This is a genomic window from Streptomyces celluloflavus (assembly GCA_000720995.1).
GTDB lineage: Bacteria > Actinomycetota > Actinomycetes > Streptomycetales > Streptomycetaceae > Streptomyces > Streptomyces celluloflavus.
Genome location: JOEL01000012.1, coordinates 57,672 through 115,342, shown reverse-complemented (window position 1 = coordinate 115,342; position 57,671 = coordinate 57,672). Strand labels below are relative to the sequence as shown.

Annotated in this window: 51 protein-coding genes and 2 riboswitches (1 of these 53 only partly in view); of the genes, 34 read left to right on the top strand and 17 right to left on the bottom strand. The window is 72.3% G+C overall.

Features of this window, described 5'->3' with window-relative positions; translation table 11 throughout:
• Positions 1-47: 47 nt before the first annotated feature.
• Entirely contained in the window at positions 48-2,384 is a 2,337-nt protein-coding gene (gene glgX / locus IH09_RS13100) for a glycogen debranching protein GlgX (RefSeq protein WP_052856371.1), read from the bottom strand.
• 209 nt (positions 2,385-2,593) lie between these two features.
• Here glgX and IH09_RS13095 point away from each other — a divergent pair, with 209 nt between their 5' ends.
• The 7 genes from IH09_RS13095 to IH09_RS13065 all read left to right on the top strand — a co-directional run bounded on the left by IH09_RS13095 (position 2,594) and on the right by IH09_RS13065 (position 9,419).
• Positions 2,594-3,913, top strand: coding sequence for a L,D-transpeptidase (locus IH09_RS13095; RefSeq protein ID WP_094791804.1), 1,320 nt, complete (start codon positions 2,594-2,596; stop codon positions 3,911-3,913).
• 242 nt (positions 3,914-4,155) lie between these two features.
• A complete protein-coding gene (locus IH09_RS13090; RefSeq protein ID WP_110952260.1) occupies positions 4,156-5,247 on the top strand; it encodes an Ig-like domain-containing protein in 1,092 nt (363 codons plus the stop codon).
• A 10-nt stretch (positions 5,248-5,257) separates the two neighbouring features.
• Positions 5,258-6,025: an enoyl-CoA hydratase/isomerase family protein gene (locus IH09_RS13085; RefSeq protein WP_052856370.1), complete on the top strand. Its 768-nt coding sequence runs from the start codon at positions 5,258-5,260 to the stop codon at positions 6,023-6,025.
• A gap of 276 nt (positions 6,026-6,301) precedes the next feature.
• Positions 6,302-6,829: an ATP-binding protein gene (locus IH09_RS13080; RefSeq protein WP_381534784.1), complete on the top strand. Its 528-nt coding sequence runs from the start codon at positions 6,302-6,304 to the stop codon at positions 6,827-6,829.
• A 484-nt stretch (positions 6,830-7,313) separates the two neighbouring features.
• A complete protein-coding gene (locus IH09_RS13075; protein WP_052856368.1) occupies positions 7,314-7,748 on the top strand; it encodes a hypothetical protein in 435 nt (144 codons plus the stop codon).
• A 58-nt stretch (positions 7,749-7,806) separates the two neighbouring features.
• A complete protein-coding gene (locus IH09_RS13070; RefSeq protein ID WP_052856367.1) occupies positions 7,807-8,592 on the top strand; it encodes a DsbA family protein in 786 nt (261 codons plus the stop codon).
• Positions 8,589-9,419: a cytochrome c biogenesis CcdA family protein gene (locus IH09_RS13065; protein WP_052856366.1), complete on the top strand. Its 831-nt coding sequence runs from the start codon at positions 8,589-8,591 to the stop codon at positions 9,417-9,419. Before IH09_RS13070 ends, IH09_RS13065 begins: the two co-directional genes overlap by 4 nt.
• A gap of 109 nt (positions 9,420-9,528) precedes the next feature.
• On the opposite strand, the gene IH09_RS13060 is transcribed toward IH09_RS13065, so the two are convergent.
• The 5 genes from IH09_RS13060 to IH09_RS13040 all read right to left on the bottom strand — a co-directional run bounded on the left by IH09_RS13060 (position 9,529) and on the right by IH09_RS13040 (position 15,134).
• Positions 9,529-9,876, bottom strand: a complete 348-nt coding sequence (locus tag IH09_RS13060; RefSeq protein ID WP_052856365.1) for a hypothetical protein — start codon at positions 9,874-9,876, stop codon at positions 9,529-9,531.
• A gap of 232 nt (positions 9,877-10,108) precedes the next feature.
• Positions 10,109-10,939 (bottom strand): ammonia-dependent NAD(+) synthetase, encoded by an 831-nt coding sequence (gene nadE, locus IH09_RS13055; protein WP_052856364.1) that lies wholly within the window; start codon positions 10,937-10,939, stop codon positions 10,109-10,111.
• Between the two features lie 112 nt (positions 10,940-11,051).
• The gene (locus tag IH09_RS13050; RefSeq protein ID WP_052856363.1) at positions 11,052-11,606 is read right to left on the bottom strand and encodes a GH25 family lysozyme; all 555 of its coding nucleotides are present in this window, start codon (positions 11,604-11,606) and stop codon (positions 11,052-11,054) included.
• A gap of 161 nt (positions 11,607-11,767) precedes the next feature.
• Entirely contained in the window at positions 11,768-13,549 is a 1,782-nt protein-coding gene (locus tag IH09_RS13045) for a hypothetical protein (protein WP_190233278.1), read from the bottom strand.
• Between the two features lie 166 nt (positions 13,550-13,715).
• Entirely contained in the window at positions 13,716-15,134 is a 1,419-nt protein-coding gene (locus IH09_RS13040; protein ID WP_110952259.1) for a glycosyltransferase family 4 protein, read from the bottom strand.
• 207 nt (positions 15,135-15,341) lie between these two features.
• Between IH09_RS13040 and IH09_RS13035 the strand changes: the two genes are divergently transcribed.
• Both IH09_RS13035 and IH09_RS13030 read left to right on the top strand, forming a co-directional pair.
• Positions 15,342-16,151 (top strand): response regulator, encoded by an 810-nt coding sequence (locus IH09_RS13035; protein ID WP_052856362.1) that lies wholly within the window; start codon positions 15,342-15,344, stop codon positions 16,149-16,151.
• Between the two features lie 148 nt (positions 16,152-16,299).
• On the top strand, positions 16,300-17,706 hold the full coding sequence (locus IH09_RS13030; RefSeq protein ID WP_110952277.1) for a sensor histidine kinase: 1,407 nt from the start codon (positions 16,300-16,302) through the stop codon (positions 17,704-17,706).
• Positions 17,707-17,734: 28 nt separating this feature from the next.
• On the opposite strand, the gene IH09_RS13025 is transcribed toward IH09_RS13030, so the two are convergent.
• Together IH09_RS13025 and IH09_RS13020 are read right to left on the bottom strand one after the other, a co-directional pair.
• Positions 17,735-18,694, bottom strand: a complete 960-nt coding sequence (locus tag IH09_RS13025) for a M56 family metallopeptidase (protein ID WP_094791811.1) — start codon at positions 18,692-18,694, stop codon at positions 17,735-17,737.
• Complete coding sequence (locus IH09_RS13020; RefSeq protein WP_052856361.1) at positions 18,691-19,119, bottom strand: BlaI/MecI/CopY family transcriptional regulator; 429 nt, start codon at positions 19,117-19,119, stop codon at positions 18,691-18,693. The genes IH09_RS13025 and IH09_RS13020 overlap by 4 nt, the downstream gene beginning before the upstream one ends.
• A gap of 114 nt (positions 19,120-19,233) precedes the next feature.
• Between IH09_RS13020 and IH09_RS13015 the strand changes: the two genes are divergently transcribed.
• The 6 genes from IH09_RS13015 to IH09_RS12990 all read left to right on the top strand — a co-directional run bounded on the left by IH09_RS13015 (position 19,234) and on the right by IH09_RS12990 (position 24,024).
• Positions 19,234-19,929 (top strand): DedA family protein, encoded by a 696-nt coding sequence (locus IH09_RS13015; RefSeq protein ID WP_052856360.1) that lies wholly within the window; start codon positions 19,234-19,236, stop codon positions 19,927-19,929.
• Between the two features lie 108 nt (positions 19,930-20,037).
• Complete coding sequence (locus IH09_RS13010) at positions 20,038-20,643, top strand: phosphatase PAP2 family protein (protein WP_052856359.1); 606 nt, start codon at positions 20,038-20,040, stop codon at positions 20,641-20,643.
• Positions 20,640-21,350: a phosphatase PAP2 family protein gene (locus IH09_RS13005; protein ID WP_052856358.1), complete on the top strand. Its 711-nt coding sequence runs from the start codon at positions 20,640-20,642 to the stop codon at positions 21,348-21,350. Before IH09_RS13010 ends, IH09_RS13005 begins: the two co-directional genes overlap by 4 nt.
• Before the next feature lie 671 nt (positions 21,351-22,021).
• Complete coding sequence (locus tag IH09_RS13000) at positions 22,022-22,189, top strand: hypothetical protein (RefSeq protein ID WP_240150746.1); 168 nt, start codon at positions 22,022-22,024, stop codon at positions 22,187-22,189.
• Positions 22,190-22,267: 78 nt separating this feature from the next.
• A complete protein-coding gene (locus IH09_RS12995; protein ID WP_110952258.1) occupies positions 22,268-22,984 on the top strand; it encodes a class I SAM-dependent methyltransferase in 717 nt (238 codons plus the stop codon).
• Complete coding sequence (locus tag IH09_RS12990; RefSeq protein ID WP_052856357.1) at positions 22,981-24,024, top strand: HNH endonuclease; 1,044 nt, start codon at positions 22,981-22,983, stop codon at positions 24,022-24,024. The genes IH09_RS12995 and IH09_RS12990 overlap by 4 nt, the downstream gene beginning before the upstream one ends.
• A 285-nt stretch (positions 24,025-24,309) precedes the next feature.
• On the opposite strand, the gene IH09_RS12985 is transcribed toward IH09_RS12990, so the two are convergent.
• From IH09_RS12985 to gcvT, 5 genes are all read right to left on the bottom strand, one after another.
• Positions 24,310-25,692 carry an L-serine ammonia-lyase gene (locus IH09_RS12985; protein ID WP_052856356.1) on the bottom strand — a complete coding sequence of 461 codons (1,383 nt, stop codon included), beginning with the start codon at positions 25,690-25,692 and terminating at the stop codon, positions 24,310-24,312.
• Positions 25,693-25,796: 104 nt separating this feature from the next.
• Complete coding sequence (locus IH09_RS12980) at positions 25,797-27,509, bottom strand: APC family permease (RefSeq protein WP_052856538.1); 1,713 nt, start codon at positions 27,507-27,509, stop codon at positions 25,797-25,799.
• A 197-nt stretch (positions 27,510-27,706) separates the two neighbouring features.
• The gene (gene glyA, locus IH09_RS12975; protein WP_052856355.1) at positions 27,707-28,966 is read right to left on the bottom strand and encodes a serine hydroxymethyltransferase; all 1,260 of its coding nucleotides are present in this window, start codon (positions 28,964-28,966) and stop codon (positions 27,707-27,709) included.
• 73 nt (positions 28,967-29,039) lie between these two features.
• The gene (gene gcvH, locus IH09_RS12970) at positions 29,040-29,417 is read right to left on the bottom strand and encodes a glycine cleavage system protein GcvH (protein WP_052856354.1); all 378 of its coding nucleotides are present in this window, start codon (positions 29,415-29,417) and stop codon (positions 29,040-29,042) included.
• Positions 29,418-29,526: 109 nt separating this feature from the next.
• Positions 29,527-30,654 carry a glycine cleavage system aminomethyltransferase GcvT gene (gene gcvT / locus IH09_RS12965; protein WP_052856353.1) on the bottom strand — a complete coding sequence of 376 codons (1,128 nt, stop codon included), beginning with the start codon at positions 30,652-30,654 and terminating at the stop codon, positions 29,527-29,529.
• A gap of 33 nt (positions 30,655-30,687) precedes the next feature.
• Positions 30,688-30,797, bottom strand: a riboswitch (glycine riboswitch).
• A riboswitch (glycine riboswitch) is annotated at positions 30,798-30,893 on the bottom strand.
• Between the two features lie 219 nt (positions 30,894-31,112).
• Here gcvT and IH09_RS12960 point away from each other — a divergent pair.
• The 9 genes from IH09_RS12960 (at position 31,113) to IH09_RS12920 (ending at position 41,814) form a co-directional block, all read left to right on the top strand.
• On the top strand, positions 31,113-31,811 hold the full coding sequence (locus IH09_RS12960) for an AAA family ATPase (RefSeq protein ID WP_052856352.1): 699 nt from the start codon (positions 31,113-31,115) through the stop codon (positions 31,809-31,811).
• A gap of 137 nt (positions 31,812-31,948) precedes the next feature.
• Positions 31,949-32,746: an enhanced serine sensitivity protein SseB gene (locus IH09_RS12955; RefSeq protein WP_094793168.1), complete on the top strand. Its 798-nt coding sequence runs from the start codon at positions 31,949-31,951 to the stop codon at positions 32,744-32,746.
• Positions 32,747-32,805: 59 nt separating this feature from the next.
• Positions 32,806-33,603, top strand: coding sequence for an enhanced serine sensitivity protein SseB C-terminal domain-containing protein (locus IH09_RS12950; protein ID WP_052856350.1), 798 nt, complete (start codon positions 32,806-32,808; stop codon positions 33,601-33,603).
• Positions 33,604-33,987: 384 nt separating this feature from the next.
• Entirely contained in the window at positions 33,988-34,986 is a 999-nt protein-coding gene (locus tag IH09_RS12945) for an ABC transporter permease (protein ID WP_052856349.1), read from the top strand.
• A gap of 113 nt (positions 34,987-35,099) precedes the next feature.
• On the top strand, positions 35,100-36,854 hold the full coding sequence (locus tag IH09_RS12940) for an ABC transporter substrate-binding protein (RefSeq protein WP_052856348.1): 1,755 nt from the start codon (positions 35,100-35,102) through the stop codon (positions 36,852-36,854).
• 72 nt (positions 36,855-36,926) lie between these two features.
• Positions 36,927-37,937 (top strand): ABC transporter permease, encoded by a 1,011-nt coding sequence (locus tag IH09_RS12935; RefSeq protein ID WP_052856537.1) that lies wholly within the window; start codon positions 36,927-36,929, stop codon positions 37,935-37,937.
• A gap of 182 nt (positions 37,938-38,119) precedes the next feature.
• Complete coding sequence (locus IH09_RS12930) at positions 38,120-39,139, top strand: ABC transporter ATP-binding protein (RefSeq protein ID WP_242640885.1); 1,020 nt, start codon at positions 38,120-38,122, stop codon at positions 39,137-39,139.
• A complete protein-coding gene (locus IH09_RS12925; RefSeq protein WP_052856346.1) occupies positions 39,136-40,299 on the top strand; it encodes an ABC transporter ATP-binding protein in 1,164 nt (387 codons plus the stop codon). The genes IH09_RS12930 and IH09_RS12925 overlap by 4 nt, the downstream gene beginning before the upstream one ends.
• Positions 40,300-40,395: 96 nt before the next feature.
• Complete coding sequence (locus IH09_RS12920; protein ID WP_052856345.1) at positions 40,396-41,814, top strand: M1 family metallopeptidase; 1,419 nt, start codon at positions 40,396-40,398, stop codon at positions 41,812-41,814.
• 42 nt (positions 41,815-41,856) lie between these two features.
• Here IH09_RS12920 and IH09_RS12915 read toward each other — a convergent pair whose 3' ends face one another.
• Positions 41,857-42,492 (bottom strand): trimeric intracellular cation channel family protein, encoded by a 636-nt coding sequence (locus IH09_RS12915; RefSeq protein ID WP_052856344.1) that lies wholly within the window; start codon positions 42,490-42,492, stop codon positions 41,857-41,859.
• A 138-nt stretch (positions 42,493-42,630) separates the two neighbouring features.
• Between IH09_RS12915 and IH09_RS12910 the strand changes: the two genes are divergently transcribed.
• A complete protein-coding gene (locus IH09_RS12910) occupies positions 42,631-43,479 on the top strand; it encodes a thioesterase family protein (protein WP_052856536.1) in 849 nt (282 codons plus the stop codon).
• 27 nt (positions 43,480-43,506) lie between these two features.
• On the opposite strand, the gene IH09_RS12905 is transcribed toward IH09_RS12910, so the two are convergent.
• Positions 43,507-44,337, bottom strand: coding sequence for an alpha/beta fold hydrolase (locus IH09_RS12905; RefSeq protein ID WP_052856343.1), 831 nt, complete (start codon positions 44,335-44,337; stop codon positions 43,507-43,509).
• A 200-nt stretch (positions 44,338-44,537) separates the two neighbouring features.
• Here IH09_RS12905 and IH09_RS12900 point away from each other — a divergent pair, with 200 nt between their 5' ends.
• Positions 44,538-45,707: a cysteine desulfurase family protein gene (locus IH09_RS12900; protein ID WP_052856342.1), complete on the top strand. Its 1,170-nt coding sequence runs from the start codon at positions 44,538-44,540 to the stop codon at positions 45,705-45,707.
• Here IH09_RS12900 and IH09_RS12895 read toward each other — a convergent pair.
• Entirely contained in the window at positions 45,700-46,386 is a 687-nt protein-coding gene (locus tag IH09_RS12895) for an N-acetylmuramoyl-L-alanine amidase (RefSeq protein ID WP_052856341.1), read from the bottom strand. The genes IH09_RS12900 and IH09_RS12895 overlap by 8 nt on opposite strands.
• Positions 46,387-46,440: 54 nt before the next feature.
• Between IH09_RS12895 and mnmA the strand changes: the two genes are divergently transcribed.
• On the top strand, positions 46,441-47,568 hold the full coding sequence (mnmA, locus tag IH09_RS12890) for a tRNA 2-thiouridine(34) synthase MnmA (protein WP_052856340.1): 1,128 nt from the start codon (positions 46,441-46,443) through the stop codon (positions 47,566-47,568).
• A gap of 127 nt (positions 47,569-47,695) precedes the next feature.
• Here the strand turns inward: mnmA and IH09_RS12885 are convergent, their stop codons facing one another.
• Positions 47,696-48,265, bottom strand: coding sequence for a hypothetical protein (locus IH09_RS12885; RefSeq protein WP_052856339.1), 570 nt, complete (start codon positions 48,263-48,265; stop codon positions 47,696-47,698).
• 279 nt (positions 48,266-48,544) lie between these two features.
• On the opposite strand from IH09_RS12885, the gene IH09_RS12880 reads away from it, so the two are divergent.
• From IH09_RS12880 to IH09_RS12850, 7 genes are all read left to right on the top strand, one after another.
• Positions 48,545-49,381, top strand: a complete 837-nt coding sequence (locus IH09_RS12880; protein ID WP_318279445.1) for a VC0807 family protein — start codon at positions 48,545-48,547, stop codon at positions 49,379-49,381.
• Between the two features lie 449 nt (positions 49,382-49,830).
• Positions 49,831-51,207 carry an NADP-specific glutamate dehydrogenase gene (gene gdhA, locus IH09_RS12875; RefSeq protein WP_190233277.1) on the top strand — a complete coding sequence of 459 codons (1,377 nt, stop codon included), beginning with the start codon at positions 49,831-49,833 and terminating at the stop codon, positions 51,205-51,207.
• A 141-nt stretch (positions 51,208-51,348) separates the two neighbouring features.
• Positions 51,349-51,891, top strand: coding sequence for an LOG family protein (locus IH09_RS12870; protein WP_052856336.1), 543 nt, complete (start codon positions 51,349-51,351; stop codon positions 51,889-51,891).
• Positions 51,892-51,976: 85 nt separating this feature from the next.
• Positions 51,977-52,666, top strand: coding sequence for an SDR family oxidoreductase (locus IH09_RS12865; RefSeq protein WP_052856335.1), 690 nt, complete (start codon positions 51,977-51,979; stop codon positions 52,664-52,666).
• Between the two features lie 322 nt (positions 52,667-52,988).
• Complete coding sequence (locus IH09_RS12860; RefSeq protein ID WP_094791926.1) at positions 52,989-54,002, top strand: methionine synthase; 1,014 nt, start codon at positions 52,989-52,991, stop codon at positions 54,000-54,002.
• A gap of 31 nt (positions 54,003-54,033) precedes the next feature.
• Positions 54,034-56,250, top strand: a complete 2,217-nt coding sequence (ligA, locus tag IH09_RS12855) for an NAD-dependent DNA ligase LigA (RefSeq protein ID WP_052856333.1) — start codon at positions 54,034-54,036, stop codon at positions 56,248-56,250.
• Between the two features lie 154 nt (positions 56,251-56,404).
• Positions 56,405-57,671 carry the 5' portion of a putative bifunctional diguanylate cyclase/phosphodiesterase gene (locus IH09_RS12850; RefSeq protein WP_052856332.1) on the top strand. It continues 842 nt past the right edge of the window, so the window shows 1,267 of its 2,109 coding nt (coding positions 1-1,267); its start codon is at positions 56,405-56,407; its stop codon lies beyond the right edge, outside the window.

Below are 57,671 nucleotides of genomic sequence, written 5' to 3'. Positions count from 1 at the left end.
GGGTACCGTAACCCCTGCCGCCCGCCCCGGCGTTGGCGCGATCCGGGTCAGCCGGGCACGGCCCGGAACAGCTGCACCGACCGCCCCGCGACGGTGATCGCACCCCCCGCCGGAGACCTCGGACCCACCGGTCCCGGCTGCTCCTCCCGCGCGGTGTCCACGACGAGTTCGTACTCCCGGGCCCAGGGCGGAGCGGGCAGGGTGACGCTACGGGGCAGGGCACCGGCATGCAGGACGGCCAGGAAGCTGTCGTCGACGATGCGGGCGCCCCGGGCGTCGCGCTGGGGGATGTCGTTGCCGGAGAGGTACATGCCCAGCGTGGCCCCGGGGGCGTACCAGTCCTGCTCGGTCATCTCCGTGCCGGCGGCGGTGAACCACGCCAGGTCGCGCAGCCCGCCCTGCCCCTGCGGGCGGCCGGAGAAGAAGGCGCGGCGGCGGAGCACGGGGTGGGCGCGGCGCAGCGCGATCAGGCGGGCGGTGAGGCCGGCCAGCGGCCGCCACCGCGGATCGTCGAGGAGCGACCAGTCGAGCCAACTGGTGGCGTTGTCCTGGCAGTAGGCGTTGTTGTTGCCGTGCTGGGTGCGGCCCATCTCGTCGCCGGCGACCAGCATCGGGACGCCGGTGGACAGCAGGAGGGTGGTGAGGAGGTTGCGCAACTGGCGGCGGCGCAGGGCGGTGACGGCCGGATCGTCGGTCTCGCCCTCGGCGCCGCAGTTCCAGGCCCGGTTGTCGTCGGTGCCGTCCCGGTTGCCCTCACCGTTGTCCGCGTTCCGTTTGTGCTCGTAGGAGACCAGGTCGCGGAGGGTGAAGCCGTCGTGGGCGGTGATGAAGTTGACCGACGCGTACGGGCGGCGGCCGCCCCACGCGTACAGATCGCTCGATCCCGAGAGGCGGTAGCCCAGGTCGCGTACGTCGCGCTGGGCGCCGCGCCAGAAGTCGCGGACCGTGTCGCGGTAGCGGTCGTTCCACTCCGTCCACAGGGGCGGGAAGGCGCCGACCTGGTAGCCGCCGGCGCCGACGTCCCAGGGTTCGGCGATCAGTTTGACGCGGCGCAGCACCGGGTCCTGGGCGATGACGGCGAGGAACGGGGAGAGCATGTCGACGTCGTGCAGGGACCGGGCCAGCGCCGCCGCGAGGTCGAAGCGGAAGCCGTCCACGCCCATGTCGGTCACCCAGTAGCGCAGCGAATCGGTGATCAGGCGGAGGACGTTGGGCTGTACGACGTGCAGGGTGTTGCCGCAGCCGGTGTAGTCGGCGTAGCGCCGGGGGTCCTCCTGGAGGCGGTAGTGGCCGCGGTTGTCGATGCCCCGTAAGGAGAGCGTCGGGCCCCGTTCGCCGGCCTCCGCGGTGTGGTTGTAGACCACGTCCAGGATGACCTCGATACCGGCGTCGTGCAGGGCCCGCACCATCCGCTTGAACTCGCCGACCTGCTGACCGCGGGTGCCGGTGGCGGCGTATCCGGCGTGTGGCGCGAAGTAGCCGATGGAGTTGTAGCCCCAGTAGTTGCGCAGCCCCCGGCGCACCAGGTGGTCCTCGTGCGCGAACTGGTGGATCGGCAGCAGCTCGACGGCGGTGATGCCGAGCCGGGTGAGATGCTCCAGCGCGGCGGGGTGGGCGAGCCCCGCGTAGGTGCCGCGCAGCCGCTCCGGGATGCCGGGGTGGCGCATCGTGAAGCCGCGCACATGGAGTTCGTAGAGGACGGAATCCGGCCAGGGGGTCTTGGGCCGGCGGTCGTCCCGCCACTCGTCGTCGGCTCCGTCCGCATCGGGGGCGTCGCCGACCACGACGCCCTTGGGGACGTATGGCGCCGAGTCGCGGTCGTCGCGCACCGTGTCGGCGATCTGCTGCTGCGGCCAGTCGCGGACGTGCCCGTACAGCTCTGCCGGGAGCGCGGGCCGGCCGCCCGTCTGCTCCGGGCGCGCGCCGAAGTCGCCGTCCACGGCCCGTGCGTACGGGTCCAGGAGCAGCTTCGCCGGATTCCAGCGGGCGCCGGTCCACGGGTCCCAGCGGCCGTGCACCCGGTAGCCGTAGCGCTGCCCGGGGCGCACACCGGGCAGGAAGCCGTGCCAGATCTCGTGCGTCAGCTCGGTCAGCCGATGGCGCGTCTCGTGCGCCGCGTCGTCGAAGAGACAGAGCTCCACGGCCTCGGCGCCGCCCGCCCACAGGGCGAAGTTGGTGCCCGCGACACCGTCCGGGCCGATGCGGAAACGGGCTCCGAGGGGCGTCGGACTACCGGGGCGGACGGTGGCGGGCGGCCTGGCCGAAGGGGCCGGCGGGCCGCTGTGCCCCGGTCCGCCGCGCCGCCGGTGGCCGTCCGGTCCGCGCCGCCCGTCCCGCCGGTCCGGTCCGTCCTGTACTGCCTCCTGCTCGGGTGCGCTCGACACGTGCCAGCCTCCCGCGGCTCATGGCTCGGTCGGGCGGCGGCCGGTGCCCGGCGTCCCGGCCCGGCGCGCGCCGCCGCCCTCCCCGTTGTTCTGCCCGCAACCGGCCGTCGCCGCACGCTCCACCGGGGCGGGGCGTCCACTGCTCCATCCGGGACCCGTTAAAACGTGACATACCATCAAATGAACGGGTCATCCTCCACAATTCGGTCATGACCGGCCAAGAGCAGGACCGACCGCAGGACCACCCCGGCGACCGCCCCCGGGGCCATCCCCGCGCGGGCCTCAACGGCGGCCCGGACGACCGCCCCGGCCCCCGGCCGGCGGCCCGGCCGCCGCACACGGCGCCGCGCCGCGCCCGTACGGCCGTCGTGCTCGTCATCGCGCTCGTGGGGATGGTGGCGGGCGGCTGCGGGATCGCGGAGGTGGTCGCCGGGGTCCTGGGCTCCCAGGAGAAGATCATCGTCGCCCCGGACGACGGCGCGCAGGGCGTGCGGCGCAGGGAGCGGTTCGAGGTCCGGGTGGCGGACGGGCGGCTGGAGCGGGTCGAGGCCAAGCGGACCGGGGGCGACGGCCAGGAACCCGTCGCGGGCCGGATCTCGCCGGACGGGCGGAGCTGGCGGCCGGCACCCGGCCCGCTCGACATCGGCACGAGGTACACCGTCGACGCGGTGGCGGTGGACGGCGAGGGCCGCCGCGTGGCCCGGCACACCACCTTCACCACCACCATGCCCCCGCACCGCTTCATCGGCTTCTTCAAGCCGGAGAACAACGCCACGGTCGGCACCGGCATGATCGTCTCGCTGGAGTTCAACCGGCGCATCGCCGACCGCGCGGCCGTGGAGCGGGCCATCACGGTCACCGCGAACCCCCGCGTCGAGATCGCCGCCCACTGGTTCGGCGCCCGGCGGCTGGACTTCCGGCCGCGCGAGCCCTGGCGGCCGGGCACCGAGGTCACGGTGGACCTGCGGCTGCGGAACCTCAAGGCCGGGCCGGGCGCCTACGGGACGCAGCGCAAGACGGTCCACTTCCGGATCGGCCGGGACCAGAGCAGCGTCGTCGATGTCGCGGCGCACACCCTGACGGTACGGCGCGCCGGCCGGGTGACGGAGCGGCTGCCGGTCACCGCGGGGGACACCGACAACCCCACCTACAGCGGGAAGATGGTGATCCTGGAGCGCCACAAGGTGACGCGGATGGACGGGAAGACCGTGGGCTTCGTCGGTGAGTACAACATCCCGGACGTACCGCACGCGATGCGCCTCACCCGGTCCGGCACCTTCCTGCACGGCAACTACTGGACGGAGCCGGACGTCTTCGGAGACGACAACACCAGCCATGGCTGTATCGGCCTGCCCGACACCAAGGGCGGCGGCCGGGACACCCCGGCCGGCCGGGTCTTCGGCCAGTCGCTGATCGGCGACATCGTGGAGGTGCGCAACTCCGGGGAACGCACGGTCGCGCCGGACAACGGCCTCGGCGGCTGGAACATGCCGTGGCAGCAGTGGCGGGCCGGCACCGCCCTGGGCTGATCCCGGCGCGCCGGGCCCGATGCGCCGGACCGGACGCGGGAACCGGTCGGTTCCGGTCGGCCCGCGGGCGATTCCGGCTGCCGACCGCACGCGCGGCTGTCACTTCACGCGCCGGGGACTGAACGCCCGCCCCGGCGGGGAGTTGAGTGTCAGTGCGGTGTGGTTATCTAACGGCAAGCGCGCGGCCGCAGGTGTCCGCGCGCGGGGGAGTGCGGGCCGTGCGAGGGGAAAAGGGGCCAGGAGTGAACGTGCAGCCGATATCGGGGGAGCCGGCTCGCCGGCGGCGCAGACCGTGGCGGGGCGGGGGTCCGTTGGCGTTGGCGCTCGGCTCCGTGCTGCTGCTGGTGAGCGCGTGCGGCGGCGGTGACGGCGCCGCCGGGAAGCAGCCGGCCGGCAAGGCGGGCGACCGCGCCGCCTCGCAGGCCGCCGTGGTGATAGAGCCCAAGAACGGCGCGGACGGCGTCGCCACCAGCGGTGCGCTCAAGGTCACCGCCCGGCAGGGCCGGCTCAAGTCCGTCAAGGTCAAGGACGCCAAGGGCACCGAGATCGAGGGGAAGACGGCCGGCGGCGGCACCCTGTGGCAGCCGAACGGCCACCTCAGCGCCTCGACCACGTACACCGTCGACGCCATAGCGGTGGACGGCCAGGGCCGGGAGGCCGCCGAGCACACCAGCTTCACCACCCTCGTCCCCAAGAACACCTTCATCGGCCAGTACACCCCGGAGAACGGCGAGCGGGTCGGCGTCGGGATGCCGGTCTCGATCCGCTTCACCCGCGGCATCACGGATCCCAAGGCGGTCGAGGGCGCCATCAAGGTCACGGCCGAGCCGTCGGTGCCGGTCGAGGGCCACTGGTTCGGCAACGACCGGCTGGACTTCCGCCCCGAGAAGTACTGGGCCGCCGGCACCAAGGTCACGCTCAAGCTCGACCTCAACGGCGTCGAGGGCCGCCCCGGTGTCTACGGCACCCAGACCAAGGAGGTCTCGTTCACCGTCGGCCGCAGCCAGGTGAGCACCGTGGACGCCGCGTCGAAGATGATGACCGTGGTCCGCGACGGCAGGACGGTCAAGACCATCCCGATCAGCGCGGGCGCACCGGGCACCGAGACCTACAACGGCCAGATGGTGATCAGCGAGAAGCACGCGGTGACGCGGATGAACGGCGAGACCGTCGGCTTCGGCGGCGAGTACGACATCAAGGACGTACCGCACGCGATGCGGCTCAGCTCGTCCGGCACCTTCATCCACGGCAACTACTGGTCGGGCAAGCAGACGTTCGGGAGCGGCGCACTCCGGCCGGAGTGCGCCGCTCCCCGCCGCGTTAACGGGTACTAACCTTCCCGGCATGACTGTGAACCTTGAGGTTGCCGAGGGCGTCGGCACCATTCGCCTGGACCGCCCGCCGATGAACGCACTGGACACCGCCACCCAGGACCGGCTGCGCGAGCTGGCCGCGGAGGCCACCCGCCGCGACGATGTGCGCGCCGTCGTGATCTGGGGCGGCGAGAAGGTGTTCGCGGCCGGCGCGGACATCAAGGAGATGCAGGCCATGGACCATCCGGCCATGGTCCTGCGCTCCTCGGCGCTGCAGGAGTCCTTCACCGCCGTCGCCCGGATCCCCAAGCCGGTGGTCGCCGCGATCAACGGCTACGCCCTGGGCGGCGGCTGCGAGTTGGCGCTCTGCGCCGACTTCCGGATCGCCGCCGACACCGCCAAAATTGGCCAACCTGAGATCCTGCTCGGTCTGATCCCGGGCGCCGGCGGCACCCAGCGGCTGGCCCGGCTGGTGGGTCCCGCCAAGGCCAAGGACCTGATCTTCACCGGCCGTCAGGTGAAGGCCGAGGAGGCGCTCGCCCTCGGTCTGGTCGACCGGGTGGTGCCGGCCGCCGAGGTCTACCCGCAGGCGCACGCCTGGGCGGCGCGGCTGGCGGCCGGTCCGGCGCTGGCGCTGCGGGCCGCCAAGGAGTGCGTCGACGCGGGCCTGGAGACGGACCTCGACACCGGTCTGACCATCGAACGCACCTGGTTCGCGGGGCTGTTCGCGACCGAGGACCGGGAGACGGGCATGCGCAGCTTCGTCGAGGAAGGACCCGGCAAGGCCAAGTTCCGCTGAGAAAACCGGGGTTGACGGCGCGGTCGCGGTTTTGGCCGGGATGCGATGCCTCGTGTGGGGGAATTGCGGAAAGCTTATTGGGGCCTTAAGGGAACCTTGTCCGCCCTTCCTGACGATCATTCGAACACGCGAGGTTTTCGCAGGTCAGCGGTGTGCACCGGAAACCTGAAACGCCGCTGGCATATGTCCCGCGCGGGTGCGGGAACCCCCGCTCCGGGGCCGGGCATTCCGTCGGTTCCGCTCCCGTGGGGGCAGGTAGCAGCCATGATGGGGGGCATGGCGGGCCTCGAAGGAATGGAGCGGCCGCGGCCGCGGTGCGGCACGGCCGCTGCACACCGGGAACTCCCCGGAGCGGACAGGGATACGACGCCGACTCGGGGCGGCCCGGTGTCCGCGGCGCTCGATCTGGTCGGCGATCCGACTCTCGACGAGGTCCGGCTGCCCTCACGTCCGGAGTCGGCCGGTACCGCCCGCCGGCTGACCGCCTCCGTCCTCCTGGAACAGTGGTCCCTCTCGCCCCAGCTGACCGAGCACGCCGTGCTGCTGGTCTCGGAGCTGGTGGGCAACGCCGTGCGGCACACCGGCGCCCGCACCTTCGGGCTGCGGATGCTCCGCCGCCGTGGCTGGATCCGTATCGAGGTGCGCGATCCCTCCCGCGGGCTGCCGTGCCTGATGCCGGTCCATGAGATGGACACGAGCGGGCGCGGCCTCTTCCTCGTCGACAAGCTCTCCGACCGCTGGGGCGTGGATCTGCTGCCGCGCGGCAAGACGACCTGGTTCGAGATGCGGGTCACGGACCGGTAGCGCCCCTCGCCCGTCCGGCGCGGCCTGGGAAACGGGGCCGGGGCCCTCCCGCGGGGTGGCGCGGACGGGGCCCCGGTGCCGACCTCCGGCGGGCGGAAGGGGTGTGCCCGCGAGGTCGTGTACGACTGGCCCGGGTCAAGGGGGTCGCTCCGACCGACTATCGCAGGTCGGACGCGACCTGGCCAAAGGTGCGATTACGGACACAATGGGCGGTAATGCCGATAATGGGTGTGCGATCCAAGGTGAGCTACGCCACCAGCCTTTCAAATGCCGGTTAGGTAATCGATTCCTTTGATGGTTATGCGGAGGAAGCGCGGTAGGGCGGACCGGTGGGCGGCCGGTGCGCGGCATGCGCGATGAGTGCGGTGACGGTGCCCCTCGCGCGGCGCGTGGTGAATGGCCGGTCCGTGCTCCGGCCGTGCGGCGGCGGTCCGTAGGATGGGCTGTTCATGCTCGCGCGCCGCTTCGGGAGGGAGGAGGGCAGATGCGCCCGGTGTGCCGGTCGGCCGTGCTGACCCCGCTGCTCCTCCTCGCCGTCACCTTCGCACCGCTGCTCTGCCGGATCGGCGGTGACCAGATGTGGTCGGCGGCGGACCGGTCGGCCACGGCCGCGGCCGCGTGGACGCAGCCCCCGGCGGCCGGCGCCCCCTCCGGTACGGAGGCCGGCGGGCCGCACCGCGTGGCCGCACCCGTCGCCGTCGCCGAGGCGCCGAAGAAGTGCTCCGGGCGGCACGCGCCGGGGCCCGATGAATCCGTTCCGCTGCCCGCGCAGCACCGCGCCGAACCGCTCGCCCCCGCCGCCGTCGGCGCGGTGCCGCTCGCCGCGGACGTACCCGCGCAGTTCGCGCTCGCCCGGCCGCCCACGGACGGCGCGCCCGCCACCGACCACCTCGCGCTCCTCCCCGTACTGCGGATATAGGCCGTCGCCCCGACGCACCCGGTTCTGTTTCCCCCTTCCGTACGTCTGGAGCTTCCGCATGTCCGCTTCCGCCTCTCCCACCCGCAAAATCGCCGCCATCGGCGCGGTGCTCGCGCTCATCGTGGCGGTGATCGCCATCGGTGTCGCCGTCGGCAAGGCCGTCGAGGGAAAACGCGACGACGCCGCGCCGACCGCCACCGGTTCGCCCGAGGCCGCCGCCTCCGCACAGCCCGAGGAGGACGCCGGTCAGCAGCGGATGTACGAGGAGTACGCCAAGCTGACCAGCCGCCGGGTGGCCGGTGATCCGCTGGCGATCGGCAAGAAGGACGCCCCGGTGGTCCTGGTCGAATACGCCGACTACCAGTGCTCGTTCTGCGGACGCTTCACCCGTGAGACCCAGCCGGAGCTGGTCAAGAAGTTCGTCGACGCGGGCACGCTGCGCATCGAGTTCCGCAACTTCACCATCTACGGCGCCGACTCCGAGCGGGCCGCCCGCGCCTCCTGGGCCGCCGGGCAGCAGGGCAGGTTCTGGCAGCTGCACGACGAGCTGTACGCCAAGACCCGCAAGGGCGACGCACTGGCCGAGGAGAAGCTCGTCGAGATGGCCCGCACGAGCGGCGTCCCGGACCTCGACAAGTTCCGCACCGACCTCAAGAGCGCGGACGCCGAAAAGGCCCTGAAGAAGGACCAGGACGAGGGCTACCAGCTCGGCGTCCAGTCCACGCCGTCCTTCCTGGTCAACGGCCGGCCGATCGCCGGCGCCCAGCCCACCGGCATCTTCGAGCAGGTCGTCAAGGAGGCCGCGGCGACCGCGGCGAAGAAGACCGAGGGGGCCGCGAAGTGACCGATATCGGCTACCTCGCCGCCTTTCTCGGCGGCACCCTCGCGCTGCTCAGCCCGTGCAGCGCGCTGCTGCTGCCGGCGTTCTTCGCGTACTCCCTCTCGCACCCGGGCAAACTGCTCGCCCGCACCGGTGTGTTCTATCTGGGGCTGGCCACCACGCTGGTCCCGCTCGGCGCGGCCAGCACGGCAGCCAGCCGGCTGTTCAACGGCCACCGCGATCTGCTGATCGCCGTCGGTGGCTGGGTCGTCATCGCGATGGGCGTCGCCCAGATCCTGGGCCTGGGGTTCGCCTCCCGGCGCGCCCAGGCGGCCGCCGCCAAGATCACCCCGAGGTCGGCCGTCTCCACCTTCCTTCTCGGCTGCGTCTACGGCCTCGCGGGTTTCTGCGCGGGCCCGATCCTCGGCGCGGTGCTGACCGTGACGGCGGTCAGCGGCTCGCCGGTCTACGGCGCCTCGATGCTCGCCGTCTACGCGTTCGGCATGGCGCTGCCGCTGTTCGTGCTCGCGCTGCTGTGGGACCGCTTCAAGCTCGGCACCCGCGGCTGGCTGCGCGGCCGGGAGATCACCCTCGGAAAGCTGCGGCTGCACACCACGTCCACCCTGTCCGGCGTCTTCTTCATCGGTATCGGCGTGCTGTTCCTGCTCTTCAACGGGACCAGCGCACTGCCCGGGATCCTGGACGCGGACGCCGAAGTCGGTGTCGAGGAGTGGGTACGGGACTTCGGCAACGGCGTACCGGACTTCGTGCTGATCGCGGTGGTCGCGCTCATCGTCGCCGCGGTGCTCGGCCGTATCGCGCTGCGGCCGCAGAAGAAGCCGCGGGACTGACCGGCCGCGGACGGGGCGCCGTGGGCAGCCGGGCGCGCCGCCGGGCGGGCGCGCAGCCGGACCGGGACGGGGCCGGGGACGGGACCCCGCCCCGGCGCCCGTGCCCCCGCTACGCGCTCTGCCGCCAGTGGCGCCGGAAGCGCGGATGGGGCTGCGGGCGCGGGCGGTGGGCGTCGGCCCGGCGGCGACGGTCGTTGCACAGCAGGCATTTGCCGTAGCCCGGCGGGAGGGGATCCTCCGGGTCGCCGTACAAGGGGTCGACCGCGCCGTGCGGATGCACGGCGCAGCCCGTCGGGCCGGTCTCGGCGCCCAGTGAACTGGCGGCGGTCAGCGCTCGCCGGAGGACGTCGACGAGCTGGTCGGCGTCGCGCCGGGTGGGCGCGGATTGCAGGGCCGAGGCGATATCGGAGGCGGTGGTCAGCGCGGTCTGGAGTTCGCGCAGGTGTGCGTAACCCATGCCTCGGAGCGTAGGCGGCCCCACTGACAGTTGATCTTCCGATCGCACTTCGCGGCTTCCCATGGCCTCATGCATGCCCGTTCACGCCCACGGTTTAGCACCGAAACGGTGACCGCCCCCTTACCGGCACATGACATGTGGGTGAGGGGGCGGGCAGGGAGGGGGGAGAGGGCGCGCCGTCCGGCGCGGGGCCGCGGCCCCGGGGAGTGGGCGGCGCCCGGTCCCGGTGCGGTCAGGGCGCGACCGGGAGCGCGCGCTTGTGGTCGGTGAGGCGGTAGCGGCGGACGATCGTGCGGAAGGCGGTGTCGGTGACCGGCCCGCCCTCCAGGAAGTCGTCGATCTCGTCATAGCTCACGCCGAGCGCGTCCTCGTCGGGCTTGCCCGGGTCGAGCGTCTCCAGGTCGGCCGTCGGGACCTTCGTGACCAGCTCGGCCGGGGCACCGAGGGCCGCCGCCACGGCCCGTACCCGGCGCTTGGTCAGCCCGCTCAGCGGCACCACGTCGGCCGCGCCGTCGCCGAACTTCGTGAAGAAGCCGGAGACCGCCTCGGCTGCGTGGTCGGTGCCCACGACCAGCCCTTCGTGGGCGCCCGCGACCGCGTACTGCGCGATCATGCGCTGGCGGGCCTTGATGTTCCCCTGGACGAAGTCCTGGTGACGGGCGTCGCGGAACGCGATACCGCCGGCCACCGCCGCGTCCAGCGCCGCGTCGCTCGCCGGGCGGATGTCCACGGTCAGCACCCGGTCGGCGCGGATGAAGTCGAGCGCCAGCTGGGCGTCCTTCTCGTCGGCCTGGACGCCGTACGGCAGCCGCATCGCGAAGAACGTGGCCGCGTGCCCGGCGGCGCGGGCCCGCTCCACCGCGAGCTGGCAGAGCCGGCCCGCGGTCGTGGAGTCGACGCCGCCGCTGATGCCCAGGACCAGGGAGCGCAGGCCCGTGGAGGTCAGCCGGTCCGTGAGGAAGGCCACCCGGCGCTCGATCTCCCGCTCGGCGTCGAAGGACGCGCTCACCTGGAGATCCCGGGCGATCTCCTGCTGCAGGGCCTTGGACGCCGGGTCGGTCACGGCCGCTCCTTCTGGTTCTCGGTCCGCGTGCCGGCGGGCCGGATGGTGCCGGTGGTTCCGGCGGCGCCGGTGGTTCTGGCGACGCCGGGGGTTCCGGTGGTTCCGTAAAACCTTATGCCGGGTGTGCCCAGGACTTGAGGGCGGCCTTGCTCGTGAAGTCCGCCACATCCTTGTCCAGCGGCTCGTCGGTGTACTGGTGGATGCGCCAGTTCGCCTTGATCCGCGGCTGCCCGGCGGTGACGTAGTCGGCGATCCACAGGCCGTCGGCGGCGTAGGAGGTGCTGTCGCGGTTGAGCCAGAAGTCGCGGTTGCAGTAGAGCAGTGCGCGGTGCGTGGGCCGCAGCCGCTTGACCTCCTTGAGGAACTGGTCCTTCTCCGCATTGCTCGCCGCCGTCCCCGAACCGGTGGTCTCCCAGTCGGCGGCCAGGAGGTCGCCCTGGACGGAGGCGCACTTCTCGACGAAGTACGCGGCCTGCGCCGCGATGTTCCCGGGCCACAGGAAATGGTAGAAACCGACCACGCACCCCGCGCTACGGGCCTTCGCGGCCTGTGCGGACTGGTTCGGATTGACATAGGAACGGCCTTCGGTGGCCTTGATGAACACGAAGTCCAACCCCTCGGCGGAATACGAGGTGTTGTACGAGCTGACATCGACACCATGCAGCATGAGCGGTCTCCTGCCGATCGGACCTGCGATTTCGAAGCGTCATCTGCGTCGCAGCAGTTCAGCATGTTCAGGACCGGAGACGCCGGAAGGTGCCGCGGAAGTTCCTTGTATCTGCGGCGGGTTGGGGAATGTGGAACGGCTTCCGGGGCTGCCCGTGAGCCTCATGGGGCAGCTGGGGCCACAGGGGCTGATGGAGGCTGTGGCCGCGGTGGGGCAGGTGCCATGCGGGGTTCCCGGTGCGGTGTGGTGGCCGCCGGTGCGGGAGCGAGGTAGGCGAGCCAGCCGCCCGTACGGGGGAGGGGGTGCGCGGTCCAGTTACGGGCGTAAGCGGGCGGCGCGGGCCCGGTGCCGGGGCCCGCGCCCGCGGTGAGGACGGCCGTCGGTTCGTGCGCGGCCCGGCGCAGCAGCGCCCGCGGGGTGACCGACCGGTTGTTGCCCTCGGTGTCGGCGGAGGCGCAGCCCGCCTGGTAGCCGACCGGCTGCGCGTGCGGGCCCACGACCAGGCAGGGCGGGTGCAGCCCGAGCCTGCGGAGGGTGCGGGCGGCCTGCCGGTAGCGGTCGGCGACCACCGCGGCCTGCGCCGAGGTACCGCTCAACACCGCTGCCTGGCTGACCAGATGGAGCGCGAGGACGGCCCCGATCACGAGGCCGGCAGGGGTGAGCGCGCCGATCCGTACCGCCGCGGTGGCGCACCGGTTCCCCGTACGGCGGCGACCGCGCGCGGCGGGCGCGGGATGCGGGGTGGCGGCGGACCGGCGGGCGCGGGAGGTACGGACCGCGCCCGCCGCCAGCGCCGCGACCGGCGGCGCGAGCAGCGCGTACGCGGGGAGCAGGAAACGCGGCGCCGAGTAGTCGAGGAGCAGCAGATACGGGACCGCGACGGAGACCGCGCAGACCAGCGGCACGGCCGTGACCGCGAGCGGCCGGCCTCGGCGCACCGCGGCCGGCAGCGCGGCCGCGGCGAGCGGCGGCAGCGCCAGCCACCACAGGGCCAGCGCGGGCTGGTGCAGCGTGTAGTGGTCACAAGGGCGGCAGAGCAGCGGCCCGTTGAGGCTGCGCAGCGCCGCACCGGCACCCGCGCCGAAACCGTGGTGCAGCCCCATACCGCCCTCGGTGGCACTGGAGACGCGCAGCCGCCCGGCGATCCCGCCGAACCGGGCGTACGCCTCCGCCACCCACTGCGCCGCGCCGAGCGCCGGACCGCCGAGCAGCGCGGGCAGCGCCGGGCGCAGGCGCCGTACGCACACCGCCGTCACCAGCAGCGGCAGGGTGACCCAGCCGCAGTCGGGGGTACGCAGCAGGGCGCAGCAGGCGAGCGTGCCGGCCAGCCACCACCGGGCGCGCGGTTCGTCCGGCACCCGCAGGAACCAGCCGGCCGCCGCCACCGCGCCCAGCGCCACCCACAGATTGGGCATCACCTGGGAGCCGCTCAGCTCGGTGATCCACAGCCCGGCGAAGAGCAATGCGGCGAGCGCGGCGGTACGGCGGCCGAGCAGCGGGACCCAGCCGCGGAACGCGCCGTACAGCGCGGCGGCGGAGGCGACCGCGAGCGCACCGCGCAGCAACGGCACGGAGGGGGAGACGGCGGTGACCGGGGCCACCAGATAGCTGATGCCGCGCGAACGGGGCGCGCTGAAGAACGCGGCCGGAGTGCGCGGGTCGCTCTGCGACACGTACACCGACTCGTCCCAGCCGAGCGCGAGATGCGTGTGCGGGAGGACCACGAGGAACTGGACGAGGGCGTAGCCGAGCGCGATGAGCGCGAGCCAGGGGACGGCGGCCGGCCGGGCGGGGCGTGGTGCGCGGACGGCGCGCAGGGCGTGCGGGGTGCGCAGCGTACGCAGCGCGTGCCAGGCGTGGACGACCGGTGAGGCGGAAGTGGCGGACCGGGCGGAAACGGCGGCGGAGGCGGAGGCGGCGGGTGGGATCCGTGCTGAGGTCACTGTGGTCCCTCTGGAGTTCCTGGATTCCGGTGATTCCGGGAACGTCCGTTGTCCCAGGCATCGGCCGCCGCGTCACGTACCGCCTCGCGCCCGCCACGGGCGCGTACCGACGGCGGGCCCGGTCCGGTCCTCCCGGCCGGAACGGGCCCGTGCGGCGCGGGGCCGCTCAGCGTGGCGTCGAGGCGGCCCCGGAGTCGTACCGGGGCACCGCGAGGTGACGCTGTTTCCACCGCCGCAGCAGAGTGCGGACGCGGGCGCGGGTCTGCCCGAGCGCGCGCTGCCCGGCCCGGCGGTGGCGCGTCGTACGCAGCTCCCGGAACAGGAGCCGGTAGCGCTCGGCGATCGGTTCCGGGTCGTAGCGACCGGACCCCTCCAGCGCGGCTCGGGCCATCCGGCGTCGGCGTACGGGGTCCTCGATCAGGTCGATCAGGCCGCCGGCCAGCGCCCGCCCGTCGCCGCGCGGCACCAGCAGCCCGTCCGTACCGTGCCGGATGATCTCGGCCGGGCCGAGCGGGCAGTCGGTGCTGACGACGGGCACACCGCAGCGCATCGCCTCGACGATCGTCATGCCGAACGATTCGGCGTCCGAGGCCGATACGACGAGGGACGCCTTGGCGAACTCCGCCTCGATCGGCGACCGCGGGCCGGTCAGCTCCGCCCGGCCGGCGAGCCCGAGTCCGTCGATCAGCCCCTGGAGCCGGGTGCGTTCGGCACCGCCGCCGTGGATGCGCAGCCGCCAGTCCGGGTGTTTGACGGTGACCGCGGAGAACGCCTCGATGAGCAGATCGAAGCGTTTGCCGCGGGCCAGCCGGCCGGCCGCGGCGATCACCTTCGCGGTGCCGTCGGACGGCGGTCCGGCCGGCGCCGGTACGACGTTGGGCACGGCCAGTACGCGGACACCGGGCAGCGGCATCCGCGCCCGGTAGACGGCGGCGTCGGCCTCTGTGGTGGTGACGACGGCGTCCAGCGTCCGGTAATGGCGGGCGAGTTCGGCCCGCAGCTGCTCGCTGTGCGCGTCGTGCCGCAGGTGTTCCTGGGCGATCCGCAGCGCCCGGCGCGGCCCGAAGCTGGCGAGGTAGACATTGATGCCCGGCCGGGTGCCGATCAGGACGTCCGCGTCACTGGCCCGCAGATACCGCGCGGCCCGGACGTCGACCAGCCGGCTGTACTGGTGGTGCCGTTTCTCGGCCGCCGGGAAGTCCAGCGCGGGCTCGCTGAAGAGCGGATCCGCCATATCGTCGCTGCCGACCCGGATGTCCACCAGCGGCACCAGCCGCACCCGGGGATCCACGGCGAACCGCGGTACCTCGCGATGCCGCAGCATCGAGACGATCTCGACATCGTGCCGTCCGGCGAGGGCGGCGGCGAGGTTGAGCGTGGTGCGGATGGTGCCGCCGATGGCATAGGCGTTGTGCAGCAGGAGGGCGATCTTGAGGCGGGGGGCGGTGGCGGGGGCGGCCGCCGTCGCGGGTGCGGGGACCGCCGTAGGGTCCGCGTCCGGTGAGTGCGTCGTGTGCGGTGTGCCGGGCGTACCGGGGGTGCCGGGCGTGTGCGGTGGGTGCTGCGTGTGGTCCGTGCTCTTCATGCGGTGTCTTCCCGAGGCGCGCCGAGTCGTTCCGGCCGACCGGTGCCCACGTCGCGGCAGGCCGCCGCGACCGGCCCGTCCGGCACGGGCCAACCGTGACGTCACGGGGTAAGCCCACGGCGTGGCCCGGGTGAGAGCCCGGTAAGAAAGCCACGGCGGTACCGGCCGCCCGGCGCCGCCCGGTCCGGGCCTTGGCAGACTTGCCGGGTGACCTATGCCGTACTGCTCGCCGAGGACGACCGCCCCATCCGCACCGCGCTGGAGCGTGCCCTGACCCTGGAGGGGTACCGGGTCACCGCCGTCGCGGACGGGATCCAGGCGCTCGCCACCGCGCACCGCGAGCGCCCCGATGTGATCCTGCTGGACGTGATGATGCCCGGTATCGACGGGCTCCAGGTGTGCCAGGTGCTCCGGGCGGAACAGGACCGCACCCCGATCCTCATGCTGACCGCCCGCGTCGACACGGCGGACCGGATCGCCGGGCTGGACGCCGGCGCCGACGACTACGTCGTCAAACCCTTCGAGGTGGAGGAGGTGTTCGCCCGGCTGCGGGCGCTGCTGCGGCGGACGGCACCCGCGGGACGGGCGGGCGCCGAGGGGCCGGCCGGCGCGGACGGCACGGCGGACGCCGGTGCGGGCGACGGGTCCGGCGTTGGTGCCGGTGCCGGTGGGAAGGGCGGGAACGGTGAGGCGTACGACACCAGAGCGGTGGACAGCGGTGTCGTCGAGGCGGCCGATCTGCGGATCGACGGTCTGTCCCGGCGGGCCTGGCGCGGACCGCGCGAACTGGAGCTGACCAGGACCGAGTTCGAGCTGCTCGAACTGCTGGCGCGCAACGCCGGGATCGTCCTGGACCACTCGACGATCTACGACCGGATCTGGGGATACGACTTCGGCCCCGGCTCGAAGAACCTCGCGGTGTACGTCGGCTATCTGCGGCGCAAGGTCGATGTGCCGGGCAGCCGGCCGCTGATCCACACGGTGCGCGGCGTCGGCTACGTCCTGCGGGAGGACTGACGTGCCGGGGACCGGCGGACGGTTCGCGCACTTCGCCCGCCTGCGGCGCAGCCGGCGGCGGGCCGGACCGCGCGGCGGACTGGGCCCCTGGCTGCGGACCCGTAAACCCGCCAGCCTGCGGACCGCGTTCGCGGTGGCCTTCGCCGCGATGGCCGCCGCGGTGACCGTACTCGTCGGCTTCCTCAGCTACGACGCGGCGGCCCGGCTGGTGCGGGTGGACGAGCGGTCGGTGTTCTCCGAGGTCGTCGCGGAGCTGCGGACCCAGGTGCGGGAGCAGCCGCGCCGGCCGGTGGACTACGTACGCTCCGACCCCGACCACGTCGGGCCGCGCGATGTCCTCGCCCGGCCGCACCGCACCGACGTCCAGGTCCTGGGCCCCGACGGGCGGACCGTGGACCGCGGGCGCCCGGCCCTCCCGGTAGGCGACGAGGAGCGCGCGGTCGCCGCGGCCGCGGCGGCGGGCCACTATCTGGAGCGGGAGGCGGACATCGGCGACGAGAGGTACCACGTCGCGACCGTCGCGCTCGGCGGTGGCCGCGGGGCGGTGCAGGTCGCCCAGAAGTTCAGCGAGACCGAGGCCATGCTCTCCGACCTCCAGTGGCGCACCGCCCTGTGGGCGGCGGCCGTCACCGTGCTGGCCGGGACCGCCGGCTGGTGGCTGGCGCGCCGGATCACCCGTCGGCTGGTCCGGCTCACCGCGGTCGCCGAGAACGTGGCGGAGCACGGCCGGCTGGACGTACCGGTCCCGGTCGCGGGCCGGGACGAGGTCGCCCGGCTCGGGCGGGCCTTCGACGACATGCTCGGCCGGCTGGCGAGTTCGGTCCAGGACCAGCAGCGGCTCGTCCAGGACGCGGGGCACGAACTGCGCACCCCGCTGACCTCGCTGCGGACGAACATCTCGCTGCTGAAGCGGTTCGACGAACTGCCCCCGGACGCGCGCGCGGAACTCCTCGCCGACCTGACGGGCGAATCCCGCGCACTGACCGACCTGGTCAACGAACTGGTGGAGCTGGCGGCCGGACAGCGGGACGGTGACCCGCTGATCGAGGTGCGCCTGGCCGATGTGGCGCAGGGCGCGGCGGCACCGGCCCGCCGGCGCACCGGCCGCGAGATCACCGTGCGGACCGAGCGCCCGGCGGTGGTCGGCGGCTGGCCCGTCGCGCTGCACCGGGCGCTCGCCAACCTGCTGGAGAACGCCGCCAAGTTCGACCCGGGCGGGACGGAACCGATCGAGGTGGTGGTCACCGGCGCCCGGATCGAGGTCCTCGACCGGGGACCGGGCATCGCGGAGTCCGACCGCACCCGCGTCTTCGACCGCTTCTACCGCGCCCCGGCCGCCCGTGGCCTGCCCGGCTCCGGCCTCGGCCTGGCCATCGTCCGCGATATCGCCACCGCCCACGGCGGCCACGCCTTCGCCGCCCACCGGCCGGGCGGCGGCGCCACCTTCGGCTTCACGGTGGGGACGGAGGCAGTGGCGAGGACCGAACCGGGGTGGGACACGGGACGGGGGAGCGGAACCGGGACGGGGCGGGACCTGGCAGCGGGACCGAGGTAGTGCGCCGCCCCGTCTCCCGTCCTTTCTCCTACCTCCCGGTGTCCCCCTGGGCCGTCTCCACCGAGCTGTGCAGGTCGGCCGCGGCGTCCAGGGCGGCGGCCGTGGAGCAGGCGACGCAGGCGAGCACGGCCGCGGCGACCAGGCGCAGGCCGCGGGAGCGGAGGCGTATCGGCGGGTGGCCGGGGGCCGCGGCGGGGGCCAGGAGGGCGGCGACCCGGCGGGGGACCGGACCGGCCGTCGCGGCGAGGGCCATGCCGGGCCGGTGCCGCGCCGTCTCGTGCGGGCGGGCGGCCAGCGCGGCGCGGCCGATGGCGCGGGCGGTGAGCCGCCGGTCGCCGACCCGGGCGGCGGCCGATTCGTCGGCCCAGCGCTCCAGCGCGTACGCCAGCGGCGCACGCAGCCCGCGGAGCAGCGGATGGCAGGCCGAGGCCAGGGCGACGGTGAGCAGGAAGAGGTGGTGGCGGCCCGCGAGATGGGCGCGCTCATGGGCGAAGAGCGCCTCCCGTTCGGCCGGCGGCAGGGCCCGCAGCATCCCGGCGGTGACCACCACCCGGTCCGGGCGGCCCGGCAGGGCGTAGGCGTCGGGGGCGCTGTCCGGGAGGACGCACAGATCGCCCGCGGCGGTGTGCGCGTCGGCGGCGCGGCGGGCGGCCCGCAGTTCGGCGCGGTGACGGAGGGCGCGGCGGCCGACGGCGGCGGCGCAGCCGGCCAGCGCGGCACCGGCGGCGCAGGCCACGGGGACGGTCACGGCCGGCTCGCCGCCGAGCAGCGGCAGCGAGAGATGGCCGAGCGCGGCGACCGGGGGCAGCCGCAGCGCACCGGCGGCCAGCAGCAGGCCGAGCGCCGCGGCCGTGCACGCGGCCAGCGCGGCGGCGCAGCCCGTCAGCAGCCAGGCGGCGGCACGCGGCGGCAGCGACTCCGCCAGCCGGCGGGCGGCCGGCACGGCGAGCAGCGGCATCAGCAGCGGAATCCAGACGGCGAAGATCACGGGGCGGCGCCGGGGCCGGGCAGGGGAGCGGCGGGCGGTCCGTCCGGCGCGGCGCCGTCCGGTTCGTCCAGGAGGGAGCGGAGCAACCGCTCGTCCTCCGTGGTCAGTTGCGAGACGAAGCGGGCGAGGGCGGTGCCGCGGTCGTCCTGTTTGTCGAGTTCGCTGCGCATCCGGCGGGCGGTGAGCCCGGCGGAGTCGTGTATCGGCGAGTAGACATAGCCGCGGCCGGCCCGGGAGCGGGACACCGCGCCCTTGCCGTGCAGCCGGGTGAGGATCGTGGTGACGGTCGTACGGGCGAGCGGGGTGCCCAGTGCGCTCTGCACCCCGGCCGGGCTCAGCGGCCCCTCGGCCGACCAGAGCGCCGCGAGCACGCTCGCCTCCAGCTCGCCGGCGGGGCGCCGCTGCGCGGGTGGTGTCTCCGACACGGAACGCCCGCCACCTTTCTTTCGTCTACAGTTCCGTAGACCGTCTACGCGACTGTAGTCGGCCGGGCCGGCCGTTCGGCAGGCCCGGAACCCATTATGGGAGGGCCCACTGACATGCCCGCAGCCGCAGCGGACCTGCCGGTGACAGTTGTCACCCAGGCCGTCAACGTCCTGGACGCCGGCTCGTTGCTCGCGGCGTTCGGCGCGCTCGGCGTCGCCGTCGTCCTGTTCGCCGAGACCGGCCTGCTGGTCGGCTTCTTCCTGCCGGGCGACTCCCTGCTGTTCACCGCGGGACTGCTCTGCGCCCCGGGCGCGGGCGGCGCCGTGCACCTCTCGCTGCCGCAGGTCCTGGCGGCCGCCGCCGTCGGCACGCTCGCCGGATCCCAGACCGGCTACTGGATCGGCAGGCGCGGTGGCCGCGCCCTGCTGGCCCGCAGCCGCGCCCACCGGCTGCGGGCGGGACTGGCCCGCGCCGAGGAGTATCTGGCGCGCTACGGACATGCCAAGGCCATCGTGCTCGCCCGCTTCGTCCCCGTCGTGCGGACCGTGCTGAACCCGCTGGCGGGCGCCCTCGGTGTGCCCGGCCGCACCTTCGCCCTCTGGCAGACCGCCGGCGGCCTGATCTGGACCCTCGGCCTGACCCTCGCCGGGTACGCACTGGGTGCGTCCATCCCCGAGGTGGACCGCTATCTGCTGCCGCTGGTCGCCCTCGTGGTGATCGCGTCGCTGACCCCGCTCGCCGTCGAAGTGCTGCGGTCCCGACGGCGGCCGGCGGCGCAGCCGGACCCGTCGGCCCCGCCGCCCTCCTGAACCACCGATCCGCCGCATCCGAAGTTCCCGGAACATCCGTAACACTGGTACCGGCATCAGTACCGACCCGGCACCGGCATCCCCACCGATCCGCCAAGGAGACCCCCAGTGACCACCCTCGCCCTCGGCGGAGCCTCGATCGACGGCGGCCTGTACACCTGGATCACCGATCTCGCACAGCGCGCCCCGCACGTCCTGAACACCCTCGTCTCCTACTGGACCGACTACGGACTGGGGCTCTTCGCGGTCCTGATGCTGATCGGCTGGTGGCGGGCCCGGCACGCCGGCGCCACCGCCATGGCGATGGCGCTGGCCGCCCCCGTCGCCGTCGTCGCCGCCTATGTCGCCAACGACGTGATCAAGAGCTTCTTCAACGAACAGCGGCCCTGCCAGACGCTCCACACGGTCACCGTCGAAGCGTGTCCGGCGCTCGGTGACTGGTCGTTCCCCAGCAACCACTCGGCCATCGCGGCCGCCGCCGCGGTCGCCATAGTCCTGTGCGGCCGCCGGCTCGGTTGGATCGCCGTCCCGGCCGCGCTCCTGATGGGGGCCTCGCGGATCTGGGTCGGCGCGCACTACCCGCACGACGTCGTCGTGGGTCTGCTCATCGGTGCCCTCGTCGCATGGCCGCTCACCCTGCTCGCCCGCCGCGCGGCGCCCGCCGTCGACCGCCTCTCGGCCACCCGGCTGCGTCCCCTGGTGGCGGCGCGGTGACACCGAAGGGGCGGGCACCGGGGGCGGCGGGCGGCCGGGCGCACCGTACCGGCCCGCTCGTGGCCCTCGCGGTGGTCTGCGCGGCGCTGTTCGCCGCCGTGTCCGTCGTCGTCGCCGTACGTGGCGGAGCCCCGTTGCCCGCCGAACAGGCCGCCCACGACTGGTCCACGGCGCACCGGGGGCAGCCGTGGCGCTCCGTGGCCCGGGTGCTCACGGCGACCGGCACCGGCCCGGTGCCGTACCTGATGGCGGTGCTCGCCGGACTGCTGGCCGGCCGGGGCGCGCTCGGCCGGTTCCACGCGGTGATCTGCGCCGTCGGCGCGCTGGCCGTCGGCCAGGCGATCCGCTACGGCTTGATGGAACTGATCGCCCGCCCGCGCCCGCCGGCCGCCGACTGGGCCGGGCCCGCCTCCGGCTACTCGTTCCCCTCCGGCCACTCCACCACCGCGGTACTGGCGGCCGGAATCCTGGTCTGGGGCGTCCGGCGGTACGCCCGCCGCGGCACCGCCCGCCTCTGGTGCGCGCTGCTCGCCCTCTGGGCCGTCGCCATCGGCGCCACCCGTGTCTATCTGGGCGTCCACTGGCCGGGCGACGTCCTGGCCGGCTGGCTGCTCGCCACCACTGTCCTGGCCCTCGCCCTCCTCGCGGAACCCTTCGTGTACTCCCGCCGCGCCACCGCCCGGCACCCGGGCACCCCTTCCCCGTGAACCGGGCGGGTTCCCGGTAAGGCGAGGGTGTGGCGGCCCGCACCGCTCCCGCAATTCGAACGCTGATAACACTTATGGCCATGAATCGATGAGGATCGGTCCAGGTCTTTCCCAATGCGGCATGGCAGCGGCCCCTGCCGAGCAGCACTGTCCTGTGTTCCGGCGGCTTGCGGCAACGGCCGCCGGCACCCGCACCGACAGCGAGCACGTGAGGCAGCGCCATCTGGGGGGCAGCAACGATGGACCATCAGCTCCACGGCCCGGTGGACGGGCCCCGCGACGAGCCGGAGTGTCGTGACGCGGATCGTCGCGATCTGGACCGCCGCGACGCGGATCGTCGCGATGCGGCCGTCTCAACCGACGCGGCCGACTCAACTGACCCGGCCGTCTCAAGTGGCCCTGCCGGGCCGCGGGTTCCGGCTGACCCGGCCGCAACATTCGCCACGCCCGCAACGTCCGCGGCGTCCGACCGACCGGCAGCGTCCGACCAATCCGCCACGTCCGACCGGCCGGCGCCACTCGCCGCGTCCCCGCCACTCGCCGCGTCCTCGCCACGCGCCCCGTCCGCGCCACCGTCTCCGTCCGCACCATCGGCCCCGGAAGGCCGCTGTGCCGCCGCCGCGGCCAAGGATCCGACCCCGTGCGACGGCCCGCCCGACGCCGCCACCATCGTGAACCGGCACGGCCAGGAGGCGGCCGGCTGCGTCCACCACTGCGCCCGCCTCCTGGCCGGCCTCGACGGCGCCCGCGTCCACCCGTTCGTCGCGGCGGCCCGCGCCCTGGACATCTACTCCCGGGCCCGCGAACTCCCGCCGTTCGCCTGGGAGATCGGCCGGTAACCGGCCGCGCGGATCCGTCCGCCCCGGTCCGCCGCCGCTCCGCGCCGGACTGTCAGTGGGGTCATCTAGCCTTTCGGCATGACGAGATCCAGCAACGGCCGGAGCGGCGACGGGGACGGCGACCGGAACGGCGATCGGGACGACGGACCGGGAGGTGTCCGGGCCGGTGATCCGTATGCGCCGGATCCGCGGGACGGCGCCGCCTCCGGGGTCCAGCCGTACTACGCCCGCTCCGCGGCGGTGCTGGCCGAGCGGTACGAGAGCGTGAGCTTCGAGACGGTCCATCGCGACGTCCTGCATCTGCTGCCCGGCGCACCGGCCAGGGCCGCGGACATCGGGGCCGGCACGGGGCGCGACGCCGCGGCGCTGGCCCGGCGCGGCTATGACGTGGTGGCCGTCGAGCCCGTCCGGGAGCTGCGCCGGGTGGCCCGGAAGCTGCACGACGACGTGCCCGTCACATGGCTGCCCGGAGCCCTCCCGGCGCTGACGCCGCTGACCGGGCCGTTCGACCTGATCCTCCTCTCCGCGGTGTGGATGCACCTGGACGAGGGCGAGCGCGAGCCGGCCATGCGCCGGCTGCACGACCTGCTGGCCCCCGCAGGGCGGCTGTTCGTCTCGCTGCGGCACGGACCGCTGCCCGAGGAGCGGCGGATGTTCCACGTGTCCGCCGAGGAAACCGTTGCGACGGCCGGGCGCTGCGGCCTGCGGGTGATCCACACCGGCGCGAACGGCGACGAGCTCGGCCGGGACGAGGTGCGCTGGAGCCGGCTGGTCCTGGAGAAGGGGGGAATATGACGGGAAGCGAGTTCTACCGGGTGGAGCCGTCCGCCCGCTCGTCGTGGCGGCTGGCGGTGCTGATGGGCGCCAACTCCCGTACGTACAAGTTCGCGCTGGGTCGCGCCCTCCTGGACCTCGCCCGGCAGGGGCACGCCGAGGTGCCGTTGCGCGATCTCGCGGTCCCTTATGCCATGAGCCTGGTCGAGCACGCGGCGCAGGCCCCGCAGGCGTCCGAGAGGACACCGGTCGGCACGGCGGATTTCCTGGCCGTCGTCGCCGCCGAGAGCGCGGAGTCACGGCGGCTCGGCACCCCCACCGACCGACTGCTGGACGCGGCGGTGCGTTCCCTGCCCGCGATGGTGCTGCGGAAGTTCCACAACCTGCGGGGCATCCCCGAACTCCCGCACCGTTTCTACGAAGTGACGGGCAGCGGGGGGAGTGCGGGCGGCTCCGGCGGTCCGGGGCGCCGGATCGTGCGGCTCACCGACGACCTGCACCGGGTGGCGCGGTCGGAGCAGGCCGTGGGGCTCCGGGCGGAGCTGGGTGCGCGGTGGAGCATCGTCGAGAACTCCTTCGCCACGGGCATCGGCCGCAGCCTCATCGCCGACGGGTTCACCGTCGACCGGGCGACGTCGGCACTCACCGACACCCAGCGGCGCCGGTCCGTGGCAGGGGTGACCGAAGCCGTCATCGGCTTCCAGCACGGCCGCTGCCTGACCTGCGGCGATGACATCGCGCCGGAGTGCAGGACCGTCGTCGACCACGTTTTTCCGTACGCCCTCATGAAGCGCTACGGCAGCGTCTCGGGCTGGCCCGGCCCCGATCTGGACCAACTGTGGAACCTCGCCCCCGCCCACGAGACGTGCAACAGCGCCAAGAGCGACCGGCTGCCCACCGACGACGAACTCCGACGACTCGCCCGCCGCAATACGGCGATCATGGAGTCCCCGGTTCCGCTCAAACGGACGCTCCAGCTCACCCTGGAACCCCCGGGCAACGGCCGCCGCCCCGGCGGCTGGCCGCAGTTCCTGCGCGAGGTGAGCGGACTGGTCTCCTGACAGCGGGGGCACACACCGCACACACCTCTTACGAGGCACCGGGCCGCGTCACTCACCCGGCGCGGAGCCGCCGCCTTCACCTGCGACGGCGGCGGCTCCGGCAACCTGGCCTGCGACGGCGGCCTCGGGCCTGACCCGGGTCAAGGTCACCGCGCCGGGGAGACAGCGGTGATCAAGACGGGCCTACGCGGCGCCGCGGACCGGATCCCCCCGTTGCGGAGAGCGGCCCGGCCACGCTAAAACACCCGAACGCACTGGTCAGGCCCCCGCCCCCGTACCCCCCCCTCAGCACTCAATAATGTTCACCGCGAGCCCGCCCCGGGCCGTCTCCTTGTACTTGACGCTCATGTCGGCGCCGGTCTCCTTCATGGTCTTGATGACCTTGTCGAGGGAGACGTGGTGGCGGCCGTCGCCGCGCAGGGCCATGCGGGCGGCGGTGATGGCCTTGACGGCGGCCATGCCGTTGCGTTCGATGCACGGGATCTGGACGAGGCCGCCGACCGGGTCGCAGGTCAGGCCCAGGTTGTGTTCCATGCCGATCTCGGCGGCGTTCTCGACCTGCTCGGGGGAGCCGCCGAGCACCTCGGCCAGGCCGCCGGCGGCCATCGAGCAGGCGGAGCCGACCTCGCCCTGGCAGCCGACCTCGGCGCCGGAGATGGAGGCGTTCTCCTTGAAGAGCATGCCGATCGCGCCCGCGGCGAGCAGGAAGCGGACGACACCGTCCTCGTCCGCGCCGGGCACGAAGTTGATGTAGTAGTGCAGGACGGCCGGGATGATGCCGGCCGCGCCGTTGGTGGGCGCGGTGACGACCCGGCCGCCGGCCGCGTTCTCCTCGTTGACGGCCATGGCGTAGAGGGTGACCCACTCCATCGCGTGCGCCAGCGGGTCGCCCTCGGAGCGCAGCTGGCGGGCGGAGTGCGCGGCCCGTCGGCGGACCTTCAGACCGCCCGGCAGGATGCCCTCCTGGGACATGCCGCGGGCGACGCAGGACTGCATGACCTGCCAGATCTCCAGCAGCCCCGTGCGGATCTCCGCCTCGGTGCGCCACGCCTTCTCGTTCTCCAGCATCAGCGCGGCGATGGACAGACCGGATTCCCGGGAGAGCCGCAGCAGCTCGTCGCCGGTGCGGAAGGGGTGCGCCAGGACGGTGTCGTCGAGCTTGATGCGGTCCTCGCCGACCGCGTCCTCGTCGACGACGAAGCCGCCGCCCACCGAGTAGTACGTCTTCTCCAGCAGCGGGGCGCCGGTGGCGTCGTACGCGTAGAGCGTCATGCCGTTGGCGTGGTACGGCAGGGAGCGGCGGCGGTGCAGGATCAGCTCGGTCGACTCGTCGAAGTCGATCTCGTGGTCGGTGCCTATCTCCGCGCCCAGCAGCCGCAGCCGCTTGGTCGTGCGGATCCGCTCGACCTCCGCGTCCGCGCGCGTCACGTCGACGGTGCGCGGGGAGTGGCCCTCCAGGCCGAGGAGGACCGCCTTGGGGGTGCCGTGGCCGTGGCCGGTGGCGCCGAGCGAACCGAACAGCTCGGCGCGCACCGAGGCCGTCTGGGCGAGCAGACCGTCCTTCTTGAGGCGTCCGACGAACATCCGGGCGGCGCGCATCGGGCCGACGGTGTGCGAGCTGGACGGCCCGATGCCGATGGAGAAGAGGTCGAACACGGAGATGGCCACGGTGGCGGACTCCCTTGTCTGCTCGTGGTGGACGGTGGAGCAATGGGGCAGGTTGTGCGTTTCTGCGCCGACTGTCGAGCGTAACCCGGCGACGGCACAGGCCGTCAGACGGAGGTCTTCGGGCGGCCGTCGCCGGGGGAAACGGAGGGTGCCGGCGCGGTCCCGACGGTCCCGGCCGGAGCGATGGCCTCGTGGTCCGCGGCCGGTGCGGTGTCCGCGCCGTCGATGACCGGGTCCGGGCCCGGCAGCCCCGCCTGATGGGCCTTGACCCCGGCGCGGACCGCCCAGAAGTAGAAGGCCACGGCGGAGAGGGCGACGAGGGCGATGTCCAGGCCGCCGGGGATGGTGCCCCGGCCGCCGAAATCGGTGCTGCCGAGCGCCGAGAGCAGCGCCATCCACAGCAGGAAGGCGACCATCCACCAGGCGGGTGCGAACTGCCGGCGCAGGTTCCGCTCACCCTTGCGGCGCAGGACGATCGCGGCGATCGGCACGGAGACCAGCGTGAGCAGCGCGACCTTGCCGGTGTCGGGCCACTTGGACCAGTACAGGGCGCAGGCGGCGAAGGCGAAGGTGATGGGACAGAGGATCTTGGCGGCGGGCAGCCGGAAGGGGCGCGGGAGCTCCGGCTTGGTCTGCCGGAAGACGCCGACCGCGATCGGGCCGATGAGGTACGAGATGACCATGGCGGCCGAGATCACGCTGGCCAGCGCCTGCCAGCTGTGGCCGACGGTGAGCAGCAGGAGGAAGGAGAAGCCGAGGTTGAGCCACATCGCGGGGCGCGCGGTGCCGTACTTGGGGTGCACCGCGGCCAGCTTCTTGGGGAAGAAGCCGGTCTCGGAGAGGTTCTTGACCATGTACGCGGCGGACGCGACGTTGGCGATGTTGGAGCCGGCCGGCGAGATGAACGCGCCGAACTGGAGCATCGTGACGACCCAGTGCAGCATCAGCAGCTTGGCGAGGTCGGCGAAGGGCGAGCTGAAGTTCACGCCCTGCCAGCCGCCGGCCTGGGCGAGCTGCTCGGGCGGCACGGCGCCGAGGAAGGCGGTCTGCAGCGCCAGGTAGATCACCAGGCCCAGCGAGAGCGCGCCGACCAGGGCGATCGGGATGGCCCGGCCGGGGTTCTTGGCGGCGCCGCCGAGATTGACCACGGCCTGGAAGCCGTTGAAGGCGAAGACGACACCGGAGGTGGTGACGGCGGTGAGCACCGCGGGCCAGCCGTACGGGGCGAAGCCGCCCTGCGAGGTGAAGTTGGAGGTGTGGAAACCGGATGCGATCAGGGCGATCACGGCGAGTACCGGGATCGCGAACTTGATCAGCGTGAGGAAGGTGTTGGCGCGGGCCAGCAGCTGTACCGACCAGTAGCAGGTCAGCCAGAGCGCGACGGTCAGCAGCATCGCGACGCCCATACCGGCCGTCGTGAGCTGGTTGCTGCCCGGGTCGACCAGGCCCTGGGCCCAGCCGAAGTTCCAGGACGCCATGTACTGGGTGGCGGCGATCGACTCGATCGGGATCAGTGAGGCGACCGCGATCCACACCGCCCAGCCGGTGATGAAGCCGAGCACCGGGCCGTGCGAGATGTGGCCGTAGCGGGCCATACCGCCGGGTATCGGATAGGCGGAGCCGACCTCCGCGTAGGACATGGCGATCATGCCGATGAAGACCGCGCCGATCACCCAGGCGACCAGTGCCGCCGGGCCCGCGACCTGGGCCGCGGCGCCGGCGCCGAAGAGCCAGCCGGAGCCGAAGATCGAGCCGATGCCGATCATGATCAAGGCGAAGAGGCTGAGCCCCTTCCGGTTGCCCGCGCTCATGTCCATGGAGTGCGTGTCCGTCCTGATGTCGTGGAAAAAGCCGCTCGTCATTGAGTGGCTACTGACACCTTATTTGCTGAAAAATCGCAAAAAGCCAGGTAGACAGACCACGAGCCCGGGACCAACGGCCCCGGGCTCGCGGCCCGTTCGTCCCGCACCCGCCGTCTTTCCGGCGGGCTCCCGCGGTCACCTCGTGAAACGTGTCACAGGGTCGGGTACAGCGGGTGCTTGTCGGCGAGGGCGGTGACCCGGGCCTTGAGCGACTCGGCGTCGTACGCCGGCTTCAGCGCCTCGGCGATGATGTCCGCCACCTCGCGGAAGTCCGCGTCCTGGAAGCCGCGAGTGGCCAGCGCCGGGGTGCCGATCCGCAGACCCGAGGTGACCATCGGCGGCCGCGGGTCGTTCGGGATGGCGTTGCGGTTGACGGTGATGCCGACCTCGTGGAGCCGGTCCTCCGCCTGCTGGCCGTCGAGCTCGCTGTTGCGCAGGTCGACCAGGACGAGGTGGACGTCCGTACCGCCGGACAGGACGGAGACACCGGCCTCCGTCACATCGGACCGCATCAGCCGCTCGGCGAGGATGCGGGCGCCGTCCAGGGTGCGCTGCTGGCGCTCCTTGAACTCCTCGGACGCCGCGACCTTGAAGGACACCGCCTTCGCCGCGATCACATGCTCCAGCGGACCGCCCTGCTGGCCCGGGAAGACCGCCGAGTTGATCTTCTTGGCGAGCTCCTGGGTGGAGAGGATCACGCCACCGCGCGGACCGCCGAGGGTCTTGTGCGTGGTGGTCGTGACGACATGCGCGTGCGGTACGGGGGAGGGGTGCAGCCCCGCCGCGACCAGACCGGCGAAGTGCGCCATGTCGACCATCAGGTACGCGCCGACCTCGTCCGCGATCCGGCGGAAGGCGGCGAAGTCCAGCTGGCGCGGGTACGCGGACCAGCCGGCCACGATCAGCTTCGGGCGGTGCTCCTTGGCGAGCCGCTCGACCTCGTCCATGTCGACCAGGTTCGACTTCTCGTCGACGTGGTAGGGCACCACGTTGTAGAGCTTGCCGGAGAAGTTGATCTTCATACCGTGGGTGAGGTGCCCGCCGTGCGCGAGGTTCAGGCCCAGGATGGTGTCACCCGGCTTGATCAGCGCGAACATCGCGGCCGCGTTGGCCTGCGCGCCCGAGTGCGGCTGGACGTTGGCGGCCTCGGCGCCGAACAGCGCCTTGATCCGGTCGATGGCGATCTGCTCGACGACGTCGACGTGCTCGCAGCCGCCGTAGTAGCGGCGGCCCGGGTAGCCCTCGGCGTACTTGTTGGTGAGGACGGAGCCCTGGGCCTCCATGACGGCGACCGGAGCGAAGTTCTCCGACGCGATCATTTCGAGGGTGGACTGCTGACGGTGGAGCTCGGCGTCGACGGCGGCGGCGACGTCGGGGTCGAGCTCATGGAGGGAGCTGTTGAGAAGCGACATGAGTCTTTCCTGGAGGGTCAGGGGGCGCGAAGCGCTTCCACGTGGGCGGTGGCGGGTGGCCTGCGGAGCGGTCTCAGCCGGCGGTGAAGGCGGTGTACTCGTCGGCCGTGAGCAGATCGTCCGGCTCGCCGGTGAGCTTCACCTTGAACAGCCAACCGCCCTCGAACGGGGCGGAGTTCACCAGCGAGGGGTCGCCGACGACCTCCTCGTTGACCTCGGTGACCTCGCCGTCGACGGGCGAGTAGAGATCGCTGACCGACTTGGTCGACTCCAGCTCACCGCAGGTCTCGCCCGCCGTGACCGTCGTGCCGACCTCGGGAAGGTCCACGTAGACGACGTCGCCGAGCGCGTTGGAGGCGTGCTCGGTGATGCCGACCGTCGAGACGCCCTCCGCGGCGTCCGACAGCCACTCGTGCTCCTTGCTGTAGCGCAGCTGCTGGGGGTTGCTCATGTCTTGATTCTCCTGTACGCGGTGGTGTGATCGTGAAAGGGGTCTTGCCCAGTGAGACGCGTCGGGCGCGCCGGCGCCGCCGCGCACGCGCGCGGGCCGGCGCCGGGCGCTACTTCTGCCGCTTGTAGAAGGGCAGCGCGACGACGTCGTACGCCTCATGGCTGCCGCGGATGTCCACGGCGACGCCCTCGGTGCCCGGTTCGGCGTACGCCGCGTCGACATACGCGATGGCGATCGGCTTCCCGAGGGTGGGGGAGGGGGCCCCGGAGGTGACCTCGCCGATGACGGTGCCGTCGGCCGCGACGACCTGGTAACCGGCGCGCGGCACCCGGCGGCCCTTGGCGGCCAGGCCGACGAGCTTGCGCGGCGGGCTGGCCTCGGCGCGCGCGGCGGCCGCCGCCAGCGCGTCCCGGCCCACGAAGGCGCCGCCGTTGGTGGTCTTCTCGAATTTCACGACCCGGCCGAGGCCCGCGTCGAACGGTGTGGTCGCGGTGGTCAGCTCGTGCCCGTACAGCGGCATGCCCGCCTCCAGGCGCAGCGTGTCCCGGCAGGACAGGCCGCACGGGACGAGACCGGCGTCCTTGCCCGCCTCGGTCAGCGCCGCCCACAGCGCGGCCGCGTCGGCGGGCCGTACGAACAGCTCGAAGCCGTCCTCGCCGGTGTATCCGGTACGGGCGATCAGCGCGTCCACCCCGGCGACCGTGCCGGGCAGGCCCGCGTAGTACTTGAGGCCGTCCAGATCGGCGTCCGTCAGCGACTTGAGGATGCCGGGGGACTCGGGGCCCTGCACCGCGAGCAGCGCGTACGCGTCCCGGTCGTCGCGGATCGCCGCGTCGAAGCCGCCGGCCCGCGCGGTCAGCGCGTCCAGCACCACCTGGGCGTTCGAGGCGTTGGCGACGACCATGTACTCCAGGTCGGCGAGGCGGTAGACGATCAGGTCGTCGAGGATGCCGCCCGCCGCGTCGCAGATCATCGTGTAGCGGGCGCGGCCGGGCTTGACGCCGCCGATGTTGCCCACCAGCGCGTAGTCGAGCAGGTCGGCTGCTTGCGGGCCGGTGACGGTGATCTCGCCCATGTGGGAGAGGTCGAAGAGGCCGGCGCGGGTGCGGACGGCGACATGCTCGTCGCGCTCACTGGCGTAGCGCAGCGGCATGTCCCAGCCGGCGAAGTCGGTCATGGTCGCGCCGAGCGCGCGGTGCGTGGCGTCCAGCGCGGTACGGCGGGGGGCATCAGTCATGGTTCCGGGCTCCCAGGCAAGGGTGACAAGACGTTCTCCCCATCTGTCATCGGAACCTGAGAGGTTCGCCGGGAGTCCGTGAGCGGAACCCGGTTTGCACCTTGGGTGGAGCCACATCACCGCGGCTCGCTTTTCAGATCTGCCTCGCCCGCGCGGTATAGGGGCCTGAGAGATTCAAGGGAGGACTTGCTCCTTCGGCGCCCCGCCGTGGCGGCCGGGGACTCTCCCGCGCGGATTCAAGCGGCCGGTATGCAGTTGGACGTGCACGGATGGGCACTCGTGTGCACGTGGCGCCGACATCATTGCACGGGATCGCCGGATGCAGGAGACCTGGCCGCCACCCCGCTCGGGACGGCGGCGGATCGGTGAATCGCCGGACCGCACATTGCCTTTTCTTTACACTCTGCGGCAGGGGACGGACCCGCTCCGGACCCCACCGGACGGGGAGGGCGAACACGGTGCACCAGGAAGCCGCCTGCGCGATTACGACGGGAGCCGCGCCGCCGCCCCCGGCCCGGCGCGCCCCCGCACCCCCGGCCGCCGGCGGACCCGCGGACGGTGCCGGGGTCCTGGACCTGAGGGGGTTGCGCGCGGCCCGGCGCGCGGCCGGACTGCGCTTCCCGGCGGGCGCCCTCGTGGTGATATCCGGTCTGCCCGGCAGCGGCAAGAGCACCCTGATGCGCCGCGCCGTGGCGCCCCTGGACCGGCGCGGCGGGGCGGTGCACCGCATCGATTCGCAGGACGTCCGCGCCCGCTGGGCGCGCGGCCGGCTGCGCCCGCTGCCGTACGTCCTCTACCGGCCGCTGGTCCGGGCCGCCCACTACCTCGCGCTGCGCCGCGCGCTGCGTTCCGGCGGCAGCGTGGTGGTGCACGACTGCGGGACGCTGGTGTGGGTGCGGCGCTGGATCGCGCGGGTGGCCGGCCGCGGCGGCCGCGGGCTGCATCTGGTGCTGCTCGATGTGCCGCCGGAGGCGGCGCGGTCCGGCCAGCGGGCCCGGGGGCGCGGCGTCTCCCGGTACGCCTTCGCCCGGCACCGCAGGGCGGTGGACCGGCTGATCGGCGCGGCGGAGGCGGCCCGGCTGCCGGCCGGCTTCGCCTCGGCGGTGCTGCTCGACCGGCGGGCGGCCCGCGCGCTGGAGACGGTCACCTTCGAATAGCGGCGGCCGCGCCCAGCTCCGGACAGCGGCGGCCGCGCACCGGCGCGGCCGCCCGCGCCCGTCCGTCGTCCGCGCACCCCGCCACCAGCCGCTAGGGTCGTTGGCCAGACAGCGCGGCCGGGAACGGGTGGATGAACATGAACTTTCAGGAGCAGGGGATACCGCAACTGGCGTGGCCCGCGAACGAGCTCGAAGAGGTGCTCTCGGCATCGCTCGGGCACCCGGGCGCGGGCGGCCGGATCGTCGAGGCGCTGGGCCGCAGCCAGGTGTGGGTGCCGCTGCCCAGCGGCGGCGGCCCGGACAGCGCGGGCCCCGGGGCCCCGGGTCTCGATCTGCCGACCGTCGAGATCGGCGGCGCGGTGTACGTCCCGGTCTTCAGCTCCGAGCAGGAGTTCCGGCGGGTCGTCGGGGAGCGGATGTCCTTCGCGGTCGCGCCCGCCCGGGAGTTCGCCCGCGGGCTGCCGCCGCAGCTCGGTATCGCGGTCAACCCCGACGGCACGGTCGGCGTCCCGCTGCCGCCGCCCGCGGTGGCGGAGCTCTGCCGGACGGGGCGTACGGAAGCGGACGGCCCGGCGACCGGCGGGCGGGTGCGGCTCTTCGAACCGGACTGGCAGGACGAGCCGGTGGACTTCCTGGCCGCGGCGGGACTGGAGTTCTCCGCCGCCGGTTTCGTGCTGACCGCCCGGCGTGCCCTGGCCAGCGTCGAGGGCGACACGCCCGCGCTGTTCGTCGGCGTCGAGGTCGAGACGGCCCCCGCGGCGCTGCACGACGGCAGTGCCCACCAGGCGGTCCTGACGGCGCTGGGCCGGGCGCTCGGAGCGGTGCCGGTGCCCTGGCCCGTACAGCTGGTCATGCTGGACATCGCGCAGGGCGATCCGGTCGCCGACCGGATGCTGGAGCGGGTGCGGCCCTTCTACTCCCGGGACCACTCGTAAGCTGGTTGGATGACGGGCGGGCGCACCCCACGTGCCCTGCCGAAGAAGGGACGGACCACGTGAGCGCGGGTGCGCATCAGGGAGCCGCGGCGGCCGGCCAGGTCGAGCAGATGCTGCAACAGGTCGCGCCCGGCCGGTACGACGCCTACGAAGCGCTGCTGCACGCTCTCGCCGCCGGCCAGGTCTGGATGCTCCTGTGGCACGGCCGGGCCGGGATGCCCGACGCGCAGTACGGAAACATGGAGGTCGAGGGGCTCGGCTACGCGCCGTGTGTGACCTCCGAGTCCGAGCTCGCCGCCTCCGGCTGGAACCGTGACCACGAACTCGTCACCGGCCCCGATATCGCCGCCGCGCTCTTCCCCGACCGCTGGGGGCTGTGGCTGAACCCGCACACCCCCGGCGGCGGCGTCGGCATCCCGTGGCTGGATCTGCGCCGGATCGCCGGGGGCCTCGACCGGCTGCCCGCCGGACCGCTGCGGATCACCGAACCGGCCCTCGACATCCCGCAGTTCTATGCCCTCTTGGTCCAAAATGCCCACCGGACGCCTGCTGTGCGGTCGTTGCGCCGGGCTTGGGTGCAACCTGCCCTTGGTGTCCCATATTTGGCGATCGGGCTGGATCTGTACGACACCGGCCAACTCGCCGTGGACGCGGTGCGGTTGATGATCCAGCAGTCCATCGGGGCGGTTCCGGATGGTTTGCCCGTATCGACCGTCGCGATGAACGACGAGTACGACCCCGTCGGGATGTGGATGCGGGCCTCGGCGCGCCCGTTCTTCGACCGCGACGACTACGGCCGGCCCGCCGGCCAGGCCCCCGCCCCGTCCTACGGCTACGGATACCCGCGCCCTTACTGACGCGCGGTGCCGCCGCCCCGGCGTGCCGCTTGCTCGCGGTAATTCGCCCCGGGCGCCCCGTGGTTGAGCTTCGCTCCCACCGCCGATTCGTCCGCTGAGCCGTCTCGGTTGTCCGGATATCGGAACCCCTGGACCACATCACAGTTGCGCATCCATTCACCGTCAGGTCTGGTGACTGATCGCGGATCCGATGAAGACTCCCGCAAGCACAGGGTTTAAACCCGGAGTGCGAACGCCATGCAGACAGGCGTTGCGGGTATCTGCGAACTTCCGTTGTGCGAATTTTCGTGGTGCCCCGGACGACTTGCCAGAGTGATGTGAACCAGGCCGCTACCGCGGCGGGCATGGGCCGGCCACCGTCGGCCGAGAGGGGTCAAAGGCACCGTGACCGCACCGATCGAGACCACCGGGGCGGCTGCCGAGGCGCAGCCGGAAGCGGTGCTTCAGGGCGTCGAGAAAAAGCGGATCGAGGGGCGCTCGCTCGGCCAGATCGCCTGGCTGCGCTTCCGGCGCGACAAGATCGCCGTGGCCGGCGCCGTCGTCGTCGTCCTGCTCATCGCGATCGCCGCACTCTCCCGCCCCCTCCAGGCCCTGCTGGGCCTGGACCCGAACAGCCCGAACCAGGCGCTGATCGACCCCAACACCACGCTGCCCAAGGGCGATTTCGGCGGAATGAGCGCCGACCACCCGCTGGGCGTGGACCCCAAGTTCGGCCGTGACCTGCTGGCCCGTGTGCTGGAGGGCTCCTGGGTCTCGCTGATCGTGGCCTTCGGGGCGACCCTGCTGTCCGTGGCGATCGGCACCGTCCTCGGTGTGGTCGCGGGCTTCTACCGCGGGCGGGTCGACGCGGTCATCAGCCGGCTGATGGACGTCTTCCTGGCGTTCCCGCTGCTGCTGTTCGCCATTGCGATCTCCGCCTCGCTCCAGGGCGGCGCGTTCGGGCTGAGCGGTCTGCCGCTCCACCTCGGGGTGCTGATCTTCGTGATCGGCTTCTTCAACTGGCCCTATATGGGACGTATCGTGCGGGCCCAGACGCTGTCGCTGCGCGAGCGGGAGTTCGTGGACGCGGCGCGCGGTATGGGTGCGCGCGGCCCCTTCATTCTCTTCCGGGAACTGCTGCCCAACCTGGTGGGCCCGATCGTCGTCTACTCGACGCTGCTGATCCCCTCCAACATCCTCTTCGAGGCGGCGCTCAGCTTCCTCGGCGTCGGTATCCAGCCGCCCCAGGCGTCCTGGGGCGGCATGCTCAACCAGGCGGTCAAGTTCTACGAGGTCGACCCTCAGTACATGATCGTCCCCGGTCTCGCCATCTTCGTCACCGTGCTCGCGTTCAACCTGCTCGGTGACGGTCTGCGGGACGCGCTGGACCCGCGCAGCCGCTGACGCCTGCCGGGCATCTGCCCAGAAGCTTCCATCAAGTTTTCAGCTTTTCCGGACTTTTGAACGGTTTCGACGGTTTCAACGGTTTTCGACGAACGAAGGGGACACAGACCATCATGCGAAGGTCAGCTCCGGTCGCGGCGATAGCGGCCATCACCAGTACCGGCCTCCTGCTGGCCGGTTGCAGCGGGGGCGGCGGCTCCAGCAGCGGCGGGTCCGCGAAGGCGAACGCCGCCACCCAGGGGATCGTCAACGCCTCGGACGAGAAGGGCGGCACGCTCAACTACGAGATGAGCGACGCGCCCGAGTCCTTCGACCCGGGCAACACGTACTACGCCTTCGTCTACAACTTCAGCCGCCTCTACGCGCGTTCGCTGACAACCTTCAAGCCGGGCCCCGGCCCGAAGGGCAACGAGCTGACCCCCGACCTCGCCGAGTCGATGGGCAAGCCGAGCGACGGCGGCAAGACCTGGACGTACAAGATCCGCAAGGGCGTCAAGTACGAGGACGGCTCCGCCGTCACCTCGCAGGACGTCAAGTACGCGATCGAGCGCAGCAACTTCGCCCGCGACACGCTCTCCCTGGGCCCGAACTACTTCCAGCAGTTCCTTGAGGACAACGAGGACGGCTACAAGGGCCCGTACAAGGACAAGAGCAAGGAGGGCCTGAAGTCCATCGAGACCCCGGACGAGCAGACCCTCATCTTCCACCTGAAGAAGCCGTTCGCGGAGTTCGACTACCTGGTCAGCGCGCCGCAGACCGCCCCCGTCCCGCAGGCCAAGGACAAGGGCGCCGACTACACCAAGTCGGTGGTCTCCTCCGGCTCGTACAAGTTCGAGAGCTACGAAGAGGGCAAGCAGCTCACCCTGGTGCGCAACCCGCAGTGGTCGGCCGCGACGGACCCGCTGCGCAAGCAGCTGCCCGAGAAGATCACCCTGAAGCTGAAGGTGGCCCAGTCCACCATCGACAAGGACCTCAAGTCCGGTGCCACGAACCTGGACCTGGCGGGCAAGGGCGTGGACGCGCAGACCCAGGCGCAGCTCCTGACGAACTCCAAGGACAAGGACAACACCGACAACGCCCTCGGGCAGCGGCTGTCCTACACGGCGATCAACACCCAGGTGAAGCCGTTCGACAACGTCGAGTGCCGCAAGGCCGTCGAGTACGCCATCGACAAGAAGGCGGTGCAGACGGCGCTGGGCGGCCCGATCCGTGGTGACATCGCCTCCACCGTCCTGCCGACGGACATCGACGGCTACCAGAAGTTCGACCTGTACCCGCAGAAGTACTCGGGTGACGCGCTGGACCTGACCGAGGCCAAGAAGCACTGGGACGCGTGCGGTGCCGGCAAGATCAGCACCACCATCCTGGCCCGCAGCGACCGCCAGGAAGAGGTGGACGCGGCGACCTCGGTCATCGACTCGCTGAAGAAGATCGGCATCAACGCCAAGATCCAGCAGTACCCCTCCAGCAAGTACTTCTCGGACTACGCGGGTGTGCCGGAGTTCACCAAGCAGAACAACGTCGGCCTGATGATGATGCAGTGGGGCGCTGACTTCCCGACCGGCTACGGCTACCTCCAGCAGATCCTCAACGGCAAGGCCATCGGCACGTCCGGTATCTCCAACCTGTCGCAGCTGGACAACCCGGAGATCAACAACCTCCTGGACACCGCGATCGCCAACACCGACAAGGCCGCGCGGGAGAAGGCGTACGCCGAGGTCGACAAGAAGGCGATGGAGCAGGCCGCGATCGTCCCGCTCACCTACTTCAAGGTCCTGAACTACCGCTCTCCCAAGGCCACCAACCTGGTGTCGACCTCCGCGTACAGCGGTCAGTACGACTACCTCAACGTCGGCGTCAAGAAGTAAGCCCCGGAAGGCAGGTGAAGGCATTGGTGCCCGCGGGCCTCCGTGGCCCGCGGGCACCGACGCCGCATCCCCGTGTTCTCGTACATCATCCGCAGGTTGATCAGCGCGGTGATCCTGCTGCTGATCGTCAGCGCGGTCACCTTCGGCATCTTCTTCCTGCTGCCGAAGCTCGCCGGGCAGACCACTGACCAGCTTGCCCAGCAGTACATCGGAAAGGCCCCCACACCCGCGGACATCGCCGCGGTGAAGAAGAACCTCGGCTTGGACAAGCCCGTGTACGAGCAGTACTGGGACTTCCTCAAGGGCATCTTCGTCGGCGTCGACTACAAGTTCGGCCCGGAAGCGGCGCGTTGCAACGTGCCGTGCTTCGGATACTCCTTCAAGACCCATATCGAGGTCTGGCCCGAGATACAGTCGCGCCTTCCGGTCACCATGTCGCTGGCCTTCGGTGCGGCGGTCGTCTGGCTGGTCTCCGGTATCTCCACCGGTGTCATCTCCGCGCTCCGCCCCGGCTCGATCTTCGACCGGCTCTCCATGGGTGTGGCCCTGGCCGGCGTCTCGCTCCCCATGTTCTTCACCGGCGCCCTGGCGCTGGCCCTGTTCACCTACCAATGGCCGATCTTCGAGCGAAGCGACTACATCCCGCTGTTCGAGAATCCGTTCCTCTGGGCGAGAACCCTGGTTCTGCCCTGGGTCACGCTGGCCTTCCTCTATTCGGCGCTCTACGCCCGCCTCACCAGAGCGGGCATGATGGAAACGCTGGGCGAGGACTACATCCGCACCGCGCGGGCCAAGGGTCTGCACGAGCGCAAGGTCGTCGTTCGGCACGGTCTGCGGGCGGCGCTCACCCCGATCATCACGGTCTTCGGTATGGACCTGGGTCTGCTGCTGGGCGGTGCGCTCATCACCGAACAGGTCTTCTCCCTCCAGGGAGTCGGTGCCTTCGCGGTACAGGCGATCACCGACAACGACCTGCCGAAGGTCCTCGGTGTCACCCTGCTCGCCGCGTTCTTCATCGTCCTTTGCAACCTGGTGGTGGACGTGCTGTACGCCGCCGTAGACCCGCGGGTGAGGCTCTCGTGACCGACTCCTCCGAGAACCAGACCGAGCCGGCCGCGAAGGCCGGGAAGGCCGCGAAGGCCGGAAAAGCAGACAAGGCCGCGAAAGCCGAGAAGGCGGTAAAGGCCGAGAAGGCCGCCAAGGGGAGCGAGGCGGCGCAGCCGGCGGCGGCCGGTGCCGCCGGCCCGCCCACCGCCTTCCTCGAAGTGCGGGATCTGAAGGTGCACTTCCCGACCGACGACGGCATCGTCAAGTCCGTCGACGGGCTCACCTTCAGCCTGGAGAAGGGCAAGACGCTCGGCGTCGTCGGCGAGTCCGGGTCCGGCAAGTCCGTGACCTCGCTCGCCGTGATGGGCCTGCACCGCGCCTCGCGCCAGCAGCGCAGCAAGGTGCGGATGTCCGGCGAGATCTGGCTGGACGGCAAGGAACTGGTCGGTGCGGACCCGGACGAGGTCCGCCGGCTGCGCGGCCGCGAGATGGCGATGATCTTCCAGGACCCGCTGTCCGCGCTGCACCCCTTCTACACGGTCGGCCAGCAGATCGTGGAGGCGTACCGCGTCCACCACGACGTCGACAAGAAGACCGCGCGCAAGCGGGCGGTCGAGATGCTCGACCGGGTCGGCATCCCGCAGCCCGACAAGCGGGTGGACGACCATCCGCACCAGTTCTCGGGCGGTATGCGCCAGCGCGCCATGATCGCGATGGCGCTGGTCAACAACCCCGAGCTGCTGATCGCGGACGAGCCGACCACCGCGCTGGACGTCACCGTCCAGGCGCAGATCCTGGACCTGATCCGCGATCTGCAGAAGGAGTTCGGCTCGGCGGTCATCATCATCACCCACGACCTGGGGGTGGTCGCCGAGCTCGCGGACGACCTGCTGGTGATGTACGGCGGGCGGTGCATCGAGCGCGGACCGGCGGCGGAGGTCTTCTCCGCGCCGCAGCACCCGTACACCTGGGGCCTGCTCGGCTCCATGCCGCGGATCGACCGCGATCAGACCGACCGGCTCATCCCCGTCAAGGGATCGCCGCCCAGCCTGATCAACGTGCCGTCCGGGTGTGCCTTCAACCCCCGTTGCCCGTACGCGGATGTCCCCAAGGACGATGTCACCCGCACGGTGCGCCCCGAACTGCGCCAGGTCGCGGGCGGGCATTTCTCCGCCTGCCACATGACGCAGGAGGAGCGGGAGCGTATCTGGACCGAAGAGATTGCGCCGAGGCTGTGACCGAGACGACTGACGACGAGAGCAAGAAGATCCCGCCGCAGCAGGCGGCCGGGAAGACGGCGGCCGAGGGGCCGAAGGACGGTCCGGACGGGTCCGGCACGCCGCGGCAGCCCGCCGGGGACGCCGAGCCGCTGCTGCGGGTGCGCGGTCTGGTCCGGCACTTCCCGATCACCAAGGGCCTGCTCAAGCGGCAGGTCGGGGCGGTGCAGGCGGTCGACGGCATCGACTTCGACGTCCGGCCCGGGGAGACGCTCGGCGTCGTCGGCGAGTCCGGCTGCGGCAAGTCGACGATGGGCCGGCTGATCACCCGTCTCGACGAGCCCACCGGCGGTGCCATCGAGTTCGAGGGCACGGACATCACGCATCTGTCCACGGGCAAGCTGCGGCCGATGCGCCGCGACATCCAGATGATCTTCCAGGACCCGTACGGTTCGCTGAACCCGCGGCACACCATCGGCGGGATCGTCAGCACCCCCTTCCGGCTCCAGGGCGTCGAGCCCGAGGGCGGGGTCAAGAAGGAGGTGCAGCGGCTGCTGGAGCTGGTGGGTCTGAGCCCGGAGCACTACAACCGCTATCCGCACGAGTTCTCCGGCGGTCAGCGCCAGCGCATCGGTATCGCGCGGGCGCTGGCGCTCAAGCCGAAGCTGGTGGTCGCCGACGAGCCGGTCTCCGCGCTGGACGTCTCCATCCAGGCGCAGGTCGTCAACCTCATGGACGACCTCCAGGACGAGCTGGGCCTGACCTACGTCATCATCGCGCACGACCTCTCGGTCATCCGGCACGTATCGGACCGGATCGCGGTCATGTACCTCGGAAAGATCGTGGAGTTGGGCGACCGGCAGTCGCTCTACGGTGCGCCGATGCACCCGTACACCAAGGCGCTGATGTCCGCGGTGCCGGTGCCCGACCCCAAGCGGCGGACCGACCGCGACCGCATTCTGCTCAAGGGCGATGTGCCGTCGCCGATCAACCCGCCCTCCGGCTGCCGGTTCCGTACCCGCTGCTGGAAGGCGACCGAGGAGTGCGCCACCACCGAGCCGCCGCTGGTCGCGCTGCGGACCGGCCATCAGGTGGCCTGCCACCACCCGGAGCTGAAGCCCGGCGAGAGCGCGGTTCCGGCCGGTGCGAAGGCGGCGGGCAAGGCGGCAACTGACGGGTAACGCCTGAGGAATTGGCAAAGTCCCGGGCAAGACGGAGCGGGAGAGTGCAGAGTCGGCGCGGTTGTTCCACGACATCCGTGTGAGAAGGGACGGCTCATGGCACTCTCCCGTTCTGCGCGTCGCTCCACCCGCTGGCTCGCCCTCGCCACGGCGGCGGCCTCGGCCCTCACCATCGCGGCCGGACCGCGCGCCACACCCGGCGCCCCCGGCATCGGTGATCCCTACTTCCCGAATCTGGGCAACGGCGGCTTCGACACCCTCCACTACGACCTCGGTGTCAGCTACCACCCCGACTCCGGCCGCCTCGACGGCCGGACGACCCTGACCGCCAGGGCCACCCAGGACCTCTCCTCCTTCGACCTCGACCTGCAGAAACTGACGGTCGATTCGATCCGGGTGAACGGCACGCCCGCGGACTTCGGCAGAACGGGCGACGAACTCGTCATCCGGCCCCGCTCCCCGCTGCGGCGCGGCCGCACCTTCACCGTCACCGTCGTCTACGGCGGCGTCCCCCAGCCGCTGAGCGGCCCGATCATCTTCGGCTCCCCGTACGGCTGGATGAAGACCAAGGACGGTGTCTTCGTCGCCTGCGAGCCGAACGCCGCCTCGACGTGGTTCCCCTCCAGCGACCACCCCAGCGAGAAGGCGACCTATGACATCCGCATCGACGCCCCCGCGGGCCTGACCGGCGTCTCCAACGGCCGGCTCATCAGCTCCTGGACGAAGCACGGCCGCTCCTACGCCCACTGGCGCGAGAGCCGGCCGATGGCCACCTACCTCGCCACCGCCACCATCGGGAAGTTCGACGTCCGTACGGGCACCACTCCCGGCGGCACCCCGATCTACGTCGCCACCGACCCCACCCTCCCCGCCGGCAAGGTCGACGTCTACGGCATCACCGCCGAGGCCACCGACTACTGGTCCAAGCTCTTCGGCCCGTACCCCTTCGAGGAGACCGGCGCCATCGTCGACGACATGCCGCAGGCCGGCTTCTCCCTGGAGGTGCAGTCCAAGCCCGCCTACTCGGCCGTACGCAGCGAGTCGACCATCGTCCACGAACTGGCCCACCAGTGGTTCGGCGACTCGGTCTCGGTCAAGCAGTGGAAGGACATCTGGCTCAACGAGGGGTTCGCCACCTACGCGCAGTGGCTGTGGGGCGAGCACCGGGGCACGTCGACCGCGCACGACGCGTTCCGCAAGGCGTACGACGCGGCACCGGCCGACGACGCCTTCTGGCAGCTGCGGGTCGCCGATCCGCAGCGGGACACGATGTTCTCCGACGCGGTCTACGAGCGGGGCGCGATGACGCTCCAGGCGCTGCGCGAGCGGATCGGCGACCCGGCGTTCTTCCGGCTGCTGCCGGCCTGGACCGCCGCGCACCGCTACGGCAACGCGAACACCTCGCAGTTCATCGCCCTCGCCGAGCGGATCTCCGGGCAGCGGCTGGACGGTTTCTTCGACACCTGGCTGAACACCCCCGGCAAGCCGGCGCTGCCGGCGGAGGCGGGGAAGTAAGGGGGTAGCCGGGCGCGCACCCGCGGCGCGCCCGGCCCGGCGTCAGCCGGACCCCGGCCCGCCCCGGCCGCCGGAGAGGCGGTGCGGCCGGGGCAGGTGCAGCCCGAGGTAGACCGAGCCCATCCGCAGGGCGAAGACCACCCCCGCCGAGATCGCCGCGGCGGTGGTGGCCCCCGCGCCGAGGTGGTAGATCCCCAGATAGCAGCAGGCACCGGCCAGCGCGGCGATCGCGTAGACGTCCTCGCGCAGCAGCAGCGGGGGGAACTCCCCGCACAGCACATCGCGGATGACCTCACCGGCCACCCCGGTCAGCACGGCGAGGATGAGCACCGCGAGCGGGGTGACACCCGCGTCGATGGCGGCGCGCGCCCCGATCACCGTGACGACGGAGAGCCCGATCGCGTCGACCACCAGCAGCGATCTGCGGGGCAGCGACCAGAACCGCAGATAGACGATGGTGCCGACGCCGACGCAGATGATCAGCGTCAGCAGCACCCAGTCGTGGGTCCAGTACAGCGGCCGTCGGTCGAGGATCAGATCACGCAGGGTGCCGCCGGAGATGGACGCGGCGAAGGCGAGGACCAGCCCGCCGAACGGGTCCATGTTGGCGCGGTAGGCGGCCAGCACCCCGCTCGCGGCGAAGGCCGCGATGCCGACCAGGTAGAGCACATGAAGCATGGCGCCATGGTCTCAGGCCCCGGCGCCGTGCCCTTCGCCCGCGGGACGCGCGCGCTCAGCGACGATCGGCCGCCCGGCCCGGGAGATCGTAGAAATTAATACTACCGGTCGGTAACTATCCGGTGTAGCGTGCTCGCCATGGCATTGGCAACCATCGGTAACAGCGAGTTCGACCGCGATACGGCGGTCGTCCGCCGCGCACCCGGCGTCTATGACGCGCACCTCGCCGCGGGCTGGACGATCGCCCAGGCGGTCAACGGCGGCTATCTGCTCGCCCTCGTCGGCCGCGCCCTGGGCGACGCGCTGCCGCACCCCGACCCCTTCTCGGTCACCGCGCACTACCTGACCGCCTCCGTCCCCGGCCCGGCCGTCATCCGCACCGAGGTGGTCCGCACCGGCCGCACGATGTCGACCGGCACCGCCACGCTCGTCCAGTTCGCCGAGGACGGCACCGAGATCGAGCGGCTGCGGGTGCTCGCGGCGTACGGCGATCTCGACGCGCTGCCCGACGACGTCCGGACCTCCGCCAAACCGCCGGCCATCCCCCCGAGGGAGCACTGCCCGGGGCCCGACAGCGCCCCCGGCGGCCGGGCGTCCGTCCCCGGCGGTACGTCCTTCGCCGAGCGGATCGCGCTCCGGCTGGACCCGGCGACCGCGGGCTGGGCGGTCGGCGCGCCGTCCGGCAAGGGCGAGATACGCGGCTGGTTCGGCCTCGCCGACGGCCGCGAGCCCGATCCGCTCTCCCTCCTGCTCACCGTCGACGCGCTGCCGCCGACCGCCTTCGAGCTCGGGCTGTCCGGCTGGGTGCCCACCGTCGAGCTGACCGCCCACGTCCGCCGCCGCCCGGCCCCCGGCCCGCTGCGCGTCGCCCTCACCACACGCAATCTGGCCGGCGGCTTCCTGGAGGAGGACGCCGAGGTATGGGACTCCGCGGACCATCTCGTCGCCCAGGCCCGCCAGCTGGCGCGGGTGCGGCTCACGGGGTGAGGCGAGGACGTCCACCGGTGCGGGTGGTCACCGGAGGAAGTCCGACAGTTCCGCCGTCAGCCGGTCCGGCGCGTCCTCCTGGACGAGATGCCCGGCCCCCTCGATGAGCCGCAGCCGCGCACCGGGAATGGCGGCGGCCAGCTCGTGCCCCTTCGCGGCCGGGATCCAGGCGTCCTGCGCGCCCCAGCAGACCAGCGTCGGCAGCGTCAGTTCGCCGTACCGCCCCTGGACCTCGTCCGTCATGCGCTGGTCGTTCTGCGCGATCTGGCGGTAGAACGCGGCCTGTCCCTGGGCGGTGCACCACGGCTCCACCAGCCGGTCGAGGACGGCCGGGGGCAGGCCGGGATGGCTCGCCGAGGCGAGGTACTCGCGCACCAGTGCCCGGTGCAGCGCCGGCGGCAGCTGCGCGAACACCTCGGAGTGCGCGCCCAGCAGGCGGTACGCCGGCGAGCCCCAGGGCGCCAGCGCCACCGGGTCCACCAGCGCCAGCCGGTCGTACCGCGCACCGTGCAGCAGATGTGCGCGCAGCGCGACGCAGCCGCCGAAGTCGTGTGCGACGACGGCCGGCGCCGGCAGCTCCCAGTGCGCCAGCAGCTCGCCGAACACGACCGCCTGCGCGGCGAGCGAGACGTCCTGTCCGGCGTGCATCGCCGAGGCGCCGTAGCCCGGCATGTCCCAGACGAACACCTGGTGGCGGGCGGCGAGGCCGCGGGCGATGCGGCGCCAGACGTAGGACGAGAACGGGGTGCCGTGCAGCAGGACGACCGGCGGTGCACCGGCCGCGCCCTTGCCGAACGACGCCCATCGCACCGTGCCGGAGGAACTGTGGAATTCCCGGTCCAGAAGCCACTGTGTCATGACCGTAAGGCTAATTACTCCTTACCGTCGTGTCGATGGAGACGACGGGACGGTCCCGGCCGCGGTCCGCCTTCCGGCCCCGGCCCGGTGTCATAACGGGACGACGGTGGCGGTTCCGGTACATCCCGCACGCTGCGGCCCCGTGCACCGGACATGCGCCCCCGGGGCCCGCGACGGCGCCTCGTAGAATCGTGCGCACCATGGTTTACCTCGACCACGCCGCCACCACTCCGATGCTCCCGGAGGCGGTGCAGGCGATGACCGCCCAGCTGACCGTCACCGGCAACGCGTCCTCCCTGCACGCCGCCGGCCGCCGGGCCCGGCGCGCCGTCGAGGAGGCGCGCGAATCCCTCGCCGCCTCGCTCGGCGCGCGCCCCAGCGAGGTCGTCTTCACGGCCGGCGGCACCGAGGCCGACAACCTCGCGGTCAAGGGCCTGTACTGGTCCCGCCGGGACGCCGACCCGGCCCGCACCCGCGTCCTCGCCAGCCCCGTCGAGCACCACGCCGTCCTGGACGCCGTGGAATGGCTCGCCGGCCACGAGGGCGCGCGCGTCGAATGGCTGCCGGTCGACACCTACGGCCGGGTGCACCCCGACGCGCTGCGCGAGGCCATCGCCCGCGACCCCGGCGATGTCGCGCTCGCCACCGTCATGTGGGCCAACAACGAGATCGGCACGGTCCAGCCGGTCCATGAACTCGCTCGGGTGGCAGCGGAGTTCGGCATTCCGCTGCACGCGGACGCGGTCCAGGCGTTCGGCCAGCTGGAGGTCGATTTCGCCGCCTCCCAACTCGCCGCGATGACGGTCTCCGGCCACAAGATCGGCGGCCCGTACGGCAGCGGCGCGCTGCTGCTGGGCCGCGAGTACGCCCCGGTGCCGGTGCTGCACGGCGGCGGCCAGGAGCGGCACGTACGCTCCGGCACCCTCGACACCCCCGCCATCGTCGCCTTCGCCGCCGCCGGCCGGCACGCGGCCGCGCACCGCGAGGAATTCGCCCGCGACATCGGCGCCCTCCGCGACCAGCTGGTCAAGGCCGTCCACGCGGCGGCCCCCGACGCCGTCCTCGGCGGCGACCCGGACCCCGCCGGCCGCCTCCCCGCCAACGCCCACTTCTCCTTCCCCGGCTGCGAGGGCGACTCCCTCCTGCTGCTGCTGGACGCCCAGGGCATCGCCTGCTCGACCGGTTCCGCCTGCACGGCCGGCGTCGCCCAGCCCAGTCACGTCCTGCTGGCCACCGGTATGGACCGCGATCTGGCCCGCGGCACGCTCCGGTTCTCGCTGGGCCACACCTCCACGGAGCAGGATGTGGCGGCCCTGGCGGCGGCCATCGGCCCGGTGGTGGAACGCGCCCGCAGCGCGGGGCTCAGCTAGGAGGCTTCTGCCGGACCTCTCCGGGGCGGGAGGTGCGGGGCGAGGGCGACGGCGCGCGCCGCAGCTCCTCCCGGACGAGCCCGATGTACCGGTCCCAGTCCCAGTGCGGGCCCGGATCGGTGTGGTCGGTGCCCGGCACCTCCGTATGGCCGACGAGATGCTCACGGTCGGCCGGGAACCCGTAGCGCCGGCAGATCCCGGCCGTCAGCCGCGCCGATGATGCGTACATGGCGGGTGTGAAGGACTCCGGGCGGTCCACATAGCCCTCGTGCTCGATGCCGATACTGCGCTCGTTGTAGCGGCGGTTGCCGGCGTGATACGCCACGTCCAGCTCGCGCACCAGCTGCGCCACATGCCCGTCCTTGCGCACGACATAGTGCGCCGCCGCGCCGTGCGACGGGTCCTGGAAGACCTGCAGCGCCACCGGGAAGCCCCCCTGGACGACATGGATCACCACCCGGTCTATGGGGTAGTCGGCCGGCCGGTGCGCACGCCGCAAGTTCGCCGGGGACGCCTCGACCCACTGGGCGCCCCGGTGGTCGACCTCGCCGTCCCGGCGGTCCTGGTCCGGCGCCCGGCGCGCGCCGTACGCCATGGCCCCGGCCGCCGCCACTCCGCCGCCCAGCCACAGGGCGCGCCGTCTGCTGATCCCCGGCCGGCCGGGATCCTTCTTCCCCATGCGAGGGATAACGCTTACGGCCCGGCCGACTGTTCCGTCTACTCTGGAGAGGTTATGACTGAAGCTCCCCGCCGCCTGCGCGTACTAGCTGCCATGTCCGGCGGTGTCGACTCCGCCGTCGCCGCCGCCCGCGCCGCCGAGGCCGGCCACGACGTGACCGGTGTGCATCTCGCGCTCTCCGAGAACCCCACCTCGTTCCGCACCGGCGCCCGCGGCTGCTGCACGATCGAGGACTCGCACGACGCCCGCCGCGCCGCCGACGTCATCGGCATCCCCTTCTACGTCTGGGACCTCGCCGAACGCTTCCGCGAGGACGTCGTCGACGACTTCATCGCGGAGTACGAGGCCGGTCGCACCCCCAACCCCTGCCTGCGCTGCAACGAGAAGATCAAGTTCGCCGCGCTGCTGGACAAGGCCCTCGCCCTGGGCTTCGACGCCGTGTGCACCGGCCACTACGCCACGGTCGTCCGCAACGACGACGGCAGCCGGGAGCTGCACCGCGCCTCCGACATGGCCAAGGACCAGTCCTACGTCCTCGGGGTCCTGGACGACCGGCAGCTGGCGCACGCCATGTTCCCGCTCGGCGACACCCGCACCACCAAGCCCGAGATCCGCGAAGAGGCCGCCCGCCGCGGCCTGTTCGTCGCCAAGAAGCCCGACAGCCACGACATCTGCTTCATCGCCGACGGCGACACCCAGGGCTTCCTCGCCAAGCGGCTGGGCACCGCCGAGGGCGACATCGTCGACGAGTCCGGCAACCGCCTCGGCACGCACGACGGCGCGTACGGCTTCACCATCGGCCAGCGCAAGGGCCTGCGCATCGGCCACCCCGCCGCCGACGGCAAGCCCCGCTACGTCCTGGACATCTCCCCGGTCGACAACACCGTCACCGTCGGCCCCGCCGAGTCCCTCGACGTCACCGCCCTCACCGCCATCCGGCCCCGCTGGTGCGGCAACCCCCCGCAGGCCGGTCCCGCCGCCTACACGGCGCAGCTCCGCGCGCACGGCGGCGAAACGGGCGTCACCGCCGAACTCATCGACGGCTCCGCGCTCCATGTCACCTTCACCGACCCCGTACGCGGTGTCGCCCCCGGACAGGCCATCGTGCTCTACGACGGCACCCGGGTCGTCGGCTCGGCGACGATCGCGACGACGGAACGCCGGGCGCGGGCGGCGGTGTAGGGCGGCCGGGGCCGCGGACACGGCCGGCTGAGGGCACGGCGGAGACGGCGCCGCGAAGGCTGTGCGGGCGGCCGTCGCCGCCCGGCCCGGGGGTGGCCGGTCAGCCGGTCTCCCGGTCGGTCTCTCGTCAGCCGGTCCGCTCGATCCGCCGGAGGGCCGTCGTGACGAGCTCCTCGCCCCGGATGAGCTCGTGGTCGATGACATGCCGGGCCCCGTCGCGGGTGTGGACGACGTAGCGGCGGCTGGTGACCGGGCCCGTGGTCAGCCCCCAGGGGCGCAGATCCACCTGCGCGACATGCTTCAGCTCCGGCCAACGGGCGGCCCACAGCAGGCTCTTGCGGTCCCGGGGTCGGTCGCGGTCGTGGACGATCCCCCGCTCGAAGACGTGCACCGCGCAGCGCCGCCGCCCGACCTCGTGCACCGGCATGAAGCCGCAGAGGAACGCGACGGGCACCAGCAGGATCAGCAGCAGCCGGATATCGACCTCGCCGCCGTTGTAGGTCCAGGTCACACCGCTGGTCAGGGCGAGGAAGGCCGGCACGGCCACCGGTATCGCCACTGCCGGCGCCAGTCCCCACAGCCACACCTGCCGCCGGCCGCCGCGGTACGTCGCCACATACGCGCCGAGCGTCAGCCCCCGCGCCTTCTCGTGGACCTTCTGCGGTACGCGGCCGCTCCCGGCCCTGCTCCCGGCCATCCGGCCCTCCTTCGCCGTCCCGTGTGACAGAGGCAGTCTGTGCGCGGCCGGCTCCGGTCCCACCCGGGAGTTACCGAACCGCGATCGAGCGGGCACCGGTCCCGTGGGGCCGTCGCGGCGGCCGGCCACGTGGCGCGTGGCGCGCTCTTCGAACCTGACAAATGTCATGGGGAAGGGAGGACAGACGTGACTGTCGCCGGGCGGGGGCGTACGGGAAGCTGAACGTGCCGAAAGGAGCGGTAACGCCGCGGTACGGAGCGCGAGTTGGGGGAGCCTTGTATGAGCCAGAGCCAGAGCCAGAGCCAGAGCCAGAGCCAGAGCCAGAGCCAGAGCCAGAGCCAGAGCCAGAGCCGGAGTGCGGGCGGGAGTCGGAGTGCCGGTGGGAGTCGCGGGCGTGGGCGCGGCGGGGACCGCAGTCCGCTGCTGGAGAGCTTTCTCCCGCTGATCATGGACGCCGGGGTGCCGATGGCCTCGTACTACCTCCTCGGCGGCGCCTTCGGCCTGAGCGAGGTGGCCGCGCTGGGCTGGAGCAGTGTGGTGCCGGTGGCGCGTACGGTCTGGGGTCTCGTCCGCAACCGCCGGATCAACGGCCTCGCGCTGCTGATACTCCTGGCCAATGCCGTGGGCCTGGCGCTGAGTTCGGTCACCGGCGATCCACGGCTGATGCTCGCCAAGGACAGCGGTGTGACCGGCGTCGTCGGGATAGTGGTCCTGCTTTCCGTGCGCGGAGGACGGCCTCTGATGACCGCCGGGCTCCGGCCATGGGTCACGAAGGGCAGTACGGCGGGGAATGCGGCCTGGGACCGGCTGTGGGCCGACTCCGCGCGGTTCCGGCGGGCCGAGCGGAGATTCTCGGTGATCTGGGGGAGTGCGCTGCTGGCCGAGTGCGTGGTGCGGGTGATCGGCGCGTACACCGTGCCGGTGCACACGATGGTCTGGCTGAGCACGGTGCTGGCGGTGGTGGCGATCATGCTGGCGATGCTCGTCGCCGGAGGGGCCGCCGCCGAGCCCATGCGGGAGATGGTCGAGGCCGAGCGGATACGCACCGCCGGCGCCCGTCCGGGCGAGGCGGGTGGCGGGGAGCGGGCGCCGGAGTACGCGGGCTCCCCGGAGTGATCTCCGGGATCTGCGGGCGGCGGGGAGCGAGCGCCGGAACGGGCTGCGAAGCGGGTGGGCTCCCCGAGTGGCCTCCAGGAGGTTGCGGGCGGCTGGGGTGGGCCCGCGCGACGGCTTGTCGCGGCGCGGAGCAGGGGGCGGCCGGGGCTGCCCGGTGTGATGTCCGGCACAGATCGCCACGGGCGAGGTGTGCGGGCGGACTCCGGCGGCTGCCCCCTGAACTGGGGGCACGGGCGCGCCGGGACGGGGAATTGGGCGGGGCGGGGAGGGCGGGCTGCCCGGGGGGAACCGCAGGCGGCATTGACGTTCGGCGGCCCCCGCGGTCGATTGACCTGTAGGGGGCCAATAGGGTCGGCGCAACGACGGAACGTCAGAGGCCGCTGCGCCGAGGATTTGCCATGATCCGGACCGCAGGCGGCCTTTCGTCGGCCACGAAGGGAACGGAAGTCATGTCGACTGTTCAATCTGAGGTGAAGCCCGGGGGCATTTCGGCCGGACCGGCAGCCCTGCACGCGGAGCTGGTCCGGCGGAATCCCGGGGAGCCGGAGTTTCACCAGGCCGCCCTCGAAGTGCTGGAGACGCTGGCCCCCGTACTGGCCGTCCGTCCGGAGTTCGGCGAGGCGAAGATCCTGGAGCGGCTCTGCGAGCCCGAACGGCAGATCATGTTCCGGGTTCCCTGGCAGGACGACTCCGGGGAGATCCACGTCAACCGCGGCTTCCGGGTGGAATTCAACAGCGCGCTCGGCCCGTACAAGGGCGGTCTGCGATTCCACTCGTCCGTGAATCTGGGGATCGTGAAGTTCCTCGGCTTCGAGCAGATCTTCAAGAACTCCCTCACCGGCCTGAACATCGGTGGCGGTAAGGGCGGCAGCGACTTCGACCCGCACGGCAGGTCGGACGCCGAGGTGATGCGGTTCTGCCAGTCGTTCATGACCGAACTGCACCGCCATCTCGGCGAGCACACGGACGTGCCGGCGGGCGACATCGGTGTCGGCGGCCGTGAGATCGGCTATCTCTTCGGGCAGTACCGGCGGGTCACCAACCGCTGGGAGCCCGGTGTGCTCACCGGCAAGGGCCTCGAATGGGGCGGCTCCAAGGCCCGTACCGAAGCCACCGGTTACGGCAATGTGCTCTTCACCGAGGAGATGCTCAAGCGGCGCGGTGAGGAACTCGACGGGCAGCAGGTCGTGGTGTCCGGCTCGGGCAATGTCGCCATCTACACGATCGAGAAGGCCCAGGCGCTCGGCGCCCACGTCCTGACCTGCTCGGACTCCGGCGGCTATGTCGTCGACGAGAAGGGCATCGACCTGGCGCTGCTCAAGCAGATCAAGGAGGTCGAGCGCGGCCGGATCACCGAGTACGCCGAGCGGCGCGGGGCGTCGGCCAGGTATGTGCCCGGCGGGCGGGTGTGGGACGTCCCGTGCGAGGTGGCGCTGCCCTCGGCGACGCAGAACGAGCTGGACGGGGACGCCGCCCGCATCCTGATCCGCAACGGCGTCAAGGCGGTCTCCGAAGGCGCGAACATGCCGGCCACGCCGGAGGCGGTCACACTTCTGACGTCCGCCGGGGTGGCCTTCGGCCCGGGGAAGGCCGCCAACGCGGGCGGGGTCGCGACCAGCGCGCTGGAGATGCGGCAGAACTCCTCGCGGGAGTCCTGGTCCTTCGACCGGGCCGAGGGCGAACTCGCGATGATCATGCGCGGGATCCACGACACCTGCTACGAGACCGCGGAGCGGTTCGGTCTGCCCGGCGACTATGTCGCGGGTGCGAACATCGCCGGCTTCGAGCGGGTCGCGGACGCGATGCTGGACCAGGGCCTGATCTGACCCGGCCGCCGGCCCGGGGGACCGATCCGGCGGGACGCCCCGGGACGCGCGCCGCGCATCCCGGGGCCGTTCCCGCCCCCGTCCCCGCGCGCTCCCCGCCCGCCCGTAATCGGCTTGTGGGCGGCTCGTAGGGTGAAGCGTATGAACATCTGTGTCTTCTGCTCCGCAGCCGATCTCGACGACCGCTATGTCACCCCCGCCCGCCAGTTCGCCGAGTTGATGGGCAAGAGCGGGCACGCGCTGGTCTGGGGCGGCTCCGACACCGGCCTGATGAAGGTCATGGCCGACGGGGTGCAGGGGGCGGGCGGGAAGCTGATCGGCGTCTCCGTGGAGTTCCTGGCCCACAAGGCGCGGGCCGGCGCGGACGAGATGCTCGTCACCAAGGACCTGGCCGAGCGGAAGGCGCAGCTGCTGGCGCGTGCCGATGCCGTCGTGGTGATGGTCGGCGGTACGGGCACGCTGGACGAGGCCACCGAGATCCTGGAGCTGCGCAAGCACGGGATGCACGCCAAGCCGGTCGTGCTGCTCAACACCGCCGGTTTCTACGACGGGTTGCAGGAGCAGTTCCAGCGGATGGAGACCGAGGGCTTCCTGCCGGTTCCGCTCAAGGACCTGGTCTTCTTCGCGGAGGACGGTGTCAGCGCCCTCGCGTACCTGGAGGAGCAGGCCGGCGTCCAGCGCTGAGACGCTCCGCCGCGTGCAACCGCGCGCCCCCTGGAAGCTTCTGCTCCGCCCGGTCCGGACCGTCACGCTCGTTAGGATCGGCCCCATGGGAACGCACTTGATCACGGGCGCAGGGTCGGGCATCGGAGCGGCGGTCGCACGGCGGCTCGCGGAGCGCGGTGAGCAGCTGTGGCTGCTGGCACGGGACGCGGGCCGGGCGAAAGAGCTGGCAGAACGGTTCCCGGGCGCCCGCACGATCGTCGGCGAACTGGGCAATCCGGAGAAGCTCTCCTGGGCACTGGGACAGCAGCCGCTGCCGGAGCGGATCGATTCGCTCCAGCACATCGCGGGCGTCATCGAACTCGGCGCGGTCGGCGACCTGGGCGCCAAGGCATGGCAGCGGCAGCTCGCCGTCAACCTCGTCGCGCCCGCCGAGCTCACCCGGCTGCTGCTGCCGCTGGTGCGCGTCGCGCAGGGACATGTCGTCTTCGTCAACTCCGGCGCCGGGCTCGCGGCGCACGCCGAGTGGGGGGCGTACGCCGCGAGCAAACACGGTCTGCGGGCGCTGGCCGACTCGCTCCGCGCGGAGGAGCACGACAACGGCGTCCGCGTGACCTCGGTCTACCCGGGCCGTACGGCCACTCCCATGCAGGAGAGCACCCACCGGCAGGAGGGCAAGGAGTACGACGCCTCCCGCTGGATCGACCCGGAGTCGGTCGCCACGGCCATCATCACCGCCATCGATCTGCCGCGGGACGCGGAGCTGAACGACGTATCGGTGCGGCCGGGCCGCTGACCCTGCCCGGGACCACCCCGGGCCGTCGAACCCCTGGGACCGCCCCGGGCCGCCGGGCCTCCGGGGCGGTCCCGGCTGTGTACGCCCCCGGCTGCCCACGCGCCCGCCGGGCACGCTCCCGGCGAAGCCCGCCGCGCACCCGAGCCCCGAGGCGGAGCCGAGCGCGGGGGCGGGGTACGGGGCGTGAGATCCAGGGCCCGCGCCCGCACCGCCCCGCCGGCCGGGCGTACGCACCCGGCGCGACGTCCTCCGCCCCCGGTGCCCGCTGAACCGCGTGCCCCTGCCACCGCACCCCCGCCGCGCCGCCACATACCCTTCCGGGGTGAGCGAGAACAGTACGTATGCGTGGGCCGCGGGCGCGGCGACCGGGGTCGGGTCGATGCCGGGCGGTGACGCGCGGGAAGCGGCGAAGACCGTGACCGGGTCGCTGGAAACCTTCCCCCACCTGCCGGAACTGCCGGCCAGAGGGCCGGGCGCCGACATGATCGGGCGGACCGCCGGGATGCTAGTCGAGGTCTACGCCCATGTGGAGCCCAGCGGCTGGCGGATCAGCGACCGCCCGGGGCGGGACACCCGGCGGGCCCGCGCCTGGCTCGGCGAAGACCTGGACGCCCTGGAGGAGTTCACCCAGGGATACCAGGGCCCGCTGAAGGTCTCGGCCGTCGGCCCGTGGACGCTGGCCGCCGCGCTGGAACTGCGCAACGGCGAGGCCGCCCTCAGCGACCCCGGGGCCTGCCGGGATCTCGCGGCGTCCCTGGCGGAGGGGCTGCGCGGTCATCTCGCCGACGTACGGCGGCGGGTGCCCGGCGCGCAGCTCGTGCTCCAGCTCGACGAGCCCTCGCTGACGGCGGTGCTCCAGGGACGGGTGAAGTCCGCCAGCGGCTACCGCACCCACCGGGCCGTGGACCGGGCCGTCGTCGAGGGGGCGCTGCGCGAACTCGTCGGTGTCGCGGCGGGCGGGCCCGTGATCGTCCACTCGTGCGCGCCGGAGGTGCCGTTCGGGCTGCTGCGGCGGGCCGGGGTCGCGGGCATCTCGTTCGATATCGGTCTGCTCACCGAGCGTGAGGAGGAAGCGATCGGCGAGGCCGTCGAGGGCGGTACGGCGCTGTTCGCGGGCGTGGTGCCCGGCACGGACGGCCGATTGTCAGACCCTGCCGGTAGCGTCATGGGTGTCAGGACGCTGTGGCGCAGGCTGGGGCTGTCGCCGGGGACTCTCGCCGAGTCCGTGGTCGTCACTCCGTCGTGCGGACTGGCGGGCGCTTCGCCCGCATATGCCCGCTCGGTTCTCGCCCACTGCGTCCGGGCGGCGAGGTCGCTCGCAGACAACCCTGAGTGACGGCACTCAAGGATCACGGGAGGACAAGACGGTGGCTGGCGAACAGCACGCAGCGGTACCCGAGGTGCCCGCGGCGGCACGGGAGAAGCACGCGCGGCTCGCTGAGCAGATCGAGGAGCATCGCTTCCGGTACTACGTGAAAGACGCCCCGGTCGTCAGTGATGCGGAGTTCGACGGACTGCTGCGCTCCCTGGAGGCCCTGGAGGCGGAGCATCCGCAGCTGCGCACCCCGGATTCGCCGACCCAGCAGGTCGCCGGGGCGTACGAGACGGAGTTCACCGAGGTCGAGCACCGCGAGCGGATGCTCTCCCTGGACAACGCCTTCGACAACGACGAGCTGGCGGCCTGGGCCGAGCGGCTCGCGGGGGAGCTGGGCGGCGATCCGCGGAGCGCCGGCTACCACTTCCTGTGCGAGCTGAAGGTGGACGGCCTGGCCGTCAACCTCACCTACGAACAGGGCCGGCTGACCCGCGCCGCCACCCGCGGCGACGGCCGCACGGGCGAGGACATCACCCCCAACGTCCGGACGATCGCCGAGATCCCGCACCGTCTGAAGGGCGAGCGGATCCCCGGGCTGGTCGAGGTCCGCGGGGAGGTCTACTTCCCCATGGAGAAGTTCCTGGAGCTGAACGAACGGCTGGTGGCCGAGGGCAAGCCGCCGTTCGCCAACCCCCGTAACGCCGCGGCCGGTTCGCTGCGCCAGAAGGACCCCAGGGTCACCGCCGGCCGCCCGCTGCACATGGTGGTGCACGGTATCGGTGCCCGCGAGGGCTTCGACATCGACCGTCAGTCGCAGGCGTACGACCTGCTCCGCGAGTGGGGCCTGCCGACGGCCACGCACAACGAGGTCGTCGACTCCCTGGCGGCCGTGCGCGCGTTCATCGACCGCTACGGCGACGCGGAGACCCGCCGCGCCGCGGTCGAGCACGAGATCGACGGTGTGGTCGTCAAGCTGGACGAGATCCCGCTCCAGGGGCGGCTCGGCTCCACCTCGCGGGCCCCGCGCTGGGCCATCGCCTGGAAGTACCCGCCGGAGGAGGTCAACACCAAGCTGGTGGACATCCGCGTCGGCGTCGGCCGCACGGGCCGGGTCACGCCGTACGCGGTCGTGGCGCCGGTCACGGTCGCCGGCTCCGAGGTGGAGTTCGCGACGCTGCACAACCAGGACGTCGTCAAGGCCAAGGGCGTGTACATCGGGGACACCGTCGTGCTGCGCAAGGCGGGCGATGTCATCCCGGAGATCCTGGGCCCGGTCGTCGATCTGCGGGACGGCAGCGAGCGGGAGTTCGTGATGCCGGCCGACTGCCCCGAGTGCGGTACGCCGCTGCAACCCGGCAAAGAGGGCGATATCGACCTGCGGTGTCCCAATGCCCGGTCCTGCCCCGCGCAGATCCGCGAGCGGCTGTTCTATCTGGCCGGCCGCAAATGCCTGGACATCGAGAACTTCGGCTATGTCGCGGCGACGGCGCTCAGTCAGCCGCTGGAGCCCGCCGAGCCGCCGCTGAAGGACGAGGGCGATCTCTTCAGCCTCTCCATCGAGCAGCTGCTGCCCATCAAGTCGTATGTTCTCGACCCCGATTCGGGACTGCCCAAGCACGACCCCAAGACCGGCGAGGAGAAGGTCGTCACCTTCTTCGCCAACCAGAAGGGCGAGCCGAAGAAGAACGCTCTCGCCATGCTGGAGAACATCCAGGCCGCCAAGGAGCGCCCGCTGGCCCGGATCATCACCGGCCTGTCGATCCGTCATGTGGGTCCGGTCGCGGCCGAGGCGCTGGCCCGGGAGTTCCGTTCGCTGGACCGCATCCGGGACGCGAGCGAGGAGGAGCTGGCCGCCGTGGACGGCGTCGGTGCGACCATCGCCGCCTCCCTGAAGAGCTGGTTCGCCGAGGAATGGCACCAGCACATCATCGAGCGGTGGCGGGCCGCGGGCGTCCGGATGGAGGAAGAGCGGTCGGGTGAGGAAGGCCCGCGTCCGCTGGAAGGCGTCACCGTCGTGGTAACGGGCACACTTCAGTCACACACCAGAGATGGCGCGAAAGAAGCGCTCCAAGGTCTCGGAGCGAAGGTGACCGGTTCTGTTTCGAAGAAGACCGGTTTCGTGGTGGTGGGAGACAACCCAGGTTCGAAGTATGACAAGGCCATGCAGCTGAAGGTCCCAGTGCTGGACGATGACGGCTTCACGGTGCTGCTGGAGCAGGGCCCCGACGCGGCACGAGCGGTAGCTGTCACTCCACCTGAGGAGGAGTGAGGAGTCACCCCATCGGCGCATACCAGATTGATCCGGGCGGCCGGGTCGCATTCGGGCAACCGCTGCGGATCGCTGCCCGTGACGGCGTTCCGCGGCCTACTGTTGAGATGCGCCTGCCGTGGCGCGGGCTCAGCCGGCTGTGAGAGGTATCGGAATGAAACCGACCGACAGCGCCGCTCCGGCGTCGCGGCTCCGCCGGCTCGTCGTGCCCGCGCTGCCCGCGGCCATCGTCATCGCGGCCGGCGGCGCGCTCGCCATCGGAGTGATCCGCACGCTCGGCGACGGTGCGGCGCTGTTCCCCGCGGGGACCGTCGGCTGGTCGCTGGCGGTCCTCACCGGCGTCATCGTCGGCCATCTGGTCGCGCTCGGCCGCGACCGCTGGTGGGGCGGCACGGGCTCCGGCGCCGCCCTCGCCCTCGCCGTCCTCCTGCTCTACGGCTGGATGCCCGCGGTCCTGGTCAGCCTCGCCGTCGTCGTGCTGGTCGGCGCCGCCCGCCGGCACCGCTGGCGACAGGCCCTGGTGCACGGCGCCGTGGACATCCTCGGCATCGGCGCCGCGGCCCTCGGCCTCAGCGCGTTCGGCGTCCGGTCCAGCGTCGGACACCCCTGGGTGCCGGCCGCCTGGGACCTCTCCGTCCTCCCGGAGGTCGTCACCGCGGCCGCCGGCTACCTTCTCGTCAGCCGCGCCCTGCTGTGGCTGACCCTGACCTCGCGCAGCGGCGGACTCCCCACCATCGCCCGGACGACGGTGGTGCGGCAGGCGCTCGTCGGCGTCGCGCTGCTCGGCATCTCCCCGCTGATCGCCATCTGCGCCGTGTACGCCCCCATCCTGCTGCCGCTTTTCTCGGTACCGCTCATCGCGCTGGACTCCACCCTGTGGATCGCCCGCGCCCGCGCCGAGGAGCAGCTGCGCGACCCGCTCACCGGACTGCCCAACCGCCAGTGGCTGCTGGAGCGCACCTGGACCGCGCTGGACGAGGCGGAGCGGGCCGGCGCCCGCTCGGCGCTGGTCCTCATCGACCTGGACCGCTTCCGCGCCGTCAACGACACCCTCGGCCACCTCGCCGGCGACCGGCTGCTGCTCCAGATCGCCGACCGGCTGCGGCACGCCCTGCCACGCGGCGCGGAGGCCGCCCGGCTCGGCGGCGACGAATTCGCCGTCCTGCTGCCGGCCACCGACTCCCTCACGAGTTCCCAGCGGGTGGCCCGCAACCTCGTGGCCGCCCTGGGATCCCCGCTGGATCTCGACGGACTGACCCTCGTGCTCGAAGCCAGCGCGGGGGTCGCCGTCTTTCCCGACCACGCCCTGGACGCCGAAGGACTGCTGCGGCGCGCCGATGTGGCGATGTACCAGGCCAAGCGGGACCGCAGCGGCGTCGACCTCTACGAGGCCAAGCGGGACGGCAACACCCCCGACCGGC

Coding starts and splice junctions, on each gene's coding strand:
- gdhA (WP_190233277.1), top strand. CDS start 49,831: ATGTCGACTGTTCAATCTGAGGTGAAGCCCGGGGGCATTTCGGCCGGA.
- IH09_RS13040 (WP_110952259.1), bottom strand. CDS start 15,134: ATGAAGAGCACGGACCACACGCAGCACCCACCGCACACGCCCGGCACC.
- IH09_RS12915 (WP_052856344.1), bottom strand. CDS start 42,492: ATGCTTCATGTGCTCTACCTGGTCGGCATCGCGGCCTTCGCCGCGAGC.
- gcvH (WP_052856354.1), bottom strand. CDS start 29,417: ATGAGCAACCCCCAGCAGCTGCGCTACAGCAAGGAGCACGAGTGGCTG.
- IH09_RS12885 (WP_052856339.1), bottom strand. CDS start 48,265: ATGGCCGGGAGCAGGGCCGGGAGCGGCCGCGTACCGCAGAAGGTCCAC.
- IH09_RS12910 (WP_052856536.1), top strand. CDS start 42,631: ATGGCATTGGCAACCATCGGTAACAGCGAGTTCGACCGCGATACGGCG.
- IH09_RS12980 (WP_052856538.1), bottom strand. CDS start 27,509: ATGGACATGAGCGCGGGCAACCGGAAGGGGCTCAGCCTCTTCGCCTTG.
- IH09_RS13030 (WP_110952277.1), top strand. CDS start 16,300: ATGGCCGCCGCGGTGACCGTACTCGTCGGCTTCCTCAGCTACGACGCG.
- IH09_RS12870 (WP_052856336.1), top strand. CDS start 51,349: ATGAACATCTGTGTCTTCTGCTCCGCAGCCGATCTCGACGACCGCTAT.
- IH09_RS13050 (WP_052856363.1), bottom strand. CDS start 11,606: ATGCTGCATGGTGTCGATGTCAGCTCGTACAACACCTCGTATTCCGCC.
- IH09_RS12865 (WP_052856335.1), top strand. CDS start 51,977: ATGGGAACGCACTTGATCACGGGCGCAGGGTCGGGCATCGGAGCGGCG.
- IH09_RS12990 (WP_052856357.1), top strand. CDS start 22,981: ATGACGGGAAGCGAGTTCTACCGGGTGGAGCCGTCCGCCCGCTCGTCG.
- IH09_RS13095 (WP_094791804.1), top strand. CDS start 2,594: ATGACCGGCCAAGAGCAGGACCGACCGCAGGACCACCCCGGCGACCGC.
- IH09_RS12940 (WP_052856348.1), top strand. CDS start 35,100: ATGCGAAGGTCAGCTCCGGTCGCGGCGATAGCGGCCATCACCAGTACC.
- IH09_RS12880 (WP_318279445.1), top strand. CDS start 48,545: ATGAGCCAGAGCCAGAGCCAGAGCCAGAGCCAGAGCCAGAGCCAGAGC.
- IH09_RS12920 (WP_052856345.1), top strand. CDS start 40,396: ATGGCACTCTCCCGTTCTGCGCGTCGCTCCACCCGCTGGCTCGCCCTC.
- IH09_RS13070 (WP_052856367.1), top strand. CDS start 7,807: ATGTCCGCTTCCGCCTCTCCCACCCGCAAAATCGCCGCCATCGGCGCG.
- IH09_RS12955 (WP_094793168.1), top strand. CDS start 31,949: ATGAACTTTCAGGAGCAGGGGATACCGCAACTGGCGTGGCCCGCGAAC.
- IH09_RS12995 (WP_110952258.1), top strand. CDS start 22,268: ATGACGAGATCCAGCAACGGCCGGAGCGGCGACGGGGACGGCGACCGG.
- IH09_RS13060 (WP_052856365.1), bottom strand. CDS start 9,876: ATGGGTTACGCACACCTGCGCGAACTCCAGACCGCGCTGACCACCGCC.
- IH09_RS13075 (WP_052856368.1), top strand. CDS start 7,314: ATGCGCCCGGTGTGCCGGTCGGCCGTGCTGACCCCGCTGCTCCTCCTC.
- IH09_RS13085 (WP_052856370.1), top strand. CDS start 5,258: ATGACTGTGAACCTTGAGGTTGCCGAGGGCGTCGGCACCATTCGCCTG.
- gcvT (WP_052856353.1), bottom strand. CDS start 30,654: ATGACTGATGCCCCCCGCCGTACCGCGCTGGACGCCACGCACCGCGCG.
- IH09_RS13015 (WP_052856360.1), top strand. CDS start 19,234: ATGCCCGCAGCCGCAGCGGACCTGCCGGTGACAGTTGTCACCCAGGCC.
- IH09_RS13080 (WP_381534784.1), top strand. CDS start 6,302: ATGGCGGGCCTCGAAGGAATGGAGCGGCCGCGGCCGCGGTGCGGCACG.
- IH09_RS12895 (WP_052856341.1), bottom strand. CDS start 46,386: ATGGGGAAGAAGGATCCCGGCCGGCCGGGGATCAGCAGACGGCGCGCC.
- IH09_RS12905 (WP_052856343.1), bottom strand. CDS start 44,337: ATGACACAGTGGCTTCTGGACCGGGAATTCCACAGTTCCTCCGGCACG.
- mnmA (WP_052856340.1), top strand. CDS start 46,441: ATGACTGAAGCTCCCCGCCGCCTGCGCGTACTAGCTGCCATGTCCGGC.
- glyA (WP_052856355.1), bottom strand. CDS start 28,966: ATGTCGCTTCTCAACAGCTCCCTCCATGAGCTCGACCCCGACGTCGCC.
- IH09_RS12900 (WP_052856342.1), top strand. CDS start 44,538: ATGGTTTACCTCGACCACGCCGCCACCACTCCGATGCTCCCGGAGGCG.